Below are 52175 nucleotides of genomic sequence, written 5' to 3'. Positions count from 1 at the left end.
AAACAAAGTGATCAAACTTTGGGTCAAAATTAAGTTGCGATTTGGGTCAATTTTGGGTTGCGAAATACAGAAGCATGCTCGATTGCAACTAACATTCCAGCACAATTCGCATTCATATCCATAGATAAGCTCTTATGATGGCCTCCAATAGTCTGATGAATATAAAGAGCATTGGATGGGAATAACTGTTCAGGCGTTTGGGATGCAAAGATGACCATATCTATGTCTTTTCCGGTTATCTTTTCTTTTTGTATTATCTTTTTACTAACTTCAATTCCCATCGTTAAACTATTTTCTTCATTGCGGTTAATAACATACTTGTCGTTTCGCCCTAATATATCAGTAAGAAAATGAGTGACATCTTTTCCTTTCTTCTTAAAATGACTACTTAATTCTTCTACAGTAACTTGTTGCTCAGGGTGGTACACCTCAACCGAACGAATTCTAACATTATTCATAAAATAGATCTCCTTGTTGATTTCTTTCTGTATTTAGTAGATTTTATAGATTAAAATTGTAACTATGAAAAGGGCTATAACTTTACAACAATGAAAGTTATAGCCTTTAATGGTTTTGTTTTAAATTTATTTATACTCTAATTCTAATCCTACTTGCTTAGCAACACGGCTTAGTTGCATCTTAACAACCGGCTGGTTACCCACATCCATAACCACTTTAGAAAATCCGGATTCTTTATATAAACCTAGAGCACCTCCCAATCGATCAATATACTCTTGTGAAGTTACTCCCATACTTGAACAATCTGCAAAAAGCGTATATTCTACAGGATTAACTTGCTTAATAATATTGTTGTAATCTTGAACAAACTGAGCTTGTTTTTCTGGGTCATACTGCCCATTAACTTCTAAATTCACTGTCTTCGATCCTTGATCAATACTAAAATTATATCCACCTTTTTCTGCCATACTATTTCTCTCCCTTGCTTTTTCTCTTTGTATAAGAATAGTTTAATAATCCCCCATACAAAAATCAACTAATACCTCTTTACTAGAGTGAATTGATTAATAATCTAGGTCTTCAGTTACATTAAGGGGGTGATAAAATGCCTGATTTGTTATGACTTTTTTATGAATGTTGAAACTTTATTGTTGGGTTACAATTTTGTGCATTAACAATAAACTCATAACACTTTTCACCCCTTCAAGCCTTTTCCGACCGTCGCCTTTCACAATAAAGTCGTAACACAAACCCCGATTTTTACCGATTTTGTTTCAAAAATTTTGTCATGACTTTATTCACACATAAAATAAACTCGTATCAAAAAAACGCCTGAGAAATGCAAGGAATCAACGTTTTCCCTCACAATTCTCAAGCGTCTGTTCAAACTTTATTCTCACAAAATGCCTGATTTGTTATGACTTTTTTATGAATGTTACAACTTTATTGTTGGGTTACATAGTAAATAAAAGGGTGATAGGGTTAAGGGAAAGAGGGTTAGGTATAAAAATCCATTGTATAACATCTCTGACTTACATAACTTCGATACCTGCATTGCCTGTTTTACCCCTTCCCCCAATCACCGTGTATTCATTTTCAATCAATTCATTTAATTAAATCTTTAACAAAAGCCCACTGTAATTATTGGCTTGGTCAATTACTAAATGTATGGTTCACCCAAGCCTCATATTTTCCGTTAGCTTTCTTATAAATTTCACGTTCAATTGGATTCAAAATTGAAATTACAGCTAAATAGATTGAAACTAAAGGTACAATATGTGTTATATTTAGCCAATAAAAATTTTTTGTTAAAAACTCATAAAATTTGTCCTCAGAGTAATCTACTTCTAATTCAAGCACTCCTAAAAATATAAATAGCAATGTAATTGTTACGAAGAATAAGAGCTTTAAAATGTTTATATTTGTCAATGTAACTTGTTGATTCAAACTCATGAACTTTGATAGCCTTTTTGAGGAAGGTCTTTGTTCATAAATGGTTTCCTCATGCGGAAATTTAATTTTTACTATCCAATAATAAAAAACTTCAACTAAATATTGTAATGAATATAAAATTGACAATATATAAACCATTCCCAATATTACAAGGGCATAAAGAAAAAACAATACCTTCTCTAATGGAGCTGGAAATAAAAACAAAACCAAGGTATATGTATAAAAAATAAAGGTTATATAGTGGTAAAATCTAATATTTATTCGAACTTTTTCTTTAATTTTTCCATTTTTAGAGTAATAAACTATGGAAATTAAATTTAATAACAATAAAGTTATATTAATTAGTAACTGAACTCCATTTTCAAATTGAATAAGTAGAAGCCCACCTAACAGCAATATATAAAATCCAATAAACTCTACTAATGAGAAATCACTTAATCTCGATAGACTGTACGCTTTTTTTAACTTAAACATATACATTTTACACCCTTGCAAATTACAAAGTTTACTTTGAACTTAAATCCACTTTTACATATTCTTATCCGCTGCAATGATTGTTCCTTGAAGACCAAAACCTGCGCATGTTCCTTTGCCGTCATGGTTTTGACTTTTTAAATCGGTGCACCCTATGTATATCGAAATAGGTAATGTCACTTATGATACCCATTCAGAAAACCTATTGTAGCCATCACTTCTCACCCAATCATAAATAGAATATGAATCTGATATTTTATGAAATCTTCCTCTCATTTCCACAGGTGCTTTTCTTATTAATTCGTAAGAACTTAAATCTCGGTAGCTAATCCATCGACCATTTCGATATTCGTATAATTCCAATCTATTACCATTATCACTATACCGAACACCTAAGTATTCAAAAGGATTTGGGCCACTAACCTTAACGCATCCATCCCTCCCTTTTATACTATTAATGTGAATAGCGATTAGTCGGTTCCCTTTCTGCAAGCTCTTAATAATTTCATAACGAACCCACCTGCGATTATATGTTTGAGACCCAACTAAAACAACGGTTGCAGAAGTATTTTGAATACCGTCATTAATCAATCGCTTAATTGAAGGGTCACCCTGTTTTTTTGCATCCTCCCAAAGTGAAGCATCAAAAAAACCAGCATCTTCCCTACCCGGTTTTGTAAACCAATGATTCCTGACCACATTTGCTCTAAAATCAATAACATCTTGATAGTGAAAACTGAAGAACACCCGCTTCGCCATACAAATTCACCCTCTCACTTATTTCGAACGTCTTATCTCTCTAACAATATCCAATACAGTATCTATTAAAGTTTTATAGTTAATTCCATCCTCTCCCAGTTGCATAAACTTCTCTCTCAACTCTGGAAACTCTGGATAATAAGTATCAAAGTCATAAACCACCCTTTCCCACAAGTCTCTACTTGCATAACCTGTCACTCCAACCGGAACAACCTTTACAGATTGATCAAGAGCAATATCAAATTCTTCTTCCAATCCATCTGAATATACAATTTCATTCTTATTGAATTCACTTGACTCTTTATTGCCGAATATAAATATGCCAATTCCACATTCACTTAATAAATCATGCCTATATTCCGTCCATAGGTCCTCTTTACTTTTATTGAGTGAGGAAAATTGCGGAAAGGGTCTCATTATTATGTGTTCATTAAGGTTTCTTGTCTTTCTTTCTGACATTCCTTCTAATACCCCATTTATAACTCCGCTTCCAACACGTTCTCCAAACCCTGTTGCCAAGACTAAATCTTCTTGATGAAGTGACTTGCTTAATGTATGAATAAATTCCTCTGGATCTACCCCCTCAACTTCAAATTCATCAAACTCATGGGCACTTCCTGATATAAAGGCATGGTTTCTGGTATATCTAATAGTTATCTCTTCAAATATTTTCATTATTTCTTCATACTCTTCAATGATGAGAGGTTTAATAGAATAGCGTTTCAGGTCAGCACACTTTAACTCTTGGCGTATTTTTTCATATCTGTATCTTTCTTTCTCTTCCGCACACTCACCGTAGTCACATTCTTTCACTCTTTTTATGAAGCAATAGTGTTGTCTTGTGTGTCCATCCATAAGAACTCTGACCTTACTTAGAATGTGTTCCAAATTCGGGTCTTCAAAACTAAAACCTACAAACGCAAATGTTTTTGAAATTAAGTCACCTTTTAATGCAACGGTAAACATTTCGTTCTTTGTTTCATACAACTCATAATCATCTTTAGTTAAAACGGCCTCATTTGCTACGTCAACATCACCATGCATCTTATAAACAATTGCATCCCTCTTGGCTTCAATCATGGATAGATCTGTTACACGTTTTTTTACATCCGCCCTCTTTCCTGCTCTCTTTAGGGATTGTTCAATTAACCTATCATAATTTGTAGTCCAGTAAGTTTTTATAGGTAATTTCGACAATATATAGTGGTTGTCATTCAACCTCTCCAACTCTCCAAAGTTGTCTTTTATCAACTCCGACAGTCGGGTTTTTGTTCCTGTATCATTGTAGATATACTGTGCAATTCCTACTAAATCACTTTCTTTTTCGACATCTAAACCCAATGTCCTCGCAGGTTCTTTTAAAAGGCTTTTCCAATCTACTGCCCCTGATGGCATGGATAGACCTGCACCCGCAAATATTGCAGCACTCCCTTCTTTAAGTGCATTAACATACTCATCAATGAACTTATTTATATCTGAATTAAAAGTCATTTGTACCCTCACCTCTCATTCTCTCAACCATTCCCTAAAACTCTTTCTTTTGCCATTTAAATCTTTTATATATAAATCATCAAAATAACCTTTTACAACATAACTGTATAACCCTAAGTATTCTTGTCCGTCGAAAGTTTCTTTATTTACACTCTCTTCATTTATCGGTAATATCGACACTTTCCCTTTCCATCCATCAAAATACCCCAATTCCCATGGCATCCATTTTGATTTATTAGAGTTATTAGATGTTGCATAAATTAGACATTTACAAGACCTCATTCTCTTTCGCAACCTACTTGCCGTAGATGTGTTAACATTATCTCTGCTAAGGTCTCTATCTATTATCCAATCAACATACACTTTATAACCCAGATCTTCAAGAGTATTCTTAAGCCCAAGAATTATTTCTGCATCCTGATAACTATGAGATAAAAAAATATCATAGGCCTCAACGTAATTGAAGTTCTGATAACTTTCATTCAGTATTGTAGAAGCACTTTTAGAATATATACTTTTATTCAACTCATTATTAGCACGCCTTTTTAAGTCCTTTGCATTAAATAATGCCATAATATACACTTCCTTTTAATTTAATTTCCAACTATTTTACCATATGAATTGCGTTAGATGTTAAAATATTCTAAATTATATTAAATCATAAAATACGGTTGAAGAAGTTTGTGTATAATTTTATTGTTAATTAATCATCATAAGTTGAGCCAACTCTAACAGGCTAAACCACTTAACCATTATAAGCTGCGAGACATAAACTATCCATTCCTGTATAATTATATATAATTCTACGATTAGGAGGATCTGCTTTGGTAAGAGGGAAAACTATTAATGGACTAATGAGACACCTAAGAGATGAACATAACATAGATATAAGTGGTAGCAAGCATAAAAGAGAACTTCTAAACATGGGTTATTACCATGGTTACAAGGGGTATAGGTTTATTCGCAGTTCTCAAAACCAGATTCCTTACACTGATTTTAATGAAGTAGTTGCAGTATATGAGTTTGACGCGAATTTAAAAGCAATTCTTTATCCAAGACTCATGTTTATAGAAACAGCTTTAAAAAACTATACATTGGATACCCTAATAAGCATCGGTCCAGTAGATTTTGATAATGTTTTTTCAAATCTCCTGAATGATTATAAAAAAGAAAACACAGGAAATAGTAAATACCGTGAAAAAATGAAAAAAAGACTTGAACTACGAAATAAAATTAATCAAGCTATTAGCTATAATTATTCTGAGCAAAAAGCAGTCATTCAACACTTCTTCCATAGTAATAAACCTATTCCGCTATGGGCTATATTTGAAGTTATAAACATGGGGGAGTTTGGTTTTTTTCTACAATGTTCAAACCAAGATACAAGGATTAAGATTGCTAAAGATTTAAACATTCATTCCACATCACACAATCAAAATGGAAGAATAATAGAGGATATCATTTTCCTAATTAAGGACTTACGTAATGCTGTAGCTCACAACTCAGTTGTTTTCGATTGCAGATTTAAGAAGGCTAATCCTCCAGCAAGATTAAAAGAGTATTTACAGAATGAAACAAATCAATCTAACATAACGTTTGAGCACATTGTTGATTACTTTATCATCGTTATCTTCTTATTAAAAAAGCTTGGCGTTTCAAAAACAGAGTTAAAGAAAATCGTACGCATTTTTAATGATGAATCAGAAAAATTAAGAAATTCTATCCATGCGCCAATACATACGTCCATTATGGGTTCAGACTTTAGAAATAAAACAAAACTTCTAAAAAGTTTTATTTAGTCACACTTTACGAATAATTGAAAGTATAGTATTATAAAATATAATTAATAGCGGTGTATTGCTTCGGCATACACTTAAGGGGACTGGATGCGTCTGGTCCTCTTTTAATATTCTTAAATGTAAAATTTTAACATTTAATCTTACTTATCGTTTACACAATCATATAAATAAAATATAAACAACAAAATAGTGGGATAAAATTTTATAGCCCACTACCACTTAGCAGAAACCCTTGTCCGTGTGTGTAACCCCTGTGTTTTTTGCAGCATCTAATTCTTTTGGTTGCTCTATTCCCTCTAATATAATTTGGATATTACTACTGTTGCAATAGGTGACCATACTCTTAAGCATCTCTATCTTCTGTACAGAGGTGGCAGATTGCAAGTTTTGTGCAAAATACCTGTCCATTTTAATAATGTTTGGGCTTAGTTGAACAACTCTTTCAAAAGAAGCTACACCTTTCCCAAAATCACTCACCCTAACCCCCCTTACATTTCAATTTCTAATAAAGATTACTCACTTTTAAGTATAGTTAACGGCTCTTGCCGTTTGGAAAGCCACAGTTTTTTCGGCAAATTACCAGTAATTTCATAGAACTGCTTTTCACTCATAAAATGATCTAAATCAATAATAATGAACGAGCTACCTTCTACATCAGCCGTCCGAACTGCAAAGTAGTCATTTACTATTAAAATGGTCGAAAATTCACGTACCAAAATACAAAAATGGTCCAAAATCTATGTACTCAACTAATTCCTTATTGAGTGTTGAGCAATAAAATACAGATCAAAGGTATCATATACATCTAATCAGACAACAAATTAATACTAAAAACGCCTGATAAATGCAGGGAATCAACGTTTTCCCTTACAATTCTCAAGCGTCTATTCAAACTTTATTCTCACAAAATGCCTGATTTGTTATGACTTTTTTATGAATGTTGAAACTTTATTGTTGAGTTACAATTTCTGTACACCACAAAAAAACTTTTGAATTTTTTCATCCCTTCAACCCGCATTCCACCGTCCGCTTGGGAATAAAGTCTTGAACGCGAACCCCGATTTCCTCACTTTTTTTACTCAAATTTATTCAAAACATTTTTACCAACGTTAAAAAACTCTTGTGTGCATTTACAACAAACTCGTAACACTTTTCACCCTTTCAAGCCTTTTCCGACCGTCGCCTTTCACAATAAAGTCGTAACACAAACCCCGATTTTTACCGATTTTGTTTCAAAAATTTTGTCATGACTTTATTCACACATAAAATAAACTCGTATCAAAAAAACGCCTGAGAAATGCAGGGTATCAACGTTTTCCCTCACAATTCTCAAGCGTCTGTTCAAACTTTATTCTCACAAAATGCCTGATTTGTTATGACTTTTTTATGAATGTTACAACTTTATTGTTGGGTTACATCTTGTACAAAAACCATGGGAAACCCCTGATCTAAAAGGATTTCCCACTTTTTCTTCTCTCTCTATTCAAAACTTTTTTACCTAAAAAACACTGTTTTTACAAAACTTTATTATCGATTCAAATGTTTTTTATCGGTTTACAAATTTCCTAACCAACTTCGCAACTGACTCGACATGATAAGTTTGAGGAAACATATCAACTGGTTGGATTTCTTCAACGTCATAGCCATTCTTCACTAAGTACTTCATATCACGCGCTTGTGTTTCTGGATTGCAGGATACATATACAACGCGCTTCGGCTTAAGTTTAACAACGCTAGATAAGAATGCTTCATCACTCCCGCTTCGAGGTGGATCTAGAATGACGACATCGGCTTTCTCATTACGATTAGCCATCTGCACCATAAACTCACCAGCATCACCTTGATAAAACCTAGCGTTATTGACACCGTTACGTTTTGAGTTGCGAATTGCGTCACGGACTGCATCGTTGTTCAGTTCAACTCCGATTACTTTTCCTGCTTTTTGACTTGCGACAAGCCCAATAGTACCAATTCCACAGTATGCGTCAATGACGGTATCTTGGCCAGTCAATTCAGCCATTTCAATCGCTCTTCCGTACAATTTTTCAGTCTGAACTGGGTTGATTTGATAGAATGATTTAGGTGAGATCTCGAACTTCATACCACATAAAGTGTCTGTAATCGTTCCTTTTCCAAACAGCACTTTCTCTTGACCACCGAGAACTATGCTTGTGTCTCTATCATTCACATTTAAAAGAATCGTTGAAATTTCAGGGTGTTCTTTCCTTAAGGCTTTAACAAAGTTGTTCTTACCTTTAAATATCGGTGAAGCAGCAACCAACACGACCATAATCTCTCCACTAATTTTACCGACTTTAATAAGCACGTGCCTCAGGAATCCTTGTCTTGTGTCTTCATTATATGGTTGCATTTTAAATGACTTCATCATGCCCTTAATCGTTTGGTTAATTTCATCTGCTTTCGGATCATGAATTAAACACTTTTCCATATCGAAAATTCGGTGAGTGTTTTGTGCATAAAGACCACCTATGATTTGGCGATCCTTATTAAGGCCGTACGTCGTATGGTTCTTGTTTCGATAATCATATGGATGGTCCATTGTTAAGACCTTCTCTGGCTTAACGAATGGCTTCATCAACTGATTAATCGTTTGTTGTTTAAAACGACCTTGTGCCTCATTACTCATATGCTGAATCTGACATCCCCCACACTTAAAATAATACCTGCAAGGTGGCTTAACTCGGTCTTCTGATGGCTTGATGACCCGCTTCACCTTTGTATTAATAAACTTACCATTTGTCGTTACAGCAACTTCTGCCGTTTCACCAGGTAATAAATACGGCACTTCAATTTCCTTACCTTCCCAATCGACAAGACCCTGACCATTACTCGTGAAACCTTTACAAGTCACTTCAGCTGTTACTGTCTTTTGACCTTTTTTAGAACCATGGGGGTTAACTTGATTCTTACGGACTGAATGATGAGGTTTATTATTCTCACCATGTCGCTTACGATTTTTATTTGGCTTTCTTTGTGAGTTGTTTTTTCGTTTCGCCATAAGCACTACCTATCTTTTCTTATTCTTTGACATTTCATTATATACTACCCAATAACGTTAGTAAAATCCAAGGTTTAAATGCAAAGTTGACCCGAAAAGATAAAGAATATTTAAGAAGCTGCTCGTTGTTTAATTGATTCATTGTCCGTTATTTCCACCGTATTGTTCGCTTCTTTATAAGCAAAATAAATAAAGAAAACAGTAATAATTAAGTAAGCCATGAAATACTCTGAAGCAGCATTAAATGCTAACTCTGGTGCGTGCATAAACCCAACAAAAGACAACATAGCAGCAATTAATGAAAAAATACTGGCTTTAATGAACTTTCGATCAATGACAAACACGGTTATCGCACCTAAGATAATAGCTGTAAACATCGCCCCTTCCCCAAGTGGTACGATCCCTTGAGAAATATCTGAAACTACCGCACCCGCCTCCGAATTAAATCGTGTCATTACGTAATTCGCAAAGTATGGTAGCATGGCAATCGTAATAGCAGGATAATATTTTGTTTCATTCGACTGAAAAGCAGTCCCAACCATTGAAAGCCCAACAAATACAAGGATTGGGGCAATAGCAGCTAATGGAATGATGGCTGACAAGGCTGCAATCACACCTGTAATAGCTGCAACACCAAACACAATAGCATTTAAAATACTATAACCTCGACCAGCCCCCATTTCTTTAGATCCTACAGAGGCAATATAGACAGTCGTAGGGAATAAGCCACCAAAGATGGAACCAATCATTGTGCCAGTACCATCCACAGCTTGACACTCACGTACATCATAACCATCACCAGCTGCATCCATCGCATCAACATTGTTCATCGTTTCAATCGAATTATATAATGTAATCGGTAAAATAACAGCTAACAATCCGACTAAAGCTGTAAATAAATAACTCATCCCATCAAACGCAGCTAAACTCGGAATTAGCGGATAAAAACCAACATTAGCTAATCCCTCAGCAATTTGCCCAGTCGATTGATATCCTAGAGTAAAAGCTAAGGTCGTCCCAATGACAATCGCAAATAGTGTAGGAGGGATATTAAATGGCATAGCTATTTTTCCAATAACACCAACAATAATAATAACAAGCGCCACTAACCCAACAACAGGAATGGAAAATGTATTAAATAACATCTCACCAGCTACAAATGTTAGTGCTACACCAGCAAGAGCACCTAACAGGGCAGCTCTAGGGATTTGTGCACGAATCCAGTTCCCTGCAACACTCGCTATAACTTGAATTAAGCCGCTAATAAATGCAGCTGCAACAGCAATTTTCCAAGCAAGTTCATAATTGTTCGTTAACGTATAAGCAGGTACTAACACACCAAATAAAAAAACAAACATAACAGGTGTACTGATCCCATAAGATAGAGCTGTAACATCAGATCGACCTTCTTTTTGTGCAAGGCGTTTGGCCATGTAAGCATAATATAGATTCCCAATGATGACAGCAACTGCCGCTCCAGGGATTACCTGTCCAAATACAATACTAGTAGGAAAGCCTAAACCTAACATCGTCACAGCTATAATGACAAAGTTCGCTAAATTATTTTGAAATAAAGCAAAAAACGCATCCGTATCTTCTTTTTTAAACAATGGATAATTTACTGTTTGATTCATCACTGATGCTCCTCACCATCTATTTTGTCGCTAGTTCTTCTAAAAATGTCACTTTCGAACCTTCTAATGATTGAATTCGAGCTAATGATTCGACTCTAAATCCTTCTTCTTCTAGCTTCATTCGTCCATCTTGAAAGCTCTTCTCAATGACAATACCAACCCCAGCGGCAGTTGCACCTGCTTCTTTTACAACATCGATTAAGCCGAGTGCGGCATTCCCGCGCGCAAGAAAATCATCAATAATTAATACATGATCATCAGAAGATAAATAGCTTTTCGATACAGTGATGTTATTCATTTCCTGCTTCGTGTACGAATAGACACCACTTGAATAAACATGGTCTGCCACTGTTAGAGATTTCTTCTTACGAGCAAAGACAAGTGGCACACCTAGCTCATTTGCAGCCATAAAACTCGGAGCAATCCCCGAAGACTCAATGGTTAGAACCTTTGTAATCTTACAATCTTGAAATCTATTAACAAATTCTTTTCCAATATTGATCATTAAATTCGTATCTATTTGATGATTTAAAAATTGATCTACTTTTAACACTTCATCAGATAAGACAGAGCCTCTCTCTATAATAGCTTGCTGTAATTGTTGCATATGGGTACCTCCTTAAGATTTAACTTCTAATAAAAAAGCCGAATGCCAAGAGCCACTTAGACTATAAGTGACTCTTGGCATTCGGCACATTCTATACTAAAGAGTAGTACGAGAATATAAAGGGCTATAGAAGGATCAATTTCCTGCTACTCCCCTATTAAGATATCACTTGTAGTCAAGTCATTTACGGTAACTTGGTAGAAACTTGTGAGCCATATCCCCACGATTATACAAGTAGTTTTATTCAATTGTTCGGCTATTAGGAAGATTATATCCCATTAACTAATAAATTTGAACCCCAAAACACAAAAAAACGAACAAAAACATAATATGGAAATTTTATCAATCAATACAAAAGCCACTAACATGTCCAATGGGTGGACATATTAGCGGCTTTTCCTTTATATTAGAACCAATTTAATGGTTCAGGTTTTACATTTTGTAAAATATGCTTCGTTTCTGTATATTCTTCAATCCCTAGCTTACCTAATTCACGGCCAATACCTGACTGTTTATATCCACCCCATGGCGCGTGTGGGAAGTAAACGTTGAATTCGTTAATCCAAACGGTACCCATACGCATCTTTGCAGCACAACGCTCAGCTTTTGTAATATCACTCGTAAACACACCACCAGCTAGACCGTAAATTGAATCATTCGCTAGTGTTACTGCTTCTTCTTCAGACTTAAACTTCTCAACTGTAATAATTGGACCGAACGCTTCATCTTGAACGATGTCCATATCTGTTGTGCAATCCGTGAAAATCGTTGGAAGGTAGAAGAAACCGTCTTGTAGTTCTGGGTCTTCAGGACGCTTACCACCAACAGCTAATGTTGCACCTTCTACGATTCCTCTTTCAACATACTTTTCAACTTTTTCAAGGTGTTCAGCTGAAATGAGTGGTCCCATTTGTGTATCGTCATCAAAACCGCTTCCAAGCTTAAACTGCTTCACACGTTCAACTAACGCATTAACTAAATCATCATGAATGCTCTCTTCAACGATTAATCTAGTACCAGCTGAACAAATTTGTCCTGCGTGGAAAAATACACCATTTAAAGCTTGATCAACCGCTAATTCAAAATCTACATCAGCGAAAATAACATTCGGGTTTTTACCACCCAATTCAAGTGCAAGGTTCTTCATGTTAGAGCTTGCTTTTTGCATAATTTTCTTTCCAGTAGCAATACCACCTGTGAATGAAATTAGGTCAACGTCGACACTGCTTGAAAGTTCATTACCTACAGTATGACCTGCACCCAGTACTAAGTTAGCAACACCAAAAGGAACACCCGCTTCTTCCATTAATTCAAACGTTTTAAGTGTTGTTAGTGGTGTAATTTCACTCGGCTTCATCACTAACGTATTACCTGTTACAAGTGCTGGTGCTAGTTTCCAAGACGCTTGTAGTAGTGGGTAATTCCATGGTGTAATTTGACCACATACACCGACTGGCTCATGAACCACTTTACTAATAGAGTTTGGTATTGGTGATTCGATCATTTCGCCACCATTTTTATCAGCGAGTTCAGCATAATAATGGAAAACACCTGCAATATCGTCCATGTCTCCACGGCTTTCTTCCACTGTTTTACCTGTATCTAACGACTCTAGACGTGCTAGCTCTTCACGGTCACGCTCAATAAAGTCAGCAATTTTACGAACGATTTGTCCACGTTCTATTGCTGGCATACTTGCCCAATCACCTTGATCAAATGCTTCTCGAGCAGCACGGATGGCTTCTTTGGCATCAGAGTCATCACCTTCTGGAACCGTTGCAACAACTTCTTGATTATATGGGTTAATAATGTCACGCGTTTGACCTGACTTAGCGTCTACCCATTTACCATTAATGTATTGTTTTAGTTTTAAATTCAAAGCGATCAACTCCATTTATAAAGTATTATTAAAAGTCATAATAGGCGCTTTAAATGCCACTAGATGTGAAACATTCAAACAGCGCCTATTTAATTTTATTTAGCTTTTTACTTGATCTGCATCAGCTGCTTCAACATGGTGACGGTAATAATCTAAATAAAGTGGCTCTAATGCCTTCTTACCACGGATTAAGTCTGCTGCTTTTTCAGCAAGCATTAAGACAGGTGCGTGAATATTACCATTCGTAATATGAGGCATAGCTGATGCGTCAACAACACGAACGTTTTCTAATCCATAAACTTTCATAGATTCAGGGTCAACAACAGCCATAGGGTCTGATTTAGGACCTATTTTCGCTGTACAAGATGGGTGAAGGGCCGTTTCAGCATCCTTCTTAACCCAGTCCAAGATTTCATCGTCTGTATTAACCTCAGGTCCTGGAGAGATCTCACCTGAGTTATATTTCGCCATAGCAGGCTGTGACATGATGTTACGCGTTACGCGCACAGCTTCAATCCACTCACGACGATCATTTTCTGTTGATAAATAGTTGTACACCATACTTGGATACACTTTCGGGTCTTTTGATTTAATTTTTAATGATCCACGCACATCAGAATACATCGGTCCTACATGTACTTGAAAACCATGTTTGGCTTCTGCTTTCTGACCGTCATAACGAACCGCAAGTGGCAAGAAGTGGAACATTAAGTTTGGATAAGGAACCTCTTCATTTGAACGAACAAAGCCACCACCTTCAAAATGGTTCGTTGCTGCTGCACCTTTACGCGCTAATAGCCACTGAAGGCCAATCCACGGCATTTTCAGTTTATTTAAACTCGGTTGTTCTGATACAGGCTCTGGACAAGCATATTGAATATAAGCTTCTAAGTGGTCTTGTAAGTTCTCACCTACACCTGGTAAATCAACAACTGGTTCAATGTCTAGTGATTTTAAGTGTTTAGCATCACCAACACCTGATAGTTGAAGTAATTGTGGTGTATTAATAGCACCACCAGCTAAAATAACTTCACTAGCTTCTACTTTGTGTTTTTTCCCATTACGTTCATATGTTAATCCTTTTGCACGACGACCATCGAAATCAATACTTGAAACAAACGCACGTGTTTTAATCGTTAAATTTTTTCGATGTTTAATCGGGTGTAGATAAGCACGTGCCGCTGACATACGACGACCATTCTTTAAATGCTTATCAAACGGGCCGAATCCTTCTTGACGATAACCATTAACATCAGGTGTACGTGAATAACCCGCTTGAACAGCTGAATCAAAAAACGCTTGGAACAGTGGGTTTTTAGCAGGTCCTCGTTCTAAAGTGAACGGGCCATCAGTTCCACGATAAGGATCATCCTTATCTGCTGCCACTGTATTTTCTAAACGTTTGAAATATGGAAGACAATGGGCATAATCCCATGATTCCATACCAGGTTCTGAACCCCAACGCTCATAGTCTAATGGGTTACCACGTTGATAAATCATACCATTAATTGAACTTGAACCACCTAGCACTTTACCACGAGCATGCTTAATACGTCGGCCATCCATATAAGGTTCTGGGTCTGACTCATACATCCAATCATATAATTTCTTACCAGCTGGGAATGGTAGAGCTGCTGGCATTTGAATTAATAAGTCCCAGGCAAAGTCTTTACGCCCTGCTTCTAGAACGAGAACACTTTTACTACTATCTTCACTTAGACGGTTTGCTAAGATCGACCCAGCACTGCCGCCTCCTACAACAACATAATCATATCTTTCTGTCATACGTAAAACCTCCTCGAATATTTGAATAACAGCAAGGATGAGAATGTCCTCTATATAAAAGGGGGGTGAATGCGACACATAAAAAACCGAATCATCACTTGTGTTAATTTTATTAAATTTTTTCTTAATGAATTTAACAATTTTAATATAACACACGACCAAAAAGCTGTAAACTGTGAAGTAGCTAGATTATTAAATTTCTTACTTAATAGAGTCCTTTAGGTATTCGAGGGGTGTGCTTTTGGAGATACTGGAGGGTAATTGAGTTTCTCATTAAGGCAGTTGCCATATCCATAGGAAACTACTATTAATAAGAGACTACCACGACATAAACCATATTATAAAATGTTATAATTGACTTAATTGCAATTACATATAAACGTACCTAAAAGGGGGATCAATTTGATTAACCAAGCAGTCCATACACTCAATCACTACTATGGGTTCTCTTCTTTTCGCCCTGGACAAGAAGAAGCGATTCGTTCGATTTTAAACAAAAACAACACGTTAGCCATCATGCCAACAGGTGGTGGTAAATCGTTATGTTACCAAATTCCTAGCCTTGTTCTAGATGGAACGGCGATCATTATTTCCCCACTTATATCATTAATGAACGATCAAGTTGAGGCATTGAACGCAACCGATATTCCAGCCACCTACATAAATAGCTCACTCGATGGATCTGAACAACAACATCGACTGAATGAAATGGTAAACGGCAACTATAAAATGGTCTATGTCTCACCAGAACGTTTTGAAACACCTCACTTTTTGAATATGCTAGAGAAGGTTGACCTTTCCTTAATCGCATTTGATGAGGCGCACTGTATTTCTCAATGGGGGCATGACTTTAGACCAAGTTATCGTTCTGTTGTGCCGTACATAAAGCAACTTTCACAACAACCACCGACGATTGCTTTAACAGCGACAGCTACGCAACAAGTCATTCATGATATTAAAAATCTATTAAACATTGATTCAGAGCATACTGTTGTGACAGGCTTTGCCCGTGAAAACTTAAAGTTTAAAGTCATTAAAGGCGTTAACCCAAATGATTATTTGAACGATTTTATTAATACACATTTAAATGATTCGGGCATTATATACACGCCAACACGGAAAACGACCGATCAAATCTATGAATCTTTATCTGAAAAAGGGATTCAAGTAGCGCGATACCATGCCGGCATGTCCAAGGATGAACGCCAAGTAGCACAAGCTGCTTTCATATCTGACAATGTTCAAGTCATGGTGGCGACGAATGCATTCGGAATGGGGATTGATAAATCAAACGTCCGATATGTCATTCACTATGCCCTTCCGAAAAACATTGAATCGTATTACCAAGAAGCAGGTCGTGCCGGACGTGATGGTGTGGAAAGTGAATGTCATTTGCTCTTTTCACCAAAAGATATTCAGCTACAAAAATTCCTCATTGAACAATCAGACCTTGAAGAAGATCAGAAAAGAGATGAGTACCAGAAGTTACAAGACATGATTGCCTTTTGTCATACGACCCACTGTTTGCAAGGCTACATTTTGGATTACTTTGGGGATCGTCAAAACTTTGATCATTGTGGTAAATGCTCAAACTGTCTTGATGATGGAAATAAAGAAGATATGACGAAAGAAGCGCAAATGATCTTATCATGTGTGAAACGCATGAACGAAAAATTCGGTATTACACTAACAGCTAAAGTGCTAAAAGGGTCTAAAAGTCAGAAGGTAATCGATTTTAGGCTCGACCAGCTTTCAACATATGGCCTACTAAGCCACTATACCGAAAAAGAGATTACTAATTTAATTAACTACTTAGTTGCCGATCAATATTTACAAGTAACAGATGCACAATTCCCTGTGTTAAAACTGACAGCCAATGCCATTCCTGTTCTTAAAAATGAAGAAAAAGTGTGGATGAAAGTTCCAGAACAAAAGAAAGCAGTACAAGCGGGATATTCTGAAGAACTCTTCCAGGCATTAAGAGAGTTAAGAAAAGAGATTGCTGATGAGCAAAGTTTACCGCCTTACATGATTTTTTCCGATGCAACATTAAAAGAATTAGCACGTCATGTACCTGCAACACAACCTGAAATGCTACAAGTCAAAGGAATTGGTGAAAAGAAATACGAACAATATGGGGAGCCATTTTTAACAAAACTAAAAGCATTTCGAGAAGAGAACGAAGAGGAAATCCTGGCCAATCGAACGGCCCATCCCGTTCAACCAAAGATCAAAAAAGAGAAGAAAGACAATGATAAACCGAGTTATTTAGTTTCTTATGAGCTATTTACAGATGGCAAAGACATTGATGAGATTGTTGAGGAACGTACACTTGCGAAAAGCACCATCACCAGCCACTTATTCAAAGCATACGAAGAAGGACATACACTTGATTTAGAGAGATTTTTCACAGGTGAGGCAGAACAAGAGATTTTAACAGTTATTGATGAATTGAAATTAGAAGAGTTTCGCTATAAACCCATTAAAGATGCATTACCCGATGACATCACCTATACGATGATTAAGGCTGTTTGTTTGAAGCATGAACTCATCTAATGCAGGAAGCTCCCCCAAGTGACGAGTCCTTAAACAAAGACGTAGTTCCCTACCTACCTAAAAAAAGCATCTCATCAATTAGAAACAGTTGATGAGATGCTTTTGTCTAAAATAAACAATACGAGGAGACTATGGCGAGTTCCAAGTAATGAATCTATTTTTCATGTTTACCTTGCTTTTTTCTTCAATTTGTAAATCTCTTGATCATGTTCACTCATTTTATGCATCACAAAATCCAGCTTTTCTTCTACTCGTTCTAACCGTTCATTGGTTTCTTTTTGGGTAGCAGAAAATTTGTCTTGTCGTGATGAGAATTCGCCTAGACGTGATGAAAATTCGCCTTGTCGTGACGAGAATTCGCCTAGACGTGATGAAAATTCGTCTTGTCGTGACGAGAATTCGCCTAGATGTGATGAAAATTCGTCTTGTCGTGACGAGAATTCGCCTAGATGTGATGAAAATTCGTCTTGTTGTGACGCAAGTTCATTTAACCGAACAGAAAATTCCCTTTGCTGAGATGAAAGCTCCTTTTGACCAGCAGACAGTTCTTTAAGAGCTTGCATAATTGTATTCATTTGATCTTCAGTCATCCTAACGCCTCCTAATTTCGCTATTTTACCTTGACGTTTTTAAATCAAGTTGTCGAATACTAGGTACTGTTTATTATAACTTAAAAACACTATGATGCCCATAAGAAGTATGGAGAATCATAGCGTTTTTTGTTTGCTTGAGAAACTAAAGGCATTGAGTAATAACCTTAATCATACTTCAATTGACCAGTTACACTTAATTAGACAGATTCGATCAGGTCATATACACTTGGTTCAAATACAATTCCGAGGTGACTAAATATGGCACGAATCCAAGAAGAACACTTACCAAAGAATTTATCAACCTCCTCCCTCTTTGAAACCAAGACACAGACATCATCAGGAGGAAGGGAGATATACAATGAAAATTGAGGCCCCCAAGATCCCTGAAGATTTAATGGAGAGAAGATTTACAGATATTTTTTACGAAGAAGAGCCAGAATTTGAAATGTGTATGGTTACCGATTCAGAATTTGTAGACGAAGCACTTGAGCGATTGCGACTATATAAAACAGTGATTAGGAATTGTAATTTCACTAATACGGATTTTAACCGAATTGATCTTACCGATGTGCGCTTTGAGAATTGTGATTTATCCAATGCTAATTTGAGTAATGCCTCCATGAATCGTGTTGAGTTTCATAATTGTAAATTGCTAGGTAGCAACCTAACAAAGTCTTTTATCGGTAATACAAGATTTGTCGAATCAATTCTTAATATGGTTATGTTCAGTAACTCAAAACTTGAAAAGGTGACTTTTAATGATACTTTGTTAGAAAGAGCTGACTTTTTCGACTGTAAGCTCAAAAAAGTAGAATTTCTTTCATGTAACATTAATGGAGCAAGCTTTGAAGAGACACCATTAAAAGAAATTGATATAAGCACATCCGAATTTGATTCTTTAATTGTTTCAATGGAGAACTTAAAAGGATGTAAAGTATCAACGTCTCAAGCGATACAATTTGCTTCGTTATTAGGTCTAAAAATTCAACGTTAAATCTTATGTACTCAAACGCACACGTAACAATTTAATTATAATGAAACTCAAAATTAAAAGTTTAGAACTTTTGAATATGTTATTAGTCCATCCATAAAAATCCCCCCCTTACTCGAATTTTTGTAAGGGGGGGATTTGATAGAGAATTATTAATCTATAGGATTTATTACTTTTCATCATTTCTATGGATGAAATACTGTTGCATTATCTTGTTATTTTTTAATAACTATATCGTTACGATCAACATGCTTAGAATCTAAAATAATTCTAAAGGATATCTAAATAGGTATCTTATCCAAGGAGATAAAGGTTATGTCTAATTATAAATTATCAATTCCCATACGTTTCACTAAAGAATGTCAATTATACGATAAAAATAATAATGTACTATTCACCATTAATGGATTTCACAGACGGATATTTGAACGATTATTATATTTAATACGCCTTCAAATTAACTTAAAAGGAACAGATAACAACGGTACATTTGTAAGAGTGATTCATAAGCCTTTTAAAGAGTCCGGTTTTAAGGGAAAGTGGGATGTTTTTATTTATAATTTTGATAAAGAAGTAGCTCATTATTCTATTATCAATAATACTAAAATCAAAACAGAAATGAATATGGAATACCACAAAGGAAATTCTATTATTAAAATGACTTCTTCTACATTAGACAAAAAATTATATTTTCAAGAGTTACAATCTTCAAAAGTTGTAGCCACGGGTGATATGCCAAGAATATACTTAAAACAATTAGATTATGAAATATTAGACAATTCATTTATTGAGAGTTGGGAAGTTCCTTTATTATACTATTTATTTTTATCTTGGAAATGATTAACAACAACATTAGCCCAACCGACACCAAGGACAAGCAACCAAACTCAAATGCCCCACTCCGTCGACAGTTAGACAAATAATTTTAATTTTCAGGAACAAATTTTCAATTAAATGATGAAAAAAGTAAATCATCAGTTAACATTCCAGGCTCCTGTTCAGTAACTTTAATTTGTAAAATTGACCCTGCATGAATCATTATATACATATGTTCAACCCCTAGTACAATAGAAGATAAATATTCCTTACTATTTTTACTGAATCCATATCCATGAACCTTTGTGATTAAGTTGTGTTCAGTTGAAAAACTAGAACACGCTATAATATGATCTTGATTAGGTTCTTCCGTTAGTTCATATTCAAAGGGATATGGGTCTTTTTGCTCAAAGAGAGTAAGAAAATCATCTCCATCAGGATATTCAGCGCCAATTATCCTCCAGTAATGCAGTTTATGTGATTTTTGTTTGCAAAATTTTAATAACAATTCATTCGAATAAAGGCTCAAATCATTACTTATTTGATTAATGTGAAGAGGGTTCGAAAACATACCTAACAACAACCACTCGTTATTTGAATCAGTACTCTTCCAGTTCATTTTCAATAATTATCCCTCATTTTTGTATTATAGTTAAGTAAAAACGCTTAAAAGCTTCACTCAATACTTCCATTTGGTACACAAATTTTATTGAATTGGTAAATATCTTATCTGTTTTAGTGGAATAAGGATAGCTTAAAGTCCAATGGTTGGCGGTTGTAGACCTATAATAAGTTACTGTTTTCCCTTCGTATGCCTTTATATATTTACCATTTCCAATTTGTTGTTGGTTGCCTGGCATTCTCTGAAAATCGTACCATGCTTGATTTTGTCCTCCTGATTTATTGTAGTTATTAACTCTATTAGTACTATTAGTTAAAGTGGCAGCCGATCTTAAATTTCTCAAATATCACTTGGACATTGTATTGTTATATCATCACTATACTTTTTAAATTCATCACCTTCATAATCCACTTCAGAACTTAATGGGTCAAAACTTAAAGGAGACAACCGATTGGACTTGCATTCACTGTTGATGACAGGAGAAAGGTTAAGGTAAAACAAAAGGTGCAACGATAAGTAACTTAAACAGTTTTCTTTGCATAAGCATACCTCCATTAATAAATTTCTCATTGTTCTACCTCATTAACTAATAAGATTTTTCCTCCAAAAATGAAATTCCTTTTAAAACTCACACCTGCCTATAGTAAACCTTTATTTATTTCTACTGTAACTATTTTAACGGAATAAAAAAAGAAGCTAAACATTTTTAACAATGTGATTAGCTTCTATCTTAAAAGTTGTATCTCATAGTCTTTTTTAAAGTCCATTTTATTTAAATCTTTACTGAACTTTCCCACTACTGCAATATTAACTTTTAATTGAGGAACTGCTTTAGGATTCACAGTAGCAATATTTGCATTATAAGTGCTGCTATTTTTAATAACTTCATACATGAAACCACTATAAAAAGCAGGAATATAACCTAACTTTTTTCCATATTTGTCAGACAAGACGATAACTGCTTTACTATCTTGTTCATTATCGGGGTCTAATTCAAATCTTACCTGTTCCCCCGGTTGTATATTGTGAATGATTTGATCACCATCATAATGTCGCCACCCAGCAATATAAAAATCGAAATCAAAGTGACTATTACTAGTGAAAATTGGTGCAACAAATTCATATGTGTCAGTTGCTAGTCGACCACCAGTAGCTCGTAACAGATCCATATTTGTATAATCAGTTGGTAAGCCTAGGTCTTGAAGAATAGAATGAAAGTCTGGTCTTTTATTATCCGGTAATCTTCTTGCAAACGGACCAAATAATTTGTTTGAAGAATAAGTTTTATTAATATCCGGAAAGGCTAAATGGGGCTTATACCCATTTTCCATTGCTTCCTTTAGCTTTCTACGATAACCACTATTCTCATATCTAAAGCTATAAGAATCACTATCATGCAATAATCTTCCAATATGGTAACGTTGTCTTGTTTGTGGGTTCTGCCAAATTAACCAAAGTTCGTATGCATGTTTATTCATATCTTCTTTCCTCCTTCATACCAACTATGTAACCAGTCTTTCCTAAAAAGCAATAACTTAAAAACCCAATCTTTATAAAAATCATTCATTATATCATTAGGTATTTCATTTAATATTTCTTTCACCATCTGTTCATTCATATTAAGTATTTGGTTGAACGCTTTAGTGAATTCGTCTGGATATTGTTGATTTAATACTTCTAAGACTTCTAAATGCTTTGGTTTTCGTTTGTCATCCAACCCGATAAGTGTTTTTCCACGATTACAAAAACCTTGTAAAGTCCGATTATCATTTAATGCTTTACTTATATAATCATCACTGGTATTAAATCCGAGTGAAGTTCCGTTATCATAAATAGGAGATAGATTATATTCATTATTCTTTGTAATTATTCCCCAATTATCACAGTGACGATCCTGATTTCCGATTAACGCATCAAATATTGGTATTTTTACAAATTCACTTTCTAACTTATATGGCTTAAGTGCCTTAATAATATTAGAAATCGTGTAGTTGTTCAAATGGTACCTATCAAATTCTTGATCAATTGCGAAGAATAAATCCCCGCCTTCATTTAACTCTTCATTTTTTTCAACAAAATTCTTAGCTAGAGTACCTATTTGTCCACGGAAATCTGCAAAGCATACATCCATCATCGGAAAACCTAACTTTTTTCCCAATAAACTGGATATTACTTCAGCCCAATTTTCATTCACAGTATTTTTAGGTACCTTAAATAAGAATTTATCGTCCTTGTCATTAGGTTCATATACCCAGAACTTTTCGCGTGTACCTGAAGCTTGTCGCTCTAAATCCTTTTCCCAATCTGATATATTAATTACTTCCATTAAACCTTCCTCGTAAATCCATATATAAACATTATACTGCAACATCCCTTAAGTGTCACTACAAACATCAAGTTGATGCATTTATCTAATAGGTGACTGTCTAATATAGCCCAAAAAATGACTACAATCCTTTAATTAAGTATTAAATAGAATATAGTTTTAGGTTCCCTTTTCTTAAACCACCTGCCATTAGGAATAATACAATTTTCCCCACCTTTAGTATTTTAAATTTCACCCTCGGTAAGGGAAATTTTAAAATCAACAAAAAAAGCTCCTCACTTCTCAAAGTAAGGAGCTTTTACCCATTAAAATTACTTAATCGCAATTAAAGTCTGTTAAATCAACGTATAACAAATCGGACTACATCATGCCCGGCATGCTTTAACCTATAAAACATGAACAAATATAGGTTATAAACCCCATTAAATCAACCTTTTACATTTTAGCTTATCAATGAAAAGGCTGTAAATTAAACCCTAACATGAACAAAACATGAACATTGTACATGTCACCTACTTATATGACATGTTGCCTTTTGTATCTACCATTATAACATAAAACATGATATAATATAGGTGTAGCTACAATATTAGGAAAGGGATGTGATAATCATTCCTCCTAAAATTAAAATAACCAGTTATTTTTAACTGGCTTGTTGGTTTGTTTTTTAATTCATTATAATTTCTTGTTTGGAAGTCACTGCTTGTGGCTTCTTTTTTTATGCAAGAAAAAGCCGCCCTGTTATAAAGGCGGTTTGTTATTTGTTTAATATAGCATTACCAATGATCGTGATAGTGTAGTTATTTTCATCATCATTAGTGATACTTTCTATTTCATAAATCAATCCCTTATATTTTATCTTCATGTGTGCCTTAATACCTTTCATATAACGGATGATAAAGCGTGATTTCCCCTCATTACCTGCAAGCTTGGCAATGTTAAACTCTCTACCTTTCATGGTTCTAATATCTGCCCATGCCTTAGAAAATAATACTTCTTCTTTATCGTCCGGCAATGGTGAACCTCCCGGCTTTTCCTCAATAATTTCTATGCGGTTCTTAAAGTGATATGATGTTCTATAATCTGCCATTGCTTTTACCTCCTAAATATCATCTAACAAGCTTTTTGGTTCTTCCTCTAGGTAGGCTTTATATTGTTCTTGGTTTGCGCCTACAACATAAGCTGTATTATAGTAAATCTGTCCATTATATATGTCGGCAACCTTTGTACCTACATGAATAAGCTTCCATCCCTTTTCAAGATAACCGTTTGCCCTACTGCCTGCGCCATCATCATCAAATTCTAATGTAAATACAATTTCATTCATTATTTTACCCCCTATAATGCCCTCAGAAATTCTTCATAGTGTTCAAACAAGCCTACATAAGCATCTAGCATTGAAGCTGTTCCATCTATTCGCATTTTTGCTGTTTGCGCCTTAATCGGTACAATATTACCGTTCCTATCTGTTTCCACACCTGTATTAGTTAAGCACCATTTAAGCATAGGATGGTTATTGTAATTGATTTTCTTAGCTTTCAAATCCTGCCCCATCTGCTGCATAGGCAATGAAAGAGTTCTAGCCCCTTGGATACATCTTTCCATCTTAAAGCCATGCTGTTCCATTTCTTCAACCCAATACCTAGCACTATATGAATCATAATAGATCCATAAAGGTGTAATGCTATATTCTTCTAACATTTCCATGAACCAAGCTGTAATATCACCATAATTGATGGTATTTCCATTACATAAGCGCAACAAGCCCTGTTCATACCATTTATCATAAGGGATTTTATCAATCTGTACCCTTTCATTAAAGCTATCACGTGGAAGCCAATACATCTGATGAATATAGCGTTTTTCTGTTTCCTTATCTACAAATAGAAGTGTAGCGCAACTTAAATCAGTAGTAATGGATAAATCTGCACCACCAATGGCATAACTTCCCTTAAAATCATCAAGATTATAGGTTTCTTCATTGTTTATATCATCAAAAGTAAGCCATGCTGCATTAACGGTATCCCTTATATTAAAATCCTTTGTAAGAAGTCCTCCAAGGTCATTAGGATTGTTTTTTGCCTTGTCAACTTTACGCTTTAAATCATCAAGCTTTTTAATGCTACCTAGTGCAGGATTCGCCTTTTGCCATGCTTCCTGCTCTGTCCATTCTTTCTTTTTATCCAATTCATACATGATAGGAAGAAAGCTATCATCTTGGTACGTTCCATCTACCACATTACAAGCGTATTCGTACATATCATCAAATATATTGCCCCTTGTCGTTCCTGCTGTTGTTATCATTACAAGCAATGGATCTTGTCTTGCTGATTGTGATTGCTTCATAACTTCATACAAATTACGGTCTTGAATAGAATGTAATTCATCAATAACCACAAGGCTACTATTCAAGCCATCAAGTGTATTACTGTTCTTGGCAAGCGGCATGAATTTTGACATTGTATGCCCAAAGTACAAATCACTTTTACGCTTGCGTATATGCTTAGAAAGATGCGCTGATTGTTTTATCATATTGTGGGCTTCATCAAATAATATTTTTGCCTGGTCACGTTTGGAAGCAATGCTATATATTTCTGCGCCGCCCTCACCATCTGCAATGAACATATAAAGGGCTATTCCTGCCAACATTGTGGATTTTCCGTTCTTACGCGCTACATAGAACATACTTTCTTTAAATCGCCTTATGCCTGTTTCCTTATCAATAAAGCCAAAGAGTGCAGCAATATAAGCCTTTTGAAACAATTCCAATTTAACTGGCTTTCCTGCCCATTCACCTTTAGAATGTCGGCAAAACGTTTCTATAAATTTAATTGGTTTATTAGCCTTGTCCACATCAAATATATACTTCTCTGATTCGTTTATTTCACTTACAAGCCTTTCATATTGCCTATATATCCTTTTAGATACTATTACATCATTGCTTTGTATTGCTTTCCAATATTCAAGAACATAGTTCATTCTCCTTTATCCTCTAAGAAGTCAATTAACGGATCTTGAGTATCTTTTTCATCTGCTACTGGCAATAGGTCAATGAATTGCTTGTAAACTTGTGTATAACGTTGGATTGTCTTGTTATATGCTGTTAGTGCAGGATGTTCCCTTAAAAATTCCTGCTTACCTTGCTTGAACATGCTTACTGCCCCATCTGTTTCTACTTGTTCCTTAAGGTTCTTCATAGTATTTTGCATGAATACAAGTTCTTCATATAGCCCTTGTGCAATAGGTTTTCTATCTTCCGGGATTTCTTTCAATAACTTTTTAACTTTCCTCATATCGGTTGAAATGATAGGTTTCTTTTTCTTTGTCATGGTATATCACCTTTTCTTATCGTCTTATTATTGTATATAAGCAAATACTTATCTCTCCCTTTATATAAAATATCGTATGGAGGAAAAGAAAGGTATCTGCACCGGTTCTTTAGCCGCTTTTCTTAGTAACCAATAGGGGGTACATATTTTTGTACAAGGTTTCCATCTTCATCAAATCCTAGTCCATCTTGTGTGATTGATGCTTTATGATGTTCTTCATTATGGCAATCTTGGCATAGTGCTTCTAGTAAATCCCAATTCAATGTAATGTTAGGATCATATATGTTACTTGGTGTAATGTATATCTTATGATGGCAAATCTTTGCAGCATCCCCACACCTTTCACATACATAGTTCTGTGATAGCATGTATCCTATCCTGCACTTGATCCATTCTTTACTTGTGTAGAAGTCCTTAGCATAATCATGCGCCATTACATTCCCCTGCCTACTGCTGTAAGTGCAACAAGCAATGTATCAATAGTTCTTTTAAGTCTTACGCTGTCTTGTCCTTGTGGATCAAACCATAATTGTAATATAAACTTGGTTACTGTTTGCGCTAATGGATGAACCTTATCATCATCTACCCACGTTCTGCCTGTCGTTGCTTCTAGGTAGCTTGGTATTGATTCTAGTAATGGTAGAATGATTGGATCGTTATCCTGTCCATCAACTCTTAATGTATCCCTTGCTTCTTCTATATCAATCAACATTGTATGTCCTCCTTATTTAAGAAAAGGGATACCAGCATTGTCACTGATACCCCTAATAGTTTTATGCCCCTGCTTTTGGTGTCAACTTAATAAAGGCTTCATCTACTAATGGTTTAGTATCTGCAATAGCCATTGCTCTATAATCTACAAGCCCACTCTTGAAGCTTGATTCTCTTGATGTTTCTAACATTAAACCTTGTGGCATGTTATAGCCCATGTAATTGAAATCACCAAGGATGATGGTATCATCTGCAATGTTGTCATCAATAACAACCTCTTTACCTAAGATGCGCCCTACTGATTCATTCTTAGGATCTGCAATAAAGATAGGTCGCTTGTTATCATCTACCAAGCTATAAACCTTGTTATAAAGAGTAGCATTATTCATAGCGAATTTTGCCCCTTGTGCATATCCTCGCTTTAACTTAGCAAGTGCGCCTGTGAAATCTGTGTACTTGCCTGTTAGGTCTAGGCTGTTGGATTCATCCCATGTAATGCCTGCATCAATCCCTGTGCCTTTCTTATCTCCATCACCATTAACAAGTGCATCTGCAATGGTTTCCATTACACAATTGGTAAGTTCTTCAATTAGATAAGATTCAAAGGCTTGTACAGTCATTTTCTTAGCTGCTGCACTAATGGAAAAAACTTTGATAATCTCATAGCCATTAAATTCAACTGCTGCTGTTGATACCTTTTCACTGTCTACTTTTTTGCCTTCCTCATGCCATTCTGCTTTATTGCTCGGTGTTCCAATAGGTACGCTGATGTTAGTAGGAATATTGAAGTTTCTAACATGTCCAATAAGTCCACCCATAGTACGTGCCTTTTTGATAACCTCGTTTAATGTTTGCGTTGGCAATACTGCTGCGGCATTTGTCGTTGTATTAAATTTATCTGCTCGGTTTTCCTTATCCTGTTGATCCATGGCAGCATTAAATGTACGTTGTTCCACATCATTTAAGGATTGCCCTAGCATTGTTTTATAGAAAGCTGAACGATATTCCGGGCTTTCAAATACATTTTCTGTCGGTACTTGGTTATGATTGAAGCTAGTTCCTGTTACTGGATTGAATTGCGTTCCTTGATTGCCCTGGCTACGTTGTTCAATGTTTGCCTTAGCTTCTTTCAATCCATCTAATTCAATGTTCAATGCTTGTACATCTGCGTTTGCATCTGTATCAATAACCTTGCTGATTTCCTGCGCTCTTGATTCGATTACCTCTAGTGACTGACTTCTGTAATAATTAAATGCTTCTTGTACTGTTTTGAAATTCATAGTTAAATACCCCTTTTCAATAATTGATTAATTTTAATTTTCGCTTGCTCTTTCCGTTTTTCTTCTTGCTCGGCTTCTTGCATTTGGTTTCTTGCTTCAACTGATGCTGTTTGATATGCAGGAAAGTTTACAATGCTGCACTCATACAGTTTATTGATACGTGATATAGTTCTTGTTCTTTTTTCCACATCATAGGATTGCCCATCTCTATCACATGTGAAACTGAATGACATACCTGTCATATCGCCCCGGCTTACTGCCGTATAGACGGAGCGTGCTTCTTCTGTATCGGGCAATACTGCCCTCATATTTAAGCCTTTTTCATCTGTCCATAATTCCATGGTTTTTGGTGTTTTTGCTAATGGAATTTTATTATAATCATGGCTTACAAGAAGCCTAGTATCTGTTAGATCTACACCATCAAGGGCATTGCGTTGTATTACCTCTGTATATTGCCCCATTGGATCATTTATCTTTGTTGGTGTGTTGAATACTATCGGTGTTCCTGTAATAACCATTTCTTTACTTTCGGATTGTTCTGCTCTAATTTCTATATGTCTAGTTTCTTTCATTGTTTTGTTGTTCATTGCTTTTACCTCCTTGGTATTGATCCACTAATTCAGAATTAACTACATTCAATGTTTGAAGCCTTTTATCTCCATCCTCAACTGGTGGCAAATTCAATATTTCTAGTCCTTGATTGATTGTAAGAAGCCCAAGCGGTACTAATTCCTTTAGAATGTTTGTTTTGCTGTCGTTTGAAGCAAATTGCAATCTATTAGATTCAAATATGATAGTATTGCCAAAGGCTTGTTCTCTTTCTGTAAATAGCTTGTCTGTTAGTTCTAGGCTGAATTGCAATGATAATGGTTCTATTACTGATTCATAAAATGCAGCCCATTCATCTTCTGTATAGGTACTATTTACAATAGATTCACTAATTCCAAGATATTCATAGATTTTCTTCTTTACACTTTCAAGCTGTTTATCATCTATTGTTGTATTCTGCATATTTAACGGTGTATATTCTGCCTTGCTATCTAATGCAGCAATGCCCCCATGATTCTTAACTGTTAAATAATCTTCTATGAAAGCTTCTTTTTCTTCTTTTAGCTTTTCCGGGCTAAGAACCTGGTTATATTTGAGTATCCCTCTAATGGTTGCATTACTTTTAATAGATTCTTCTAGCCCTTCATTTTGCGTATGTGCCAAGTCTAGTGCAGGCATAATGGCTGTATTAGAATCACCTAGCAAATCATTAGAATTATAGAATCGCCTTAATATCAATACTTCTGACATGTGCAGCGTTACTTGTTCACCGCTTGAAAATAAGAAGCGCAAATACATTTCATTTGTTGGATCTGTTACAAATTCCACATTCACTGGTGATAATGGATACATAGCTTGTAAATAGCCCCTATCATCCTTTTGTAAGAAAGCATAAGCATTGTTATGCAAATAGTAATGAGTTACCAATTTATACACCAAGTCATATGCGGTCATGTATGGATTCGGTCTTACTTGTAATATTCGATTAAGGTAGTGATCCCCTTGTAATCGTTTGTTATTGTGCTTTGAATATACAATGTGTTTCCCTTTTAGTTTTGCAGCGTTTCTTGCAATGGCATCAATAGCAGCCCTGTATATATCTGATTCATAGGCATTACCACTGAATGGGGTAAATGTTGAACCGCCTGCCATTACTTCTGCTCGATATGTTTCTACTGGCTCACGTAAAAACTTAAATATCTTGTTAAATAAGCCCATCTGTTCACATCCTTAATTTACTTTTTATATTTAACAATAAACGTGTATGAATAATAATCATTTGTATCAACTGTTACATGGCTTGTTATGTCCACAATCTTGAATACGTTTTGTATGCAATGTTCAATAAAATCATTTATTTCATATTCTGCTTTTTCGGGCGTTTCCGCTTCAATAATTTTTATTCTCACTTTTTCACCTCTTTTTGTATTTTGTAACTCAACTTGTAACTGAATGAATATATCTCGGTTACGTGTTTAAATCCACACTGTGTAAAGGATTGAACCTATTTTGTAACTTGTAACTGAAAAAACAACTTTATTTTATATTTTTAATACATGCACCTTTTATATGACTTATTTTTTATATTTCAATATGCTACTTTTCCAGTTACTCGGTTACAAATTCCCCTTAAATACTTGGTAATATAACGATTGTGGATGTAACTGAAACATAAAATCTCGGTTACAACTCGGTTACTCGGTTACAATCTTTTTATATGACTTGTCCGGCGTTTGTGGGCTACGAATATCAAAGGTAAATAAATCGCCTAGGTACATTTGTAAATATTCGGTATCAAATCTATTTTGTGAATCTGAATCCCAATCTTTACCAAGATGCTTGTTAAACTGATGATGAAATTGCCTATTAGATAAGGGTTTGAACCCATTTTCATTACAAAACTGTTTATAAAAGTCATATACAAGATATTTCGGTACTTCCGGGATATGCCATACATCAAATACTGAATACTTGAAATCAAGAACCGGATCATTATCTTGTTTGAAAATCTCTAATTCTTGCTTAGATGCTTCCGGTATATCAAACCTTTCAAAGTCCATATTAATTGCTTTATATAGAACATATTGCAACACTTTTTCATCCTTGATATATTCATCCTTGATTTTGAAATTCTCTTTTGTACCGTTAAAATCTGCATTAAATGGCACTATCAAAACACGTCTTATTGTTCCTTGCGTTTTGTTCCTAAATTTCGGCATACCGTTTGTTGATTGAATTACACTACATCTAAAAGCGGTATTATATGGCTGTTTGTTCTTAAATTCTACGGATACCACATCACCTGTTGCTACACTGTTAAAATTGGATGAATCATCTATATAAACATTAGCAGGTACATCATCACCAATAATGGCGGTTTTACCCTCAATTACACTAAGCCGGAAGCGTTCTTCAAATTCATTAACCTTTAATGTTGCAATGTTCTTGATGCCTATTAAATTGGTTATTAGTTCTTGAAACGTTCCCTTTCCGTTGTTTCCATCCCCTACAAGAAAGATTGCTTTTTTTCGTGAATAGTTACCGTTTAAGGAATCATTTATAACCTGCCATAACAGATTAACTATTTCTTCATCACCACAAGCAATAGATCCTAACCAGCTTTCTATATCCCATCCATCAATAACCGGATGAAAAGGGCTTTCTACATAAGGTGTGGATATTTTAGTAGTGAATACATATTCCGGGCTAAACGGTTCAAGCTGTTTAGTTTCAAGGTTGAATATCCCGTTTTTAACTGGTATCAAATATCTTGAAATAGTAGGCTCTCTTACTTCTGCATTATTGGTTAAATGATAAATGACTTCATCTGCTTTATTACTGTTTAGCTTAGGTTCTAACCAAGATATAACTCTTTTCATAAGTGTAGTATTCCTAGTGTAAACCCCCTCATGTGGCTGATACATTGCAACCCTTGTATTTTCTTCAAGGTCAAACAATATAAAATCCACATATTCCGGCAATATTATGGCGCAACTTAAAGGGCTTAGCATAGTCGGCTTTCTTCCTTTTGCCCCATCTAATTCCCATTCTTGCTGCATCCTTTCCAGTTCCTCAAATCGCCTAGCCTGTAATACTTTCTTTAAATCTGTATTTGATGAATTTTTAACATGTAACTTAAAATCTTGCTTCTGATAAGTCGCTGTAAGGTCATTTATTGCCCTTTCTATTGTTCTGGCCATATAGTCTGCTCTGTCTGACTTCTCACGATAAAGCCCACTATCAAGGAATATCCTTTCAATCTGTGCAGCATCCTGCGTATAAAATGCCAACATGTTACATAGTGCCTGGTCTGCTTCTGAATGACTTCCATAAGCTGATATATCCCCATTCATCAAAGCCTTAAATTTATCGTTATTCTTAGCGTGATGGGCTATCTTTAATATTTCTTCATCTGACATAGGCGGTGATTGTTGAACATGTTCCTTGTGTTCGGTTTCCTTGTTTGGAAAGTACATACTATATAAATAATCAATGTTCATTTGATTTTCATTTATTTCTAATGGTGTATTTTCCAAGTGATTGCCTGTTGTAACTATGAAGCGTTCTTTATCATACATTTCAAAGCCTTTTTTTGAGTTTTTGGAACGATTACCGGGCTTACTACCTTTTACGAAAATATGAAGCCCTGTTCCGCTCTGTGATATTTCTGTATAGCTGTTTACTGATTCTACAATGCTTTTAGCTTCTTTTGTAATAACGCCATTTATGATGCAATCATCAAGATCTATCACTGTATATGGATCATGTTCAGATATGAAATATCCTACATGGTTGCTGTTATTAATAGCATCTTCGTAACTTGTCCAGGTACTTACATCTGTGGAGGATGCCCTTTCCCCATTCGTTTGATACGGTGCTTTATTATGGCTCAAAGCCCACTGATTACGGTTTATTATTTCATTCGGTATTACATTTTTTTCTGTGATTGTTTGCAAGAAGCATCACCTCCAAGCTGTATTTTTCTTGCGTTCTTTGGTATAATAGAAATAGAATATTTTTATATGAAGTGGTGCATATGGGCGGCAACCCTGCACCACATCCAAGCTGTTACCCTTGATTCTTTGAATTAGGGGTATTTTCTTTTTCTATAAAATGTTCGGGAATAAATTCTGTACTTGCTAGTTCAAGCCCCAACTCTTTAAGTGATACGTTTAACTGTTCTCTATCCCATTTCCATGCTTCTGCATCATCAATTGCAGGTCTACCATGTTCTAACTTAAATTTCTTGTGTGCTCTTTCTAATGAACGCTTATTTTCGCTTTCCGGTGTTGCCCAATTCAATTCTACAAATGGATAACTATGCGACTTTTCCGGGCTGATTGCATTTGCTACCTTTCTTCTAATGTTTTTTATCATCTGTATAACCTCCTATTTAACTAACTCTAATTTATTTGTTTTAAAACCTATCGCCTGTGGCTTTCCATTCCTTACATACATTGCTTCACCTTTAGTGTTTTTAAATGTGTTAGGTGTTTCCATGCCTTGTGCTGCCATAAACTCCTCAAACATATCAATATGCCCCTCATGCTGTCTTAAATGGCTTAAACTTATTACACTTTTTACAAAAAATCTGTGTATATCCTTGTTCATGTATTCCCCTAAAAGCATTAGCACGTTATCACCTATTGGCTTGTTTAGATCCAATGTATTTACATATTCCATTGATGAATAATAATCTTTTATTTCGTATTTATATCCTTTAAAGTCTTTGTCCACCGGGAACATGTTCATAAATTCATTCGGTGTTAGCTGTTTGATTAATTCTTTTAATGCTGAAATTGTGTTAAATATTGCCAAGTCATCATCATGTGTTTTAGTTTCCGGGCTTCCATTGACTACTTTTACACCATAGAAGATAACCTGTTTAAAATTGTCGTCTATAACATTTTCTTGAAAGTAATGTGTTACTTTTTTATTAAATGCTTTTAGGTATAGTGGATACCTTTCTTTATTACCTGTCATTTATTGACCTCCTAAAATGTAATAAGTTTATATGTGAATATGGCTAAGAATGTTAGTAAAAAGCCAAGTGTTCCATAGAACCATAAATAATCGCTTATTGGTGCTGATTCCCCTGTTACCTCGTCATATAAAAAATAGCTATCAATTTTTCTAAGTAGTTTCATTTGGCATAACCTCCCAACTTCCACAATTTTTAAAACCTATTGGTTTCAAGTCTTTTATGTCGTGATCTATTTCCAATTCTTTTAAGAATCGTGATGCTGCAATAAGTGCCTTGCCTTTAATTGTTTTCTTGTCTGTACTTTCTGTAAATACTGGTACAGTTAGGCTGCGGCTTGGTGCTTCTACAAGACATTCATACTTAATCATTGCTACACCTCCTATTTGTATCTTGAAAATGCTTGTATGCCTTTCTTGATATGCTTATCTGAATAAAATCCCTTATAAGCGCTGTGTACACAATTCTTACTGCAAAAGGTAGAACCGCTATTATTTAACCTGTAATATGTTTGATTCTTCTTTATGGGATTTCCACAATCTGTACAGATCATTGGCTTACCTCCTTTAATCTGTTAAAGAATTTTATATCATTGTTTGTGGATGTCATGCTTGCTGTCATATCATCAAGGAAAGCATCTACTTCTGACTGTTTAAAAAGATACTTGCTGCCTACCTTGTAATATTTCAAGCCATTTTTTATTAATCTATCTTCAATTACTGGCTTGCTTATATTCAAATACTCGGCTAATTCGTTATATGTCATGAAATATTTTTGTTTTGCCAACTCGTCCACACGTTCATTAATTGCTTTTTCTAACATTTCATTGACGGTATTTTCATCCACCTGGACATTAAACAACTGCATCACCCCCTTAAGTTACTTTTTCTTTATCACTGGATTCAATATCAAACAAATCTGTCATTTCTTCCCCCAATGTGGAAGCAATTTTATTTGCAGTTCTTACTGATGGATTATATTTGCCGGATAAAATACTGATAAAGTACGAATAAGAAATGTCGGCTTGTTCTGAAAAACCTTTTAAGTCATTTCCATCCATAGCAATTAACATTCTAATTTTACGGCTATCTTTAAGGGATAAAGTTATCATTTTCAACACTTCTCCTTTCATTGAAATTCAATTGATAATTTTATAATACATCATTAGCAATTAAATTGCAATAGAATATCAATAATTTATTGTTTTTATCAATGAAAATGGGTACAATATGATTAAATAACCGCTTTGAGAAAGGAAGTGCATTAAATATGGAATTAAATTCATTAGGAGATTATTTGTACCAATATCGTGCTAAAAACAAGTTAAGCGTTCAAAACTTGCATGAAATAACTGGTGTTTCGCAACCTTATTTATCACAAATTGAAAGCGGTGGTAAAACACCTTCAAGAAAAGTAGTGGATAGGATAGCCCGGGGAATATCCAATAATGATGGGATTGATATTAAAGAGATCCATAATAAATTATTAAGATTAGCAGGATATAGTGAAATTAACTATGTAGATTCATTTTTTGATTTACTTGATACACCAAGCTTAAATAGGTTCAATATAAAATCAGATGATGGGATAATTGCTCAAACTGCATACGATTTCCCTGTAAATGATTTATACTTTCATTTAACAGATGAACATAATACAAAAATGTTTAAAACGGTTAAATTAGATGATGATGATAGGAAATTTATAGAAGAAATGATAAAAGCATATTTAATCAATAAAAATAAAGCATATAAAGAATATGATGAAGATGAAGAAGATTATTATAATAACGTACTGGAATTGTTGGGAACTAAAAAAATGACCTATAACATTAAAAAGGATAAATAACAATGGCATATATCTATAAGCGTGGCAAAAAATGGGCTTATCGTGCTTATGCCGGTAAAAATCCCATCACTGGTAATGATAAACAAGTAAGTAAATCGGGATTTTTAACAAAGAAAGATGCACAACTAGCAGCGGCAATGTTTGAAAGGCAATTCCACAAAGGGGAATATATAGAACCATCTGCATTAACTTTTGAGGATCTAACTAAGGAATGGGAAAAACATTACAGTGTGGATGCTAAGGAAAGTAGTGTAAGGGCAAGGAATAAGGCTCTTAAGCATGCTATTGCCAAGTTTGGCAACGATTCAATACAAAGTATCAATAAGCAAGAATACCAAGCTTTCATAGATGAAATAAGTAAGAAGTTTAGCAGGAATTATGTTTCAAGTATCCACACAAGCGCAAATATGGTATTCGAGTATGCTCATGGCATTAACTTAATTCAAGGCATCCCTACTGAAAAAATAAGGCTACCAAAGAAGAAAAAGACTGTCCATGATATAGAAAATGAATCCATTCGGGATAAGTTCCTTGAAAAAGAGGAATTAGAAGAATTTCTATTAATGGCTAAAAATAATGGCTTAGAAAGTGATCTATTACTGTTTACCACATTGGCATATACTGGCTTGCGTATAGGGGAATTGCTTGCGCTTAAATGGTCTGATATTGATTTTGAAGCCCACACATTAAGAGTATCAAAAACATACTACAATCCCAATAACAACAAGAAAGCATATCAATTACTTACACCTAAAACAGATAAGTCTATAAGAACAATAACCATTGATGAAATTGTTGTCAATCTGTTACTTGAACATAAACATGAACAAGATGAAATCAAGAAAGAAAATGAACCATTCTACAAGGATGAAAGCTTTATTTTTGCGACTAACGAGGGATACCCTAAAACAATAAGGCTTGTGGGCATGCGTATGGAAAGGCTGCTTAATATGACTAATAAAGGTAAAAAGGATGATGAAAAGAAGTATGTTACACCCCATTCATTCCGGCATACTCACACATCTTTATTAATTGAAGCTAACGTACACATTAAAGAGATCCAAGAACGTTTAGGGCATAGTGATATTAATACCACAATGGATATATATGCACACATGACAAAGGGAATAAAAAAAGAAGCTTCCACAAGGTTTAGTAACCTCATGGAAAGCCTCTCTAAAAACATTTACGATAAAACATGAACAAAAACATGAACATGTTATTTTAAAAGCCTGTCACACCAATGGTTGATGGGCTGTTTTACATCATGCCCGGCATGCCGCCGCCCATTGCGCCCATGTCAGGTGCGCCTCCATCACTTTCGTCTGGGTGGTCTGCAACTACCGCTTCAGTTGTTAGGAACATTGCTGCAACGGATGCTGCATTTTGTAGTGCTGAACGCGTTACTTTTGTTGGGTCAACGATGCCGTTTTCAACCATGTTTACCCACTCGCCAGATGCTGCGTTAAAGCCAGTTCCAATGTCTTCACCTTTTAGACGCTCTACAATAATTGAACCTTCAAGGCCTGCGTTGTGTGCGATTTGGCGTACTGGCTCTTCTAGTGCGCGAAGAACGATGCTTGCACCTGTTGCTTCGTCACCTTCTAATGCTAAGCCAGCAACTTTACTGTAAATATTGACTAGTGCAGTACCACCACCAGCAACAATACCTTCTTCAACTGCTGCGCGGGTTGAGTTTAGTGCGTCTTCAATACGTAGCTTTTTCTCTTTCATTTCTGTTTCTGTAGCTGCACCGACTTTAACTACTGCTACACCTCCAGATAATTTCGCTAGACGCTCTTGTAGCTTTTCTTTATCAAAGTCAGAAGTTGATTCTTCTAATTGTGCACGTAGTTGATTCACGCGACCTGCTAGTTTGTCAGGGTCGCCAGCACCTTCTACAACTGTTGTATTTTCTTTTGTGACAACAACTTTAGATGCACGACCTAATTGGTCAATTGTAGCGCTCTTAAGATCTAAGCCTAGGTCTTCAGTAATCACTTCTGCACCGGTTAATGTCGCAATATCTTCTAGCATTGCTTTACGGCGATCACCAAAACCAGGCGCCTTAACTGCTACTGCATTGAACGTTCCGCGAAGCTTATTCACAACTAATGTTGCAAGTGCTTCACCTTCAACATCATCAGCAATAATTAATACAGGCTTGCTTTGTTGTACTACTTGTTCTAATACTGGAAGAACTTCTTGGATGTTAGAAATCTTCTTATCAGTAATTAAGATATATGGATCTTCTAATTCTGCTTCCATCTTGTCTTGGTCAGTGACCATGTATGGAGAAGCGTAGCCACGGTCAAATTGCATACCCTCTACTACTTCTAACTCCGTGTTAAAACCTTTAGACTCTTCAATTGTAATAACACCATCGTTACCTACACGCTCCATTGCCTCAGCGATTAGTGAGCCAACTTCTTCGTCAGATGCAGAAATAGAAGCAACTTGTGAGATTGATTCTCTACCTTCGATTGGGTTTGAGATTTTACGTAGTTCATCAGTTGCTAGTTCTGTCGCTTTTTCAATACCACGACGGATTCCAACTGGGTTTGCACCTGAAGTAACGTTTTTTAAACCTTCACGAATCATTGCTTGTGCTAATACTGTTGCCGTCGTTGTACCATCACCAGCAATTTCATTAGTCTTAGAAGCTACTTCTGATACTAATTGTGCACCCATATTTTCAAAATGGTCTTCGAGTTCGATTTCCTTTGCAATCGTTACACCATCATTAGTAATAAGTGGTGAACCGAATTTCTTATCTAATACAACGTTACGTCCTTTTGGCCCTAACGTTACTTTTACTGCATCAGCTAGAGCGTCAACACCTCGTAGCATAGAACCGCGTGCGTCTTCACTAAACTTGATCTCTTTAGCCATGATCAATACCCTCCTCGAATGTTTTAATCTCTATTAGCAGATTGTATTACTGGACAACTGCTAAAATATCACTTTCACGTAGTACTAAGTATTCTTTGCCATCTTTCTCTACTTCTGTTCCAGCAAACTTAGAATAGATGACACTATCGCCTTCACTCACTTCTAAGGAAACCTTCTCGCCATTGTCAGTTACTCGTCCTGAACCAACAGCTACTACTTTACCTTCTTGAGGCTTTTCTTTTGCAGAATCAGGTAATACAATTCCGCTTGTTGTTGTTTCTTCTTGTTCTACAACTTCTACAATTACGCGATCTCCTAGTGGTTTTAACATGATCAAAACCTCCTCTGAATTATGTTGAAGATGATTATTAGCACTTAACAATGGTGAGTGCTAATTCCAATTATTATAATAATGAATCACGAAATTTTTTGCAAGTAAAAACCATAAAATTTTTGTTTCTACAAATTAATTAGTATAGAATAGCTTTTAGATACTAAAATGGTTATAGCAGATTTATTAGAAAGGGACGATTATAGTGCCAAGAAGATATTGGGGAATACTAATTGTATATATTGTAGCACAGTTGCTACCAGGGATTATTTTAATCAATATGCATTACCCAGAGAATCCACCGATTGATGATATGGTATATTGGACAATCGGTAGTATGGCTATTGCGACGTTATGGATTGTTTATTTATTAAGAAAAGATATTGCCGAAGTGAATATGCGAAGCGGACCAACAACTGGTGAAATTGTGAAATGGTCGATTATTGGTGTGTTTTTAGCTTATGCTGTTCAAATCGTAGCTAATATGATTAATATTTACGTATTAGGAATTGAACAAAGCTCAGAAAACACCCAAAGTATTATGGAAATTATTGATGAAAACATTTGGTTTATTTTATTACCGATTATTTTCGCTCCGATTTTAGAAGAGATTATTTTCCGTAAAATTATTTTCGGAGAACTTTATAAGCGGATGAACTTTATCTTTGCCGGTATCATATCGGCGTTAATTTTTGCAGCGGTACACATGGACTTTACGTTCATTTTAACTTATACTGCTATGGGGTTTGCTTTTGCTTACCTTTATGTCAAAACAAAGCGGATCATCGTACCAATCATTGCACATATGGCAATGAACACGATTGTCGTTTTAATCCAGCTTAACGTTGATATTGAAAAATTAGAAAGACAACTAGAAGAAATAGAAAACACAATGATGATATTCTTTGGAGGATAACTTATGAAATTATCACCACTCGTTTTAGCTTGGGTATATATACTAATGGGTGTCCTGTTTGTTTATATTGCCATTCAATATGCTGATGAAACTGTTTGGAACACGGCAACTGTCATATTTGCGATCATCGCATCTATCGATTTTGGAGTAGCGATTAGGTTAATAGGTGTTCATAATGCGATGAAAAAACAACAAAAGTAATAGACCAAAACCGCGACGTATTTAACGTTGCGGTTTTTTATATTGTAGAGCTTTTTTACTATAGTCTAGTAATTTGAAAGCATATATAACGTTTTAATGAATAATAATTAAACAACCTCTATATGTTTGATAAATTTAAATTTTCAGAATTAATCTTGTCTTATCTACAAATGTTTATTATGATTAACATATTAGAGGATAAAATTTTACAAGGGAGGAATACGATGGAGGAGAAAGTGATTGAATGGCTAGGAATAGCTGGTGATATCGTTTGGGGACCTTGGTTATTGATTCTATTAGTGGGTACTGGTATCTTCCTAACCATTAGACTTAGTTTTCTACAATTTAAGACATTGCCTTATGCATTAAAACTATCATTTAGTCCAAAACGTCAGGATAAAAAGTCGGAAGGAGACATCTCTCACTTCCAAGCCCTAACAACAGCACTTGCTGCGACGATTGGTACTGGTAACATTGCTGGTGTTGCAACAGCAGTTGTTCTTGGTGGTCCTGGTGCTGTATTTTGGATGTGGATTTCAGCTTTATTCGGTATGGCAACGAAATATGCCGAGGCTATTCTTGCTGTTAAGTACCGTGTTAAAGAGCCTAGCGGGAAAATGGCTGGAGGTCCAATGTACTATATTGAAAAAGGGCTGAAGCTTAAATGGTTAGCAGTTCTATTTGCAGTCTTTGGTGCTATTGCTGCTTTTGGAATCGGTAACATGGTACAGTCTAACTCCGTATCAGATGTTTTAGATGACACATTTAGTGTACCTGTTGCTGCAACTGGTATTGTACTAACCATACTAGCAGGTCTTGTTATTCTTGGTGGTATTAAGAGTATTGGTAAAGTAACAGCTTATATCGTCCCTTTTATGGCATTATTCTATGTAATAGGTGGATTAATCATTTTATTTACGAACTTAGAAATGGCTGGTCAAGCAATTTCTTTCATCTTCACTGATGCCTTTACTGGTGAAGCTGTCGCAGGTGGTGCGATCGGTGCTGTAATCCGCTGGGGTGTTGCACGTGGTGTATTCTCAAACGAAGCTGGTTTAGGTTCTGCTCCTATTGCGGCAGCTGCAGCTAGAACAGATTACCCTGGTCGACAAGCGTTAGTATCCATGACACAAGTATTTATCGACACCATCGTAGTTTGTACGATTACAGGTGTTACAATTGTTATGGCAGATATGTACATGTCAGGTGAAGAAGGTGCAAGCTTAACTTCACAATCATTTGAGTTCTTCTTAGGGCCAACAGGTGCTATGATCGTATCGATTGGATTAGTATTCTTTGCTTTCTCAACGATTCTCGGTTGGTCTTACTACGGTGAGAAATGTTTCGGTTACTTAACGAAACACCGTGGTTTAACAAGCTACCGAATTGTGTTTATCCTATTTATCTTCTTAGGTGCTGTCGTTCAGTTAGATGTAGTGTGGTCATTCGCTGATGTGATGAACGGCTTAATGGCTGTACCTAACTTAATTGGATTGCTCCTACTCTCAGGTGTTGTTGTGAATGAGACACGGAAATTTATCAAAGTTCGAGAACAAGAAAAACAAGCTGAAAAGTCAGGTGCACCTCCGACTGAGTCATAAGTGGTTTTAAAAGTAGAAAAAGGTGACAACGGACATTTCCGTTAGTCACCTTTTTTGTTATTGGGGTGATGAGATGTTTGGAGGTTAGGAGGATTAATCGGCGCTTGTGATTATTTATCAGCGTTCTCACATTTTTATCAGCGCTCGAATATCCATTACACTCTTTCAATACAAGTCTCATCATTATTTCTTGGACTATTCACATACGTACTAACTTCATAGTGCTTAAGCGGAATATCAGAAAGTTCGTGAACCCATTTCTTTACTTCGCTCGGGTCTTTTGCTTCAAAATTAATCCATTCTTGCTCATATTCTCGAGGTAGAATAACAGGCATTCGATGATGAATCGAATCTATGTCTTGATTAGCTTGTTTCGTTAAAATTGTACAACTAATCATGTCTCCCTTCTCACTCTTCCAGCGGTCCCACAAACCAGCAAAAGCGAAATACTCATTATTTGGAGCATAGATTCGAACCGGCTTCTTCTCTTTGCCTTCCTTCTTCCACTCATAAAAACTATCGGCTAAGATCAGACAACGCCGCTTCGCCATTAACCTTTTAAAGCTCGGCTTTTCATCAGCTGTTTCTAATCTAGCATTAATCATTTTTGAGCGCATGCTTTCATCCTTCGCCCAAGAAGGGATCAACCCCCAACTCATCTTTCCTAATCGATTAGATTCCCCATCATGTACAACGGCTAATACACCTTGAGTTGGTGCGATGTTATAACTCGGTAGCCAGTCGACTTCTCCTTTAGCATTATATTGTTGTTTTAAGTAATTCTCTCCAACAGTTAACGTAAAACGGCCACACATTACTAATCACTCCTCTTTATCTTCAACACCTTTCATCTTAAAGGCGGCAGGAATAGCTAGTGCAATGATAACAGCTGCGATAATAAAGGCTTCATTAATAGCTTGTAATGTAGCTTCTTCAATAGAATACTCATCTAATAAAATCATATGTCCTCTTCTAAGTTCATAATAAACTGAGAAAAATACAATGCCTAATGAAGAGGAGAATTGACGAATTAAATTATTCATCGCCGAGCCTTGTGCTACTAGGTGGTCTGGGATTTTATTCATACCAGCAGTTGTCGCTGGCATATTACCAAAGCCTAAACCTGCCCCGTGAATGATGTTAATAACAACAATAACCCAAAAGGCGGTTGTTAATTCAACAAAACCAAACGCTAAACTGGCACTTGATAATATAATTAACCCCGTTGGTATGACGACTCTTGGACCTTTTTTATCTAGGAGCTTGCCACCAACATTCATAAACAGCCCACTAGCTAAAGCACTCGGCAGAAAGATCAACCCTGTTGCGATCATACCAAGCTCGAACGCTTCTTGGATTAAATATGGGAGTAAGAATAAGCTTGAGAATAACCCAATAGAAGCAGCTGATGTGACTAGGATTGAATAGCGATAAGTTTTTATTTTAAATACGCGTAAATCTAATAATGGCTGGTCTTTTCTTAATTCATATTTAATAAAGACAACGATTAAGATCACACCAACCACTAAAAGTAGACCATTGCTTAAGCTCATTAACGCATCCGGGTCACGACCTTGAGCAAGGACATATAAGAGAGAGCCTACTCCAATTGTTACCATAATAAATCCGATGTAATCAAATTTAATATTTGGGTTTGATTGAGTCGGTTTTAAATATTTAATGGAAAAGAATAAGCTTAACAACGCAAATGGTAAATTAACTAAAAATAGAAAGATCCAGTTAAAGTTCTCAGCAATCACACCACCAATTGTCGGACCAATAGCTGGGGCGATCATCACTGATATACCATATGTACCAACAGCGAAACCACGCTCATTCTTTGGAAAAGCGTTAAAGATTAATGCCATCGCATTCGGCATCATTAAACCACCCGCAACACCTTGAATTGCACGGGCGATAATTATCATGCTTAATGTTTGTGATAACGCACCTAGAATTGAAGCCAAAGTAAATAACAAAACACCGATAATATAGATCGTCTTCTTACCAAAACGATCACCTAAATATCCTGTTAATGGCATTGTCATTCCCATTGCAATCATAAAGATGGTTAAAATCCAACTAACCCCAACAGCATCAGAATCAAATATGTGCATAAACTCCGGCAATACAGGATTTAACATACTATTATTTAAGATTACAGTGAAAGTTCCAAATAAAACAGATAGTACTACTAACCATTTATTAGCTAATTTACTCATCATTCGTTTCCCCTTAGATAGTTCGTCTCACGAATAATTGTACTCCTTTTGGCAGTCAATTGGAAGGTTTTATCTAAGAATGTTTCATGCATTATATTGAACTACCAAAAAAGAGAGGGGTTGCATCCTCTCTAGTTTTTCAAAAAATATATTAATGACTGTAATTCTACTGATAAGTCAATGTGGTGCACGCGTACAGAATCTGGTACAGACAAACGTGCTGGTGTGAAATTTAAGATTCCTTCGATGCCTGATGTTACCACTCGTTCTGTCATTTCATCAGCTACATGCATCGGCACTGTTAAAATAGCGACACTAATATCAGTGCGCTTTAATTCTTTCTCTAAATCATTAACACTATAAATCGGAACGCCACCAATGGTCGTTCCAATCTTATCATCATTTGTATCAAAGGCAATCTCGATTTTCGTATTATTATTTTTAATAAAATTGTAGTTCAGTAAAGCTGTTCCTAAATTACCGACTCCGATTAAAGCTACACGGGCAATCTCATCTTGATCTAACGTTTTTCTAAAGAAATAAATTAAATGTTGTATATCATAACCGTATCCTTTACGCCCTAACTCACCAAAGTATGAAAAATCTTTACGAATCGTAGCAGGGTCTACTTTAAGTGCTTCACTTAACTCTTTAGATGAAATGCGTTGCTTGCCTTGTTGGTTTAAATTATTTAGATGTCGATAATAAAGTGGTAACCGTTTTGCTGTTGCTTGTGGTATTTTATTTTCATCCATCGTTTAAGGTTCTTCCTTTCTAAATGCCATTTAAAAACGTAGAACATTGCTTTATGATATGACTATAAGATAAACTGTTCACATTGAGGTGAATAAACATGATTGTAATGCAATTGAATGATATAGGTAAATCTTTTGGTGCTGATCCTATTTTATCGAAAATTAAAATAGAAGTACATCACCAAGACCGAATTGCGATTGTCGGTCGAAATGGTGCAGGTAAATCCACGATCCTTCAAATTATGGCAGGTCAAATCCCTTATGATGAAGGTGACTTATTTAAGCCTAAAGATGTCTCAGTAGGATATCTTGCTCAGCACACTGGATTAGACTCTGAACGCTCCATTTGGGATGAGATGTCAAAAGTATTTAAAGATATTATCGCTTTAGAAAAAGAATTACGTGAATTAGAAGAACAAATGGCAAATCCAGATGTTATTGAAAGCCATGAAACCTATGAGCAATTACTCCATACGTACGATGAAAAACAAAACCAATTCCAATCAATGGGCGGCTTTCAATATGAAGCTGATATCCACTCCGTCTTACAAGGGCTAAACTTTGGTAATTTCGACTTTAATACACCCATTAATGATTTAAGTGGTGGGCAGAAAACCCGCTTAGCTTTAGGTAAGCTGCTACTAGCTAAACCGAACATTTTAATATTAGATGAGCCAACAAACCATTTAGATATCAACACATTGAATTGGTTAGAATCTTACTTGAAGAATTACGACGGTGCTGTTGTGATCGTCTCACACGACCGCTACTTTTTAGATCAAACTGTCAATATTGTTTACGAAGTCGCTTTTCAATCTTCTAAGAAATATCATGGTAACTATAGCTATTTCTTGGAAAAAAGAGCTGAAGATTACGAACTGCAAAAGAAGCAGTATGAAAAACAGCAAGGTGAAATTAAACGTTTAGAAGACTTCGTACAGCGTAACATTGCCCGTGATTCTACAAGTAATCGAGCTAAGTCTAAACGTAAACAACTTGATAAAATGGAACGAATTGATCATCCTGATTTAGATGATGCTTCGGCTAAATTTTCATTTGAAATCAAACAAAAGAGTGGTAATGACGTTTTAAAGGTAGAGAATTTACTAGCAAAATACGGTCCACTAGATCAACCCATTTTCCAAAATGTATCATTTCGAGTTAATAGAGGTGATCGAATCGCAATTGTAGGACCAAATGGTGTTGGGAAGACAACCTTACTCAAAGCCATTCTTAAACGTATGGAATTTGTTGATGGTGAAGTCCAAATAGGAACTAATGTTGACTTCGGCTATTATGACCAAGAACAATCAACTTTAAACCGGTCCAAAACAGCTTTAAATGAGTTGTGGGATGACTATCCACTCATGCCTGAGAAAGATGTTCGAACAGTATTAGGTAACTTTTTATTCTCAGGTGATGATGTATTAAAAACTGTCGGAATGTTAAGTGGTGGTGAAAAGGCTCGAGTTCTATTGGCTAAATTGATGTTGAAAAAATCGAATGTATTAATAATGGACGAGCCGACTAACCACCTTGATTTAGATAGTAAGGAAGTTTTAGAAGCAGCTTTAGCTAACTTTCCTGGAACGATCATTTACGTATCACACGATCGTTACTTTATTAACCGAATTGCCACACAAGTTATGGAAATGACACATCATCGTGTTAGAACTTTCCTTGGTGATTATGATTATTACCTTGAAAAAATCCAGGAAGAAGAAGAACTAAAAGCAATGGAAGCTTTAAAACAACAACCTCAAGAAGAAGATCAATCAGGGAAAACCCAATTTGAACAAGACAAACAGCTTAAACGTGAGATTAGGAAAGTTGAAAGACGAATTAATATGATTGAAGAAGAAATTCAAGCGCATGAACAAATTATCGAAGAACAAGAAGCTAAGATGGCAGACCCTGATATAACAGGTGATTATTCACAATTACAAGAAATCAACCAAACGATTAAGGAACAACAACAATCATTGGAGAAATTAATGGAAGAATGGGAATCATTGCAAGAAGAGCTTGAAAGTTATGAACAAGAAGCATAACCAATCTAGGTGTGCTTCTTGTTTTTTTAGAGCTACTTACCCATAGGCCTAAGTAATATTTTATCCACGGAATTTTTGTTGACAAATCAAGTTTTGCACATAGTTATTAACAAAATCCACAAGATGATAGTTATTTATCCACAGGTTTTATGCACAAGTTCACAACTTGGTAAATTAATATTTATAAAAACTTATGCACAGTACTGTGCATAAGTTGTGGAGAATTATCACATCATTAACCCTGGATTTGCATTTAGATCTAATGAAGCATAGTTTTGTTGATGATACTTAATTGAAGCTTTGGCCCCGATCATCGCTGCATTATCTGTACATAAATATAAAGGTGGAATCGCTAATTCTACATCTGTATCAGCAAATCGCCGCTCCATTCGCCTGCGTAACGTTTGGTTTGCAGATACACCACCAGCGACAATTAGCTGTTTTACATTATAATCCACAGCCGCTTGATAGGTTTTATCCACTAATACATCAATCACACTCTCTTGAAATGATGCAGCAACATTCTCACGGTCTATTTCATCACCTTTTTGTCTTAGTTGATGTAATTTGTTAATGACGGATGTTTTAAGTCCACTAAAACTAAAATCATAAGAGCCTTCTTCTAAATAAGAACGGGGAAATTGATATGTATCCTCACCTAATTGAGCTAAACGGTCGATTTGTGGCCCACCTGGATAAGGTAAGTTTAGTGCCTTTGCTACTTTATCATAGGCTTCACCTGCTGCATCATCACGGGTTTCGCCAATAATTTCATATTCTCCGTGTTGCTCCATATAAATTAACTCTGTATGCCCACCTGATACGACTAATGATAATAACGGGAATTCAAACTCCTTCTCTAATCGGTTCGCATAAATATGACCTGCGATATGATGCACACCAATTACAGGCTTCCCATGGGCATAAGCTAGTGCTTTAGCTGCGTTAACACCAACTAATAAAGCACCAACAAGGCCTGGGCCTTCTGTTACCGCGACAGCATCAATATCGTCAATTGACACATCAGCCTCGTATAAAGCTTGTTCCATGACGATTGTAATTTGTTCAATATGGTGTCTTGAAGCAACTTCTGGTACTACCCCACCAAACTTTTGATGAATCTCCATTTGTGTTGCAACAACGTTTGATCGAAGCTTCGTTCCACCTTGAACAACTGCAGCCGCTGTTTCATCACAGCTTGTTTCTATTGCTAAAATTAATTCATTCTTTTCACTCATATTAATTTCACCCACATTACATATGCATCTTCTTGGTCTGGATAATAATTCTCACGTGTTGCGACTACTTCTAATCCAAACTTTTGATATATTTTTTGAGCTACATGGTTTGATTCGCGAACTTCTAATGTTAATTCTTCAGCACCAAACCGTTTAGTTAACTTCATCATTTGATTAAATAATGTCTCACCATATTGGTTACCTCGCTCATCAGGAAGAACCGCAATGTTTGTTATTTGTGCAGATTCCATAACAATCCACACGCCACAATACGCAACTACTCGCCCGGCTTTTTCCATAACTAGGTAATGAGAGAACCGATTTTTAATCAAATCAAATTCAAAATCCTCTCTTTTCCAAGGTGATTGAAATGAAGCTAATTCAACACTCATGACCTCATCTAAGTCATCTAATTCCATTTTCCGAATAATCGCTTGGTCCATCTTCTTTACCTTTTTTGATTCTGCTCTAACCATTTCGCTTCTGCCTCCACCATTCGATGATATTGCGGCTTTAATTCATGAACTGGTGTTGGGTCACACTCAAGTGCCAAAGAAGCTAAAACACCAGCCTTTGGAAAATTTAACGAATGCTTAATAAGAATAGCATGTTCGCCTAATTTGTCTTTAATAATATGATCAAAACTATGGTCAGTCGAACTAATAAACCAAATCGGTTCATTTAAAGCTTTTAATTCATCTAACCATTCTTCCATAGCTGTATTAAAATCATCTTCAACTTGCTCAATCTTCCCCTGTGTTGCTTTATATAAGCCTGTATATACATTACCCCTTCTAGCGTCAAAGAAAGGGCAAATATAGCTATTGTGATACATTAAATTAGCTGCTAGCATTTCTAAACTAGAAATCGCAACAATAGGAAGGTTTAATGTCCAAGCTAAAGTTTTAGCTGTCGTCATCCCAATTCGAAGCCCAGTATAAGAACCCGGACCTTCTGCAACAGCTATTAAGTTAAGATCTTTCGGGAGTAAGCCGGCCTGATTTAAAATATAATCAATAGCTGGCATTAACTGAATAGAATGATTGCGTTTTACATTAACCGTTAATTCCGCGGCTAATTGCTGATCTTTTAACAAAGCAACACTCATCGGTTGGTTGGAAGTATCTATTGCTAACACATTCATAATTGAATCCCCTTGCATAATTCTTTAAAATGTTCACCGTGAGGAATTAGCGTGATCTCGCGGGTCTGTTCATCAATTTTTTCAATCACGATCTCTAACCGTTCTACAGGGATAAAGTCTCTAATAAAGCTAGACCATTCAATGACCGTCACACCTTCAGCATTAAAATAATCATCAAACCCAATATCCTCATCACTATCTTCTAATCGATATACATCCATATGGTAAAAAGGCAGCTGCCCTTTATATTCTTTGACTATTGTATAGGTAGGACTATTTACAGTTCGTTTAACGCCTAAACCTTTAGCTAAACCTTTTGTAAAAGTTGTCTTACCAGCACCTAAATCACCATCCAAAGTTAAAACATCATTAGGTTTTAACTTATTAGCAATTTGATTAGCAACTAACTGTGTTTGTTCTTCATTTTCTGTTTTATATTTATACATATTACTCACCTATAAACTAAGAATGTTCATAACCTTCCCGATCTAATACAATATCTCGTTCTTCTTCACGAAGTTTCACTGTTGGCCTCTCACCAGCCTGCATTCTGACTTGTCCAATTGATGTGATCGGAATATTAAACTGATGACATGCATCTTCTAGCTGTACCCAAGCTTCTTTTGAACAAGTACCAACTAGCTCAAAATCCTCTCCTGCTGATAAGACTAGTTCCCTTAACCAATCCTCTTGTAAGGTCGCCATATCTGTATGAACCGGTAGCTGGCTATAATTAATCGTAATATCAACAGATGAAGCTTCAGCTATTTCATTTAGTTCAGTTGATATTCCATCACTAATATCATTTAAGCTCAATCGGTCAATACGACTAGACGCTTGGATAAAATGATATCGTGGAACTGGTCTTTTATGACGATTAATAAAATAGCTATCTGGCTCCTTTTTTTCTAACAAATGAAGGCCATAACCCGACTCACCTAAATAACCAGTTACAAAAACAAGATCTCCTAATTCAGCTTGTGACCTTAAACGCTTTTGGTTTGAAAGGACTGAACCAAATGCCGTAATAGAAATCATTAATTGGTCAGAAGAAGTCGTATCACCACCAATTAAATCCATGTTAAATGATTTCGCTAAGCCTTGCATGCCATTATAAAGTTGGCTAATATCCTCTTTTGTATACTGAGTTGGAACACTAATTGTGACTATATAATATAAAGGTGTACTTCCCATTGCGCACAAATCACTAACATTCGCCGCTAATACGCGATGACCAACATCATGAAAGGACATATAGTCTAATGAAAAATGAACCCCCTCAACCATAGCATCAGCAACTACAACTAACTCATGTCCATTAGGAGGTTTTATAACTGCTCCATCATCACCAATCCCCTTCACTACAGAGCTTTGCTTGTAAAAAGAGGGAGTAATTTGTTTAATAAAATCAAACTCTTTCATGACTAAAGCCTCCAAGTCAAGACAGTATATTTGTATCATAGCAAATAATGACGATTAAAGGAAATATTCGATTGTTTTGTTAGAGTTAAGTTAATTAGATTTAATGAACGAAGATTTGAGAAGTGATTACAATAAAAAGCTTTTATAAAATTACTGAAATTTTGGTTCTAAATCAAATGTTACGGTGCTTTTTTACAAGGCACCTTGTATTAAAATGTTATGATATATACCCTCTTGAGTCGGGTCCGTAGTTGTCAGGTGATCCGATTACGGTGGACGGTTCCATCAAAGGGCAGAAGTGCAACATCGCCTTATAAAAATAAAAGGCGTTCTGTAGCCCCACTTTTATCTCTAACTTCAAATTGTACCTTTAGTCAAACACAAATATTGTGTAGAGCCACTACTAATTAAAAGGCAATTAAAAAACCTTGTGAAATAATTTCACAAGGTACTGAATGGTCTGAAATAAAAATGGCGGTCCGGACGGGACTCGAACCCGCGACCTCCTGCGTGACAGGCAGGCATTCTAACCAACTGAACTACCGGACCTATATTTTATATTTAAGGTAATATTTAAATTTGATTGCAACACATAGTAGTATTTCGACGAAGATATTGTAATATAATTTGGTTGCAACCTGGGTTGCTCCCGATATCACCTTACATAGTTGTATTTCGACGAAGATATTGTAATATAATTTGGTTGCGGGGGCAGGATTTGAACCTACGACCTCCGGGTTATGAGCCCGACGAGCTACCAGACTGCTCCACCCCGCGATATTGACTGCAGTTCTTTTAAAATAGAACCCAGACTATAATAAGTTTAATCCCTACGACTGCTCGTCGCGTTGCAAATATTTTCATTGAAGTCTACGCTCCTCGCAAACCTGCGAAGATGTTTTTCAATGTAGCGGGTTTGCTCCACCCCGCGATATTGACTGTGGTTCTTTTAAATAGAACCCAGACTATAATAAGTTTAATCCCTACGACTGCTCGTCGCGTTGCAAGTATTTTCATTGAAGTCTACGCTCCTCGCAAACCTGCGAAGATGTTTTTCAATGTAGCGGGTTTGCTCCACCCCGCGATATTGACTGCGGTTCTTTTAGTTCAGAACCCAGGCTATATAAGTTTAATTCCTACGACTGCAGTTCAATTAATTAAAACCCAGTCTATTAGAGATTAAACTGCCCGGCGGTGTCCTACTCTCACAGGGGAAAAACCCCAACTACCATCGGCGCTAGAGAGCTTAACTGCTGTGTTCGGCATGGGAACAGGTGTGACCTCTCTGCCATAACCACCGGACAAATCATTATATCAGATTAATTGAAGGTCCAATACCTTCAAAACTAGATAAGAATCAACCAAAGCCGAATACGTGTTTTATCACTTGATTTAAGTTAAGTCCTCGATCGATTAGTATCCGTCAGCTCCACGTGTCACCA

The 52175-nt window shown here is 35.8% G+C and carries 54 protein-coding genes, 2 tRNA genes, 1 rRNA gene and 1 riboswitch; of the genes, 10 read left to right on the top strand and 47 right to left on the bottom strand.

Annotation, left to right across the window (positions count from 1 at the left end):
* Positions 1 to 29: 29 nt before the first annotated feature.
* The 6 genes from ABDZ63_RS04185 to ABDZ63_RS04160 form a co-directional block, all read right to left on the bottom strand.
* Entirely contained in the window at positions 30 to 458 is a 429-nt protein-coding gene (locus ABDZ63_RS04185) for a beta-ketoacyl-[acyl-carrier-protein] synthase family protein (RefSeq protein WP_343781989.1), read from the bottom strand.
* Positions 459 to 584: 126 nt separating this feature from the next.
* Positions 585 to 926, bottom strand: a complete 342-nt coding sequence (locus ABDZ63_RS04180) for a hypothetical protein (protein WP_343781987.1) — start codon at positions 924 to 926, stop codon at positions 585 to 587.
* Positions 927 to 1611: 685 nt separating this feature from the next.
* Positions 1612 to 2385, bottom strand: coding sequence for a hypothetical protein (locus ABDZ63_RS04175; RefSeq protein ID WP_343781985.1), 774 nt, complete (start codon positions 2383 to 2385; stop codon positions 1612 to 1614).
* Between the two features lie 180 nt (positions 2386 to 2565).
* On the bottom strand, positions 2566 to 3144 hold the full coding sequence (locus tag ABDZ63_RS04170) for a TIR domain-containing protein (protein ID WP_343781983.1): 579 nt from the start codon (positions 3142 to 3144) through the stop codon (positions 2566 to 2568).
* 18 nt (positions 3145 to 3162) lie between these two features.
* Complete coding sequence (locus ABDZ63_RS04165; protein WP_343781982.1) at positions 3163 to 4635, bottom strand: SIR2 family protein; 1473 nt, start codon at positions 4633 to 4635, stop codon at positions 3163 to 3165.
* A 15-nt stretch (positions 4636 to 4650) separates the two neighbouring features.
* Positions 4651 to 5208, bottom strand: coding sequence for a toll/interleukin-1 receptor domain-containing protein (locus ABDZ63_RS04160; RefSeq protein ID WP_343781981.1), 558 nt, complete (start codon positions 5206 to 5208; stop codon positions 4651 to 4653).
* 251 nt (positions 5209 to 5459) lie between these two features.
* On the opposite strand from ABDZ63_RS04160, the gene ABDZ63_RS04155 reads away from it, so the two are divergent.
* The gene (locus ABDZ63_RS04155) at positions 5460 to 6434 is read left to right on the top strand and encodes an Abi family protein (RefSeq protein ID WP_343781980.1); all 975 of its coding nucleotides are present in this window, start codon (positions 5460 to 5462) and stop codon (positions 6432 to 6434) included.
* 219 nt (positions 6435 to 6653) lie between these two features.
* On the opposite strand, the gene ABDZ63_RS04150 is transcribed toward ABDZ63_RS04155, so the two are convergent.
* From ABDZ63_RS04150 to betA, 7 genes are all read right to left on the bottom strand, one after another.
* Positions 6654 to 6911 (bottom strand): EAL domain-containing protein, encoded by a 258-nt coding sequence (locus ABDZ63_RS04150; protein WP_343781979.1) that lies wholly within the window; start codon positions 6909 to 6911, stop codon positions 6654 to 6656.
* A gap of 35 nt (positions 6912 to 6946) precedes the next feature.
* Positions 6947 to 7150, bottom strand: a complete 204-nt coding sequence (locus ABDZ63_RS04145; RefSeq protein ID WP_343781978.1) for a hypothetical protein — start codon at positions 7148 to 7150, stop codon at positions 6947 to 6949.
* An 830-nt stretch (positions 7151 to 7980) separates the two neighbouring features.
* Positions 7981 to 9453, bottom strand: coding sequence for a 23S rRNA (uracil(1939)-C(5))-methyltransferase RlmD (gene rlmD / locus ABDZ63_RS04140; RefSeq protein WP_343781977.1), 1473 nt, complete (start codon positions 9451 to 9453; stop codon positions 7981 to 7983).
* A 110-nt stretch (positions 9454 to 9563) separates the two neighbouring features.
* Positions 9564 to 11087 (bottom strand): SulP family inorganic anion transporter, encoded by a 1524-nt coding sequence (locus ABDZ63_RS04135; RefSeq protein ID WP_343781974.1) that lies wholly within the window; start codon positions 11085 to 11087, stop codon positions 9564 to 9566.
* Between the two features lie 19 nt (positions 11088 to 11106).
* A complete protein-coding gene (locus tag ABDZ63_RS04130) occupies positions 11107 to 11694 on the bottom strand; it encodes a xanthine phosphoribosyltransferase (RefSeq protein WP_343781973.1) in 588 nt (195 codons plus the stop codon).
* Between the two features lie 152 nt (positions 11695 to 11846).
* Positions 11847 to 11948, bottom strand: a riboswitch (purine riboswitch).
* A 152-nt stretch (positions 11949 to 12100) separates the two neighbouring features.
* Positions 12101 to 13573, bottom strand: a complete 1473-nt coding sequence (gene betB, locus ABDZ63_RS04125; RefSeq protein ID WP_343781971.1) for a betaine-aldehyde dehydrogenase — start codon at positions 13571 to 13573, stop codon at positions 12101 to 12103.
* Positions 13574 to 13672: 99 nt separating this feature from the next.
* The gene (gene betA / locus ABDZ63_RS04120) at positions 13673 to 15358 is read right to left on the bottom strand and encodes a choline dehydrogenase (protein WP_343781969.1); all 1686 of its coding nucleotides are present in this window, start codon (positions 15356 to 15358) and stop codon (positions 13673 to 13675) included.
* A 402-nt stretch (positions 15359 to 15760) separates the two neighbouring features.
* On the opposite strand from betA, the gene recQ reads away from it, so the two are divergent.
* On the top strand, positions 15761 to 17914 hold the full coding sequence (recQ, locus tag ABDZ63_RS04115; protein WP_343781968.1) for a DNA helicase RecQ: 2154 nt from the start codon (positions 15761 to 15763) through the stop codon (positions 17912 to 17914).
* 167 nt (positions 17915 to 18081) lie between these two features.
* Here recQ and ABDZ63_RS04110 read toward each other — a convergent pair whose 3' ends face one another.
* Positions 18082 to 18504, bottom strand: a complete 423-nt coding sequence (locus ABDZ63_RS04110) for a hypothetical protein (protein WP_343781967.1) — start codon at positions 18502 to 18504, stop codon at positions 18082 to 18084.
* A 361-nt stretch (positions 18505 to 18865) separates the two neighbouring features.
* Between ABDZ63_RS04110 and ABDZ63_RS04105 the strand changes: the two genes are divergently transcribed.
* Positions 18866 to 19501, top strand: a complete 636-nt coding sequence (locus ABDZ63_RS04105) for a pentapeptide repeat-containing protein (protein WP_343781966.1) — start codon at positions 18866 to 18868, stop codon at positions 19499 to 19501.
* A gap of 312 nt (positions 19502 to 19813) precedes the next feature.
* Positions 19814 to 20338 (top strand): tubby C-terminal domain-like protein, encoded by a 525-nt coding sequence (locus ABDZ63_RS04100; protein WP_343781965.1) that lies wholly within the window; start codon positions 19814 to 19816, stop codon positions 20336 to 20338.
* Positions 20339 to 20444: 106 nt separating this feature from the next.
* On the opposite strand, the gene ABDZ63_RS04095 is transcribed toward ABDZ63_RS04100, so the two are convergent.
* The 20 genes from ABDZ63_RS04095 to ABDZ63_RS04000 form a co-directional block, all read right to left on the bottom strand.
* Positions 20445 to 20939, bottom strand: coding sequence for a hypothetical protein (locus tag ABDZ63_RS04095; protein WP_343781964.1), 495 nt, complete (start codon positions 20937 to 20939; stop codon positions 20445 to 20447).
* A 10-nt stretch (positions 20940 to 20949) separates the two neighbouring features.
* A complete protein-coding gene (locus ABDZ63_RS04090) occupies positions 20950 to 21279 on the bottom strand; it encodes a hypothetical protein (RefSeq protein WP_343781962.1) in 330 nt (109 codons plus the stop codon).
* A gap of 382 nt (positions 21280 to 21661) precedes the next feature.
* Positions 21662 to 22414, bottom strand: coding sequence for an HIRAN domain-containing protein (locus tag ABDZ63_RS04085; RefSeq protein WP_343781961.1), 753 nt, complete (start codon positions 22412 to 22414; stop codon positions 21662 to 21664).
* Entirely contained in the window at positions 22411 to 23262 is an 852-nt protein-coding gene (locus ABDZ63_RS04080; protein WP_343781960.1) for a HipA family kinase, read from the bottom strand. Before ABDZ63_RS04080 ends, ABDZ63_RS04085 begins: the two co-directional genes overlap by 4 nt.
* A gap of 757 nt (positions 23263 to 24019) precedes the next feature.
* A complete protein-coding gene (locus ABDZ63_RS04075; protein WP_343272991.1) occupies positions 24020 to 24352 on the bottom strand; it encodes a phage head closure protein in 333 nt (110 codons plus the stop codon).
* 12 nt (positions 24353 to 24364) lie between these two features.
* Positions 24365 to 24589 carry a hypothetical protein gene (locus ABDZ63_RS04070; protein ID WP_343781958.1) on the bottom strand — a complete coding sequence of 75 codons (225 nt, stop codon included), beginning with the start codon at positions 24587 to 24589 and terminating at the stop codon, positions 24365 to 24367.
* Positions 24590 to 24600: 11 nt separating this feature from the next.
* Positions 24601 to 26241, bottom strand: coding sequence for a terminase large subunit (locus tag ABDZ63_RS04065; protein ID WP_343781957.1), 1641 nt, complete (start codon positions 26239 to 26241; stop codon positions 24601 to 24603).
* The gene (locus ABDZ63_RS04060) at positions 26238 to 26591 is read right to left on the bottom strand and encodes a hypothetical protein (RefSeq protein ID WP_343781956.1); all 354 of its coding nucleotides are present in this window, start codon (positions 26589 to 26591) and stop codon (positions 26238 to 26240) included. Before ABDZ63_RS04060 ends, ABDZ63_RS04065 begins: the two co-directional genes overlap by 4 nt.
* Positions 26592 to 26713: 122 nt before the next feature.
* Positions 26714 to 27025 (bottom strand): HNH endonuclease family protein, encoded by a 312-nt coding sequence (locus ABDZ63_RS04055; protein WP_343781955.1) that lies wholly within the window; start codon positions 27023 to 27025, stop codon positions 26714 to 26716.
* Positions 27025 to 27303: a head-tail connector protein gene (locus ABDZ63_RS04050; protein WP_343781954.1), complete on the bottom strand. Its 279-nt coding sequence runs from the start codon at positions 27301 to 27303 to the stop codon at positions 27025 to 27027. Before ABDZ63_RS04050 ends, ABDZ63_RS04055 begins: the two co-directional genes overlap by 1 nt.
* 61 nt (positions 27304 to 27364) lie before the next feature.
* Entirely contained in the window at positions 27365 to 28582 is a 1218-nt protein-coding gene (locus ABDZ63_RS04045) for a phage major capsid protein (RefSeq protein ID WP_343781953.1), read from the bottom strand.
* Positions 28583 to 28584: 2 nt separating this feature from the next.
* Positions 28585 to 29169 carry an HK97 family phage prohead protease gene (locus tag ABDZ63_RS04040; RefSeq protein ID WP_343781952.1) on the bottom strand — a complete coding sequence of 195 codons (585 nt, stop codon included), beginning with the start codon at positions 29167 to 29169 and terminating at the stop codon, positions 28585 to 28587.
* Positions 29141 to 30349 (bottom strand): phage portal protein, encoded by a 1209-nt coding sequence (locus ABDZ63_RS04035; protein WP_343781950.1) that lies wholly within the window; start codon positions 30347 to 30349, stop codon positions 29141 to 29143. The genes ABDZ63_RS04040 and ABDZ63_RS04035 overlap by 29 nt, the downstream gene beginning before the upstream one ends.
* Before the next feature lie 476 nt (positions 30350 to 30825).
* Positions 30826 to 33087, bottom strand: a complete 2262-nt coding sequence (locus ABDZ63_RS04030; protein ID WP_343781949.1) for a phage/plasmid primase, P4 family — start codon at positions 33085 to 33087, stop codon at positions 30826 to 30828.
* Between the two features lie 112 nt (positions 33088 to 33199).
* Positions 33200 to 33508 carry a hypothetical protein gene (locus tag ABDZ63_RS04025; protein ID WP_343781948.1) on the bottom strand — a complete coding sequence of 103 codons (309 nt, stop codon included), beginning with the start codon at positions 33506 to 33508 and terminating at the stop codon, positions 33200 to 33202.
* A gap of 12 nt (positions 33509 to 33520) precedes the next feature.
* Positions 33521 to 34114 (bottom strand): hypothetical protein, encoded by a 594-nt coding sequence (locus ABDZ63_RS04020; protein WP_343781947.1) that lies wholly within the window; start codon positions 34112 to 34114, stop codon positions 33521 to 33523.
* Between the two features lie 11 nt (positions 34115 to 34125).
* Entirely contained in the window at positions 34126 to 34278 is a 153-nt protein-coding gene (locus ABDZ63_RS04015) for a hypothetical protein (protein WP_343781944.1), read from the bottom strand.
* Positions 34265 to 34483: a hypothetical protein gene (locus ABDZ63_RS04010; RefSeq protein WP_343781943.1), complete on the bottom strand. Its 219-nt coding sequence runs from the start codon at positions 34481 to 34483 to the stop codon at positions 34265 to 34267. The genes ABDZ63_RS04015 and ABDZ63_RS04010 overlap by 14 nt, the downstream gene beginning before the upstream one ends.
* 178 nt (positions 34484 to 34661) lie before the next feature.
* Entirely contained in the window at positions 34662 to 34973 is a 312-nt protein-coding gene (locus ABDZ63_RS04005; protein ID WP_343781942.1) for a helix-turn-helix domain-containing protein, read from the bottom strand.
* A gap of 13 nt (positions 34974 to 34986) precedes the next feature.
* Positions 34987 to 35244: a helix-turn-helix transcriptional regulator gene (locus ABDZ63_RS04000; protein WP_343781941.1), complete on the bottom strand. Its 258-nt coding sequence runs from the start codon at positions 35242 to 35244 to the stop codon at positions 34987 to 34989.
* A 137-nt stretch (positions 35245 to 35381) separates the two neighbouring features.
* Here ABDZ63_RS04000 and ABDZ63_RS03995 point away from each other — a divergent pair, with 137 nt between their 5' ends.
* Entirely contained in the window at positions 35382 to 35960 is a 579-nt protein-coding gene (locus tag ABDZ63_RS03995) for a helix-turn-helix domain-containing protein (RefSeq protein WP_343781940.1), read from the top strand.
* Between the two features lie 2 nt (positions 35961 to 35962).
* Positions 35963 to 37162, top strand: coding sequence for a site-specific integrase (locus tag ABDZ63_RS03990; protein WP_343781939.1), 1200 nt, complete (start codon positions 35963 to 35965; stop codon positions 37160 to 37162).
* Positions 37163 to 37220: 58 nt separating this feature from the next.
* Here the strand turns inward: ABDZ63_RS03990 and groL are convergent, their stop codons facing one another.
* Complete coding sequence (groL, locus tag ABDZ63_RS03985) at positions 37221 to 38852, bottom strand: chaperonin GroEL (RefSeq protein WP_343781937.1); 1632 nt, start codon at positions 38850 to 38852, stop codon at positions 37221 to 37223.
* A gap of 46 nt (positions 38853 to 38898) precedes the next feature.
* The gene (gene groES, locus ABDZ63_RS03980; RefSeq protein ID WP_343781936.1) at positions 38899 to 39183 is read right to left on the bottom strand and encodes a co-chaperone GroES; all 285 of its coding nucleotides are present in this window, start codon (positions 39181 to 39183) and stop codon (positions 38899 to 38901) included.
* 205 nt (positions 39184 to 39388) lie between these two features.
* On the opposite strand from groES, the gene ABDZ63_RS03975 reads away from it, so the two are divergent.
* The 3 genes from ABDZ63_RS03975 (at position 39389) to ABDZ63_RS03965 (ending at position 41901) form a co-directional block, all read left to right on the top strand.
* Entirely contained in the window at positions 39389 to 40099 is a 711-nt protein-coding gene (locus ABDZ63_RS03975) for a CPBP family intramembrane glutamic endopeptidase (RefSeq protein ID WP_343781934.1), read from the top strand.
* 3 nt (positions 40100 to 40102) lie between these two features.
* Positions 40103 to 40300, top strand: coding sequence for a YdiK family protein (locus ABDZ63_RS03970; protein ID WP_343781933.1), 198 nt, complete (start codon positions 40103 to 40105; stop codon positions 40298 to 40300).
* 224 nt (positions 40301 to 40524) lie between these two features.
* Positions 40525 to 41901, top strand: a complete 1377-nt coding sequence (locus tag ABDZ63_RS03965; protein WP_343781932.1) for an alanine/glycine:cation symporter family protein — start codon at positions 40525 to 40527, stop codon at positions 41899 to 41901.
* Between the two features lie 155 nt (positions 41902 to 42056).
* Here the strand turns inward: ABDZ63_RS03965 and ABDZ63_RS03960 are convergent, their stop codons facing one another.
* From ABDZ63_RS03960 to ABDZ63_RS03950, 3 genes are all read right to left on the bottom strand, one after another.
* Positions 42057 to 42716 (bottom strand): SOS response-associated peptidase, encoded by a 660-nt coding sequence (locus tag ABDZ63_RS03960; protein WP_343781931.1) that lies wholly within the window; start codon positions 42714 to 42716, stop codon positions 42057 to 42059.
* Between the two features lie 6 nt (positions 42717 to 42722).
* A complete protein-coding gene (locus ABDZ63_RS03955) occupies positions 42723 to 44123 on the bottom strand; it encodes a DHA2 family efflux MFS transporter permease subunit (protein WP_343781930.1) in 1401 nt (466 codons plus the stop codon).
* A 131-nt stretch (positions 44124 to 44254) separates the two neighbouring features.
* Positions 44255 to 44878 carry a redox-sensing transcriptional repressor Rex gene (locus ABDZ63_RS03950; protein ID WP_343781929.1) on the bottom strand — a complete coding sequence of 208 codons (624 nt, stop codon included), beginning with the start codon at positions 44876 to 44878 and terminating at the stop codon, positions 44255 to 44257.
* Positions 44879 to 44976: 98 nt separating this feature from the next.
* Between ABDZ63_RS03950 and ABDZ63_RS03945 the strand changes: the two genes are divergently transcribed.
* Complete coding sequence (locus ABDZ63_RS03945) at positions 44977 to 46929, top strand: ABC-F family ATP-binding cassette domain-containing protein (protein WP_343781928.1); 1953 nt, start codon at positions 44977 to 44979, stop codon at positions 46927 to 46929.
* 227 nt (positions 46930 to 47156) lie between these two features.
* Here the strand turns inward: ABDZ63_RS03945 and tsaD are convergent, their stop codons facing one another.
* The 8 genes from tsaD to rrf form a co-directional block, all read right to left on the bottom strand.
* Positions 47157 to 48167 (bottom strand): tRNA (adenosine(37)-N6)-threonylcarbamoyltransferase complex transferase subunit TsaD, encoded by a 1011-nt coding sequence (gene tsaD, locus ABDZ63_RS03940; protein ID WP_343781927.1) that lies wholly within the window; start codon positions 48165 to 48167, stop codon positions 47157 to 47159.
* Entirely contained in the window at positions 48164 to 48643 is a 480-nt protein-coding gene (gene rimI, locus ABDZ63_RS03935) for a ribosomal protein S18-alanine N-acetyltransferase (RefSeq protein WP_343781926.1), read from the bottom strand. Before rimI ends, tsaD begins: the two co-directional genes overlap by 4 nt.
* Positions 48616 to 49311, bottom strand: coding sequence for a tRNA (adenosine(37)-N6)-threonylcarbamoyltransferase complex dimerization subunit type 1 TsaB (gene tsaB / locus ABDZ63_RS03930; RefSeq protein WP_343781925.1), 696 nt, complete (start codon positions 49309 to 49311; stop codon positions 48616 to 48618). Before tsaB ends, rimI begins: the two co-directional genes overlap by 28 nt.
* The gene (gene tsaE, locus ABDZ63_RS03925) at positions 49308 to 49757 is read right to left on the bottom strand and encodes a tRNA (adenosine(37)-N6)-threonylcarbamoyltransferase complex ATPase subunit type 1 TsaE (protein ID WP_343781924.1); all 450 of its coding nucleotides are present in this window, start codon (positions 49755 to 49757) and stop codon (positions 49308 to 49310) included. Before tsaE ends, tsaB begins: the two co-directional genes overlap by 4 nt.
* Positions 49758 to 49773: 16 nt before the next feature.
* Positions 49774 to 50733 (bottom strand): thiamine-phosphate kinase, encoded by a 960-nt coding sequence (gene thiL, locus ABDZ63_RS03920; RefSeq protein WP_343781923.1) that lies wholly within the window; start codon positions 50731 to 50733, stop codon positions 49774 to 49776.
* Positions 50734 to 51205: 472 nt separating this feature from the next.
* Positions 51206 to 51282, bottom strand: a tRNA-Asp gene (locus ABDZ63_RS03915).
* 151 nt (positions 51283 to 51433) lie between these two features.
* Positions 51434 to 51510, bottom strand: a tRNA-Met gene (locus tag ABDZ63_RS03910).
* A 409-nt stretch (positions 51511 to 51919) separates the two neighbouring features.
* Positions 51920 to 52035 (bottom strand): 5S ribosomal RNA (gene rrf / locus ABDZ63_RS03905).
* Between the last annotated feature and the right edge of the window lie 140 nt (positions 52036 to 52175).

The sequence above is a fragment of the Alkalibacillus silvisoli genome, from assembly GCF_039521975.1.
GTDB lineage: Bacteria > Bacillota > Bacilli > Bacillales > Alkalibacillaceae > Alkalibacillus > Alkalibacillus silvisoli.
The sequence above is the reverse complement of the archived record's forward strand: the minus strand, read 5'-3'. Positions and strand labels throughout refer to the sequence as shown.

Excerpts from the sequence above, each read along its gene's own strand:
- tsaB (WP_343781925.1), bottom strand. The coding sequence starts at position 49,311 with ATGAATGTGTTAGCAATAGATACTTCCAACCAACCGATGAGTGTTGCT.
- ABDZ63_RS04110 (WP_343781967.1), bottom strand. The coding sequence starts at position 18,504 with ATGACTGAAGATCAAATGAATACAATTATGCAAGCTCTTAAAGAACTG.
- ABDZ63_RS03955 (WP_343781930.1), bottom strand. The coding sequence starts at position 44,123 with ATGAGTAAATTAGCTAATAAATGGTTAGTAGTACTATCTGTTTTATTT.
- ABDZ63_RS04035 (WP_343781950.1), bottom strand. The coding sequence starts at position 30,349 with ATGGGCTTATTTAACAAGATATTTAAGTTTTTACGTGAGCCAGTAGAA.
- ABDZ63_RS04160 (WP_343781981.1), bottom strand. The coding sequence starts at position 5,208 with ATGGCATTATTTAATGCAAAGGACTTAAAAAGGCGTGCTAATAATGAG.
- ABDZ63_RS03995 (WP_343781940.1), top strand. The coding sequence starts at position 35,382 with ATGGAATTAAATTCATTAGGAGATTATTTGTACCAATATCGTGCTAAA.
- ABDZ63_RS04180 (WP_343781987.1), bottom strand. The coding sequence starts at position 926 with ATGGCAGAAAAAGGTGGATATAATTTTAGTATTGATCAAGGATCGAAG.
- ABDZ63_RS04075 (WP_343272991.1), bottom strand. The coding sequence starts at position 24,352 with ATGGCAGATTATAGAACATCATATCACTTTAAGAACCGCATAGAAATT.
- ABDZ63_RS04045 (WP_343781953.1), bottom strand. The coding sequence starts at position 28,582 with ATGAATTTCAAAACAGTACAAGAAGCATTTAATTATTACAGAAGTCAG.
- ABDZ63_RS04020 (WP_343781947.1), bottom strand. The coding sequence starts at position 34,114 with ATGACAGGTAATAAAGAAAGGTATCCACTATACCTAAAAGCATTTAAT.
- betA (WP_343781969.1), bottom strand. The coding sequence starts at position 15,358 with ATGACAGAAAGATATGATTATGTTGTTGTAGGAGGCGGCAGTGCTGGG.
- ABDZ63_RS04165 (WP_343781982.1), bottom strand. The coding sequence starts at position 4,635 with ATGACTTTTAATTCAGATATAAATAAGTTCATTGATGAGTATGTTAAT.
- ABDZ63_RS04170 (WP_343781983.1), bottom strand. The coding sequence starts at position 3,144 with ATGGCGAAGCGGGTGTTCTTCAGTTTTCACTATCAAGATGTTATTGAT.
- ABDZ63_RS04105 (WP_343781966.1), top strand. The coding sequence starts at position 18,866 with ATGAAAATTGAGGCCCCCAAGATCCCTGAAGATTTAATGGAGAGAAGA.
- ABDZ63_RS03990 (WP_343781939.1), top strand. The coding sequence starts at position 35,963 with ATGGCATATATCTATAAGCGTGGCAAAAAATGGGCTTATCGTGCTTAT.
- ABDZ63_RS04000 (WP_343781941.1), bottom strand. The coding sequence starts at position 35,244 with ATGAAAGGAGAAGTGTTGAAAATGATAACTTTATCCCTTAAAGATAGC.
- ABDZ63_RS04080 (WP_343781960.1), bottom strand. The coding sequence starts at position 23,262 with ATGGAAGTAATTAATATATCAGATTGGGAAAAGGATTTAGAGCGACAA.
- rimI (WP_343781926.1), bottom strand. The coding sequence starts at position 48,643 with ATGGTTAGAGCAGAATCAAAAAAGGTAAAGAAGATGGACCAAGCGATT.
- ABDZ63_RS04065 (WP_343781957.1), bottom strand. The coding sequence starts at position 26,241 with ATGAACTATGTTCTTGAATATTGGAAAGCAATACAAAGCAATGATGTA.
- ABDZ63_RS04060 (WP_343781956.1), bottom strand. The coding sequence starts at position 26,591 with ATGACAAAGAAAAAGAAACCTATCATTTCAACCGATATGAGGAAAGTT.
- ABDZ63_RS04040 (WP_343781952.1), bottom strand. The coding sequence starts at position 29,169 with ATGAACAACAAAACAATGAAAGAAACTAGACATATAGAAATTAGAGCA.
- tsaD (WP_343781927.1), bottom strand. The coding sequence starts at position 48,167 with ATGAGTGAAAAGAATGAATTAATTTTAGCAATAGAAACAAGCTGTGAT.
- ABDZ63_RS04135 (WP_343781974.1), bottom strand. The coding sequence starts at position 11,087 with ATGAATCAAACAGTAAATTATCCATTGTTTAAAAAAGAAGATACGGAT.
- ABDZ63_RS04130 (WP_343781973.1), bottom strand. The coding sequence starts at position 11,694 with ATGCAACAATTACAGCAAGCTATTATAGAGAGAGGCTCTGTCTTATCT.
- rlmD (WP_343781977.1), bottom strand. The coding sequence starts at position 9,453 with ATGGCGAAACGAAAAAACAACTCACAAAGAAAGCCAAATAAAAATCGT.
- ABDZ63_RS03965 (WP_343781932.1), top strand. The coding sequence starts at position 40,525 with ATGGAGGAGAAAGTGATTGAATGGCTAGGAATAGCTGGTGATATCGTT.
- groES (WP_343781936.1), bottom strand. The coding sequence starts at position 39,183 with ATGTTAAAACCACTAGGAGATCGCGTAATTGTAGAAGTTGTAGAACAA.
- ABDZ63_RS04055 (WP_343781955.1), bottom strand. The coding sequence starts at position 27,025 with ATGGCGCATGATTATGCTAAGGACTTCTACACAAGTAAAGAATGGATC.
- ABDZ63_RS04015 (WP_343781944.1), bottom strand. The coding sequence starts at position 34,278 with ATGAAACTACTTAGAAAAATTGATAGCTATTTTTTATATGACGAGGTA.
- ABDZ63_RS04085 (WP_343781961.1), bottom strand. The coding sequence starts at position 22,414 with ATGAATAAACATGCATACGAACTTTGGTTAATTTGGCAGAACCCACAA.
- ABDZ63_RS04100 (WP_343781965.1), top strand. The coding sequence starts at position 19,814 with ATGTCTAATTATAAATTATCAATTCCCATACGTTTCACTAAAGAATGT.
- ABDZ63_RS04175 (WP_343781985.1), bottom strand. The coding sequence starts at position 2,385 with ATGTTTAAGTTAAAAAAAGCGTACAGTCTATCGAGATTAAGTGATTTC.
- groL (WP_343781937.1), bottom strand. The coding sequence starts at position 38,852 with ATGGCTAAAGAGATCAAGTTTAGTGAAGACGCACGCGGTTCTATGCTA.
- ABDZ63_RS04185 (WP_343781989.1), bottom strand. The coding sequence starts at position 458 with ATGAATAATGTTAGAATTCGTTCGGTTGAGGTGTACCACCCTGAGCAA.
- ABDZ63_RS04050 (WP_343781954.1), bottom strand. The coding sequence starts at position 27,303 with ATGTTGATTGATATAGAAGAAGCAAGGGATACATTAAGAGTTGATGGA.
- ABDZ63_RS03950 (WP_343781929.1), bottom strand. The coding sequence starts at position 44,878 with ATGGATGAAAATAAAATACCACAAGCAACAGCAAAACGGTTACCACTT.
- ABDZ63_RS04010 (WP_343781943.1), bottom strand. The coding sequence starts at position 34,483 with ATGATTAAGTATGAATGTCTTGTAGAAGCACCAAGCCGCAGCCTAACT.
- thiL (WP_343781923.1), bottom strand. The coding sequence starts at position 50,733 with ATGAAAGAGTTTGATTTTATTAAACAAATTACTCCCTCTTTTTACAAG.
- tsaE (WP_343781924.1), bottom strand. The coding sequence starts at position 49,757 with ATGTATAAATATAAAACAGAAAATGAAGAACAAACACAGTTAGTTGCT.
- ABDZ63_RS03960 (WP_343781931.1), bottom strand. The coding sequence starts at position 42,716 with ATGTGTGGCCGTTTTACGTTAACTGTTGGAGAGAATTACTTAAAACAA.
- ABDZ63_RS03945 (WP_343781928.1), top strand. The coding sequence starts at position 44,977 with ATGATTGTAATGCAATTGAATGATATAGGTAAATCTTTTGGTGCTGAT.
- ABDZ63_RS04025 (WP_343781948.1), bottom strand. The coding sequence starts at position 33,508 with ATGATAAAAAACATTAGAAGAAAGGTAGCAAATGCAATCAGCCCGGAA.
- ABDZ63_RS03970 (WP_343781933.1), top strand. The coding sequence starts at position 40,103 with ATGAAATTATCACCACTCGTTTTAGCTTGGGTATATATACTAATGGGT.
- ABDZ63_RS04070 (WP_343781958.1), bottom strand. The coding sequence starts at position 24,589 with ATGAATGAAATTGTATTTACATTAGAATTTGATGATGATGGCGCAGGC.